Annotated in this window: 51 protein-coding genes and 1 pseudogene (2 of these 52 only partly in view); 11 read left to right on the top strand and 41 right to left on the bottom strand. The window is 60.7% G+C overall.

The features are described from left to right. From acs to nudC, 3 genes are all read right to left on the bottom strand, one after another. Positions 1 to 1,140 carry the 5' portion of an acetate--CoA ligase gene (gene acs, locus BG841_RS10960; RefSeq protein ID WP_070057692.1) on the bottom strand. The gene continues 807 nt to the left of window position 1, outside the view, so 1,140 of the gene's 1,947 nt are visible here — the first part of the coding sequence; it begins with the start codon at positions 1,138 to 1,140; its stop codon lies beyond the left edge, outside the window. Between the two features lie 198 nt (positions 1,141 to 1,338). Then, on the bottom strand, positions 1,339 to 2,193 hold the full coding sequence (gene murI / locus BG841_RS10955; protein WP_416202617.1) for a glutamate racemase: 855 nt from the start codon (positions 2,191 to 2,193) through the stop codon (positions 1,339 to 1,341). Continuing rightward, on the bottom strand, positions 2,190 to 2,996 hold the full coding sequence (gene nudC / locus BG841_RS10950) for an NAD(+) diphosphatase (RefSeq protein ID WP_070057691.1): 807 nt from the start codon (positions 2,994 to 2,996) through the stop codon (positions 2,190 to 2,192). Before nudC ends, murI begins: the two co-directional genes overlap by 4 nt. A 123-nt stretch (positions 2,997 to 3,119) precedes the next feature. On the opposite strand from nudC, the gene plsB reads away from it, so the two are divergent. Then, positions 3,120 to 5,588 (top strand): glycerol-3-phosphate 1-O-acyltransferase PlsB, encoded by a 2,469-nt coding sequence (gene plsB / locus BG841_RS10945; RefSeq protein WP_070057690.1) that lies wholly within the window; start codon positions 3,120 to 3,122, stop codon positions 5,586 to 5,588. 16 nt (positions 5,589 to 5,604) lie between these two features. On the opposite strand, the gene BG841_RS10940 is transcribed toward plsB, so the two are convergent. The 11 genes from BG841_RS10940 to cysM form a co-directional block, all read right to left on the bottom strand. Next, positions 5,605 to 6,462, bottom strand: a complete 858-nt coding sequence (locus tag BG841_RS10940) for a class I SAM-dependent methyltransferase (RefSeq protein WP_083260246.1) — start codon at positions 6,460 to 6,462, stop codon at positions 5,605 to 5,607. Continuing rightward, positions 6,462 to 6,773, bottom strand: a complete 312-nt coding sequence (locus BG841_RS10935) for a hypothetical protein (protein WP_070057689.1) — start codon at positions 6,771 to 6,773, stop codon at positions 6,462 to 6,464. Before BG841_RS10935 ends, BG841_RS10940 begins: the two co-directional genes overlap by 1 nt. A gap of 64 nt (positions 6,774 to 6,837) precedes the next feature. Next, positions 6,838 to 7,635, bottom strand: a complete 798-nt coding sequence (locus BG841_RS10930) for an undecaprenyl-diphosphate phosphatase (RefSeq protein ID WP_070057688.1) — start codon at positions 7,633 to 7,635, stop codon at positions 6,838 to 6,840. Positions 7,636 to 7,663: 28 nt separating this feature from the next. Further along, the gene (gene tsaB, locus BG841_RS10925) at positions 7,664 to 8,368 is read right to left on the bottom strand and encodes a tRNA (adenosine(37)-N6)-threonylcarbamoyltransferase complex dimerization subunit type 1 TsaB (protein WP_070057687.1); all 705 of its coding nucleotides are present in this window, start codon (positions 8,366 to 8,368) and stop codon (positions 7,664 to 7,666) included. 18 nt (positions 8,369 to 8,386) lie between these two features. Continuing rightward, entirely contained in the window at positions 8,387 to 9,040 is a 654-nt protein-coding gene (gene adk / locus BG841_RS10920) for an adenylate kinase (protein ID WP_070057686.1), read from the bottom strand. 209 nt (positions 9,041 to 9,249) lie between these two features. Then, positions 9,250 to 10,152, bottom strand: coding sequence for an HDOD domain-containing protein (locus tag BG841_RS10915; protein ID WP_228141642.1), 903 nt, complete (start codon positions 10,150 to 10,152; stop codon positions 9,250 to 9,252). A gap of 96 nt (positions 10,153 to 10,248) precedes the next feature. Further along, positions 10,249 to 12,891, bottom strand: coding sequence for a phosphoenolpyruvate carboxylase (ppc, locus tag BG841_RS10910; protein ID WP_074454337.1), 2,643 nt, complete (start codon positions 12,889 to 12,891; stop codon positions 10,249 to 10,251). A gap of 39 nt (positions 12,892 to 12,930) precedes the next feature. Then, a complete protein-coding gene (mazG, locus tag BG841_RS10905; protein WP_070057684.1) occupies positions 12,931 to 13,776 on the bottom strand; it encodes a nucleoside triphosphate pyrophosphohydrolase in 846 nt (281 codons plus the stop codon). After that, complete coding sequence (relA, locus tag BG841_RS10900) at positions 13,773 to 16,010, bottom strand: GTP diphosphokinase (protein ID WP_070057683.1); 2,238 nt, start codon at positions 16,008 to 16,010, stop codon at positions 13,773 to 13,775. Before relA ends, mazG begins: the two co-directional genes overlap by 4 nt. Positions 16,011 to 16,031: 21 nt before the next feature. Then, the gene (gene rlmD, locus BG841_RS10895; protein WP_070057682.1) at positions 16,032 to 17,372 is read right to left on the bottom strand and encodes a 23S rRNA (uracil(1939)-C(5))-methyltransferase RlmD; all 1,341 of its coding nucleotides are present in this window, start codon (positions 17,370 to 17,372) and stop codon (positions 16,032 to 16,034) included. A 30-nt stretch (positions 17,373 to 17,402) separates the two neighbouring features. Beyond that, positions 17,403 to 18,296 carry a cysteine synthase CysM gene (gene cysM, locus BG841_RS10890; RefSeq protein WP_070057681.1) on the bottom strand — a complete coding sequence of 298 codons (894 nt, stop codon included), beginning with the start codon at positions 18,294 to 18,296 and terminating at the stop codon, positions 17,403 to 17,405. 248 nt (positions 18,297 to 18,544) lie between these two features. Here cysM and BG841_RS10885 point away from each other — a divergent pair, with 248 nt between their 5' ends. Next, positions 18,545 to 21,433: an ATP-binding protein gene (locus BG841_RS10885; protein ID WP_070057680.1), complete on the top strand. Its 2,889-nt coding sequence runs from the start codon at positions 18,545 to 18,547 to the stop codon at positions 21,431 to 21,433. Between the two features lie 5 nt (positions 21,434 to 21,438). On the opposite strand, the gene pdxJ is transcribed toward BG841_RS10885, so the two are convergent. The 14 genes and pseudogenes from pdxJ to rpoE all read right to left on the bottom strand — a co-directional run bounded on the left by pdxJ (position 21,439) and on the right by rpoE (position 34,791). Next, positions 21,439 to 22,173 (bottom strand): pyridoxine 5'-phosphate synthase, encoded by a 735-nt coding sequence (gene pdxJ, locus BG841_RS10880; protein WP_070057679.1) that lies wholly within the window; start codon positions 22,171 to 22,173, stop codon positions 21,439 to 21,441. 10 nt (positions 22,174 to 22,183) lie between these two features. Further along, the gene (recO, locus tag BG841_RS10875; protein WP_070057678.1) at positions 22,184 to 22,891 is read right to left on the bottom strand and encodes a DNA repair protein RecO; all 708 of its coding nucleotides are present in this window, start codon (positions 22,889 to 22,891) and stop codon (positions 22,184 to 22,186) included. A 12-nt stretch (positions 22,892 to 22,903) separates the two neighbouring features. Then, on the bottom strand, positions 22,904 to 23,821 hold the full coding sequence (gene era, locus BG841_RS10870; RefSeq protein WP_070057677.1) for a GTPase Era: 918 nt from the start codon (positions 23,819 to 23,821) through the stop codon (positions 22,904 to 22,906). Continuing rightward, positions 23,821 to 24,510 carry a ribonuclease III gene (gene rnc / locus BG841_RS10865; RefSeq protein WP_070057676.1) on the bottom strand — a complete coding sequence of 230 codons (690 nt, stop codon included), beginning with the start codon at positions 24,508 to 24,510 and terminating at the stop codon, positions 23,821 to 23,823. Before rnc ends, era begins: the two co-directional genes overlap by 1 nt. Further along, on the bottom strand, positions 24,507 to 24,896 hold the full coding sequence (locus BG841_RS10860) for a DUF4845 domain-containing protein (RefSeq protein ID WP_070057675.1): 390 nt from the start codon (positions 24,894 to 24,896) through the stop codon (positions 24,507 to 24,509). The genes rnc and BG841_RS10860 overlap by 4 nt, the downstream gene beginning before the upstream one ends. Before the next feature lie 27 nt (positions 24,897 to 24,923). Beyond that, a complete protein-coding gene (gene lepB / locus BG841_RS10855; protein ID WP_070057674.1) occupies positions 24,924 to 25,715 on the bottom strand; it encodes a signal peptidase I in 792 nt (263 codons plus the stop codon). Between the two features lie 10 nt (positions 25,716 to 25,725). After that, the gene (gene lepA / locus BG841_RS10850; RefSeq protein WP_070057673.1) at positions 25,726 to 27,528 is read right to left on the bottom strand and encodes a translation elongation factor 4; all 1,803 of its coding nucleotides are present in this window, start codon (positions 27,526 to 27,528) and stop codon (positions 25,726 to 25,728) included. A 146-nt stretch (positions 27,529 to 27,674) separates the two neighbouring features. Further along, the gene (locus BG841_RS17410) at positions 27,675 to 28,721 is read right to left on the bottom strand and encodes a putative bifunctional diguanylate cyclase/phosphodiesterase (protein ID WP_265733887.1); all 1,047 of its coding nucleotides are present in this window, start codon (positions 28,719 to 28,721) and stop codon (positions 27,675 to 27,677) included. A gap of 82 nt (positions 28,722 to 28,803) precedes the next feature. Continuing rightward, a pseudogene (locus tag BG841_RS17405) lies at positions 28,804 to 30,246 on the bottom strand (CHASE domain-containing protein); the annotation flags it as partial. 335 nt (positions 30,247 to 30,581) lie between these two features. Then, entirely contained in the window at positions 30,582 to 32,039 is a 1,458-nt protein-coding gene (locus tag BG841_RS10840) for a DegQ family serine endoprotease (protein ID WP_083260245.1), read from the bottom strand. A gap of 61 nt (positions 32,040 to 32,100) precedes the next feature. Continuing rightward, positions 32,101 to 32,562, bottom strand: coding sequence for a SoxR reducing system RseC family protein (locus BG841_RS10835; RefSeq protein ID WP_070057672.1), 462 nt, complete (start codon positions 32,560 to 32,562; stop codon positions 32,101 to 32,103). Then, positions 32,559 to 33,581, bottom strand: a complete 1,023-nt coding sequence (locus BG841_RS10830) for a MucB/RseB C-terminal domain-containing protein (RefSeq protein WP_416202629.1) — start codon at positions 33,579 to 33,581, stop codon at positions 32,559 to 32,561. The genes BG841_RS10835 and BG841_RS10830 overlap by 4 nt, the downstream gene beginning before the upstream one ends. A gap of 11 nt (positions 33,582 to 33,592) precedes the next feature. Further along, positions 33,593 to 34,135, bottom strand: coding sequence for a sigma-E factor negative regulatory protein (locus BG841_RS10825; protein ID WP_070057671.1), 543 nt, complete (start codon positions 34,133 to 34,135; stop codon positions 33,593 to 33,595). A gap of 44 nt (positions 34,136 to 34,179) precedes the next feature. Then, a complete protein-coding gene (rpoE, locus tag BG841_RS10820; protein WP_141737086.1) occupies positions 34,180 to 34,791 on the bottom strand; it encodes an RNA polymerase sigma factor RpoE in 612 nt (203 codons plus the stop codon). Between the two features lie 285 nt (positions 34,792 to 35,076). On the opposite strand from rpoE, the gene nadB reads away from it, so the two are divergent. From nadB to BG841_RS10795, 5 genes are all read left to right on the top strand, one after another. Then, positions 35,077 to 36,681, top strand: coding sequence for an L-aspartate oxidase (gene nadB, locus BG841_RS10815; protein WP_198929182.1), 1,605 nt, complete (start codon positions 35,077 to 35,079; stop codon positions 36,679 to 36,681). A gap of 54 nt (positions 36,682 to 36,735) precedes the next feature. Continuing rightward, positions 36,736 to 36,990 carry a succinate dehydrogenase assembly factor 2 gene (locus BG841_RS10810; RefSeq protein WP_070057668.1) on the top strand — a complete coding sequence of 85 codons (255 nt, stop codon included), beginning with the start codon at positions 36,736 to 36,738 and terminating at the stop codon, positions 36,988 to 36,990. Continuing rightward, entirely contained in the window at positions 36,974 to 37,447 is a 474-nt protein-coding gene (locus BG841_RS10805) for a hypothetical protein (protein WP_070057667.1), read from the top strand. The genes BG841_RS10810 and BG841_RS10805 overlap by 17 nt, the downstream gene beginning before the upstream one ends. Positions 37,448 to 37,507: 60 nt before the next feature. Further along, positions 37,508 to 38,506 (top strand): YgfZ/GcvT domain-containing protein, encoded by a 999-nt coding sequence (locus BG841_RS10800; RefSeq protein WP_070057666.1) that lies wholly within the window; start codon positions 37,508 to 37,510, stop codon positions 38,504 to 38,506. A gap of 85 nt (positions 38,507 to 38,591) precedes the next feature. Further along, the gene (locus BG841_RS10795) at positions 38,592 to 39,425 is read left to right on the top strand and encodes an HDOD domain-containing protein (protein WP_070057665.1); all 834 of its coding nucleotides are present in this window, start codon (positions 38,592 to 38,594) and stop codon (positions 39,423 to 39,425) included. Here the strand turns inward: BG841_RS10795 and ung are convergent. The 12 genes from ung to ffh all read right to left on the bottom strand — a co-directional run bounded on the left by ung (position 39,406) and on the right by ffh (position 51,913). Then, on the bottom strand, positions 39,406 to 40,143 hold the full coding sequence (ung, locus tag BG841_RS10790) for a uracil-DNA glycosylase (protein ID WP_070057664.1): 738 nt from the start codon (positions 40,141 to 40,143) through the stop codon (positions 39,406 to 39,408). The genes BG841_RS10795 and ung overlap by 20 nt on opposite strands. Positions 40,144 to 40,146: 3 nt before the next feature. Next, the gene (lysS, locus tag BG841_RS10785) at positions 40,147 to 41,658 is read right to left on the bottom strand and encodes a lysine--tRNA ligase (protein WP_070057663.1); all 1,512 of its coding nucleotides are present in this window, start codon (positions 41,656 to 41,658) and stop codon (positions 40,147 to 40,149) included. 67 nt (positions 41,659 to 41,725) lie between these two features. After that, positions 41,726 to 42,821, bottom strand: a protein-coding gene (gene prfB, locus BG841_RS10780) for a peptide chain release factor 2 (RefSeq protein ID WP_141737084.1) whose coding sequence is annotated in 2 segments (ribosomal slippage) — positions 41,726 to 42,748 and positions 42,750 to 42,821 — 1,095 coding nt in all. Because the reading frame shifts where the segments join, the coding sequence is not laid out codon by codon here. 83 nt (positions 42,822 to 42,904) lie between these two features. Further along, positions 42,905 to 44,635, bottom strand: a complete 1,731-nt coding sequence (gene recJ, locus BG841_RS10775) for a single-stranded-DNA-specific exonuclease RecJ (RefSeq protein WP_070057662.1) — start codon at positions 44,633 to 44,635, stop codon at positions 42,905 to 42,907. A gap of 6 nt (positions 44,636 to 44,641) precedes the next feature. Next, positions 44,642 to 46,042, bottom strand: a complete 1,401-nt coding sequence (gene thrC, locus BG841_RS10770; RefSeq protein WP_070057661.1) for a threonine synthase — start codon at positions 46,040 to 46,042, stop codon at positions 44,642 to 44,644. Positions 46,043 to 46,054: 12 nt separating this feature from the next. Beyond that, on the bottom strand, positions 46,055 to 47,356 hold the full coding sequence (locus BG841_RS10765) for a homoserine dehydrogenase (protein WP_070057660.1): 1,302 nt from the start codon (positions 47,354 to 47,356) through the stop codon (positions 46,055 to 46,057). Between the two features lie 74 nt (positions 47,357 to 47,430). Next, positions 47,431 to 48,345: a site-specific tyrosine recombinase XerD gene (xerD, locus tag BG841_RS10760; protein WP_070057659.1), complete on the bottom strand. Its 915-nt coding sequence runs from the start codon at positions 48,343 to 48,345 to the stop codon at positions 47,431 to 47,433. A gap of 98 nt (positions 48,346 to 48,443) precedes the next feature. Next, on the bottom strand, positions 48,444 to 48,800 hold the full coding sequence (gene rplS, locus BG841_RS10755; RefSeq protein WP_070057658.1) for a 50S ribosomal protein L19: 357 nt from the start codon (positions 48,798 to 48,800) through the stop codon (positions 48,444 to 48,446). Positions 48,801 to 48,824: 24 nt separating this feature from the next. After that, on the bottom strand, positions 48,825 to 49,583 hold the full coding sequence (gene trmD / locus BG841_RS10750) for a tRNA (guanosine(37)-N1)-methyltransferase TrmD (RefSeq protein ID WP_070057657.1): 759 nt from the start codon (positions 49,581 to 49,583) through the stop codon (positions 48,825 to 48,827). 3 nt (positions 49,584 to 49,586) lie between these two features. Then, positions 49,587 to 50,114 carry a ribosome maturation factor RimM gene (gene rimM / locus BG841_RS10745; RefSeq protein ID WP_070057656.1) on the bottom strand — a complete coding sequence of 176 codons (528 nt, stop codon included), beginning with the start codon at positions 50,112 to 50,114 and terminating at the stop codon, positions 49,587 to 49,589. Between the two features lie 21 nt (positions 50,115 to 50,135). Beyond that, positions 50,136 to 50,381 (bottom strand): 30S ribosomal protein S16, encoded by a 246-nt coding sequence (gene rpsP, locus BG841_RS10740; protein ID WP_070057655.1) that lies wholly within the window; start codon positions 50,379 to 50,381, stop codon positions 50,136 to 50,138. Positions 50,382 to 50,524: 143 nt separating this feature from the next. Continuing rightward, positions 50,525 to 51,913: a signal recognition particle protein gene (gene ffh, locus BG841_RS10735; RefSeq protein ID WP_070057654.1), complete on the bottom strand. Its 1,389-nt coding sequence runs from the start codon at positions 51,911 to 51,913 to the stop codon at positions 50,525 to 50,527. Between the two features lie 191 nt (positions 51,914 to 52,104). On the opposite strand from ffh, the gene BG841_RS10730 reads away from it, so the two are divergent. From BG841_RS10730 to BG841_RS10715, 4 genes are all read left to right on the top strand, one after another. Continuing rightward, on the top strand, positions 52,105 to 52,905 hold the full coding sequence (locus BG841_RS10730; protein ID WP_070057653.1) for a cytochrome C assembly family protein: 801 nt from the start codon (positions 52,105 to 52,107) through the stop codon (positions 52,903 to 52,905). 84 nt (positions 52,906 to 52,989) lie between these two features. Beyond that, the gene (locus BG841_RS10725) at positions 52,990 to 54,270 is read left to right on the top strand and encodes an HlyC/CorC family transporter (protein ID WP_070057652.1); all 1,281 of its coding nucleotides are present in this window, start codon (positions 52,990 to 52,992) and stop codon (positions 54,268 to 54,270) included. Positions 54,271 to 54,369: 99 nt separating this feature from the next. Beyond that, the gene (locus tag BG841_RS10720) at positions 54,370 to 54,972 is read left to right on the top strand and encodes a Yip1 family protein (protein WP_070057651.1); all 603 of its coding nucleotides are present in this window, start codon (positions 54,370 to 54,372) and stop codon (positions 54,970 to 54,972) included. Positions 54,973 to 55,079: 107 nt separating this feature from the next. Then, a complete protein-coding gene (locus tag BG841_RS10715) occupies positions 55,080 to 57,278 on the top strand; it encodes a DUF1631 domain-containing protein (RefSeq protein WP_070057650.1) in 2,199 nt (732 codons plus the stop codon). An 83-nt stretch (positions 57,279 to 57,361) separates the two neighbouring features. On the opposite strand, the gene grxD is transcribed toward BG841_RS10715, so the two are convergent. Next, positions 57,362 to 57,671 carry the 3' portion of a Grx4 family monothiol glutaredoxin gene (grxD, locus tag BG841_RS10710; RefSeq protein ID WP_070057649.1) on the bottom strand. The gene runs 17 nt beyond the window's last position, so only the last 310 of its 327 coding nucleotides appear in the window; its start codon lies off the right edge, out of view; its stop codon occupies positions 57,362 to 57,364.

Raw genomic sequence — 57,671 nt, 5'->3', positions numbered from 1 at the left:
CAGACTCTTGCGGGTGGTGCCGGCGGTACTGGCCGCGCCTTCTGCTTTCAGCGCACGGATCGCCGTCGGCGCCGTATACAGGATATTGACCGAATGCTTGTCAATGACTTGCGAAAGGCGAGAGCTGTCGGGGTAATTGGGTACCCCTTCAAACAACAGGGTGGTGGCGCCGTTGGCCAGCGGGCCATACAGGATGTAACTGTGCCCCGTTACCCAGCCAAAGTCCGCGGTGCACCAATACACATCGCCCGGATGATAGTCGAACACGTATTCGTGGGTCATGGCCACGTACACCAGATATCCTCCGGTGGTGTGCAACACCCCTTTGGGTGCGCCGGTTGAACCGGACGTGTACAGCATGAACAACGGGTCTTCGGCGTTCATGGTTTCAGCCGGACAGTCGGCTTCGGCGTCCTGCATCAACTCTTCATAACGCTGGTCCCGGCCCTGCTGCCATTGCACATCGGCACCGGTGCGGGCCACCACGATGACCTTCTCCACGCTGCTGGTATCGCCGCGGCTGAGCGCCTGATCGACATTTTTCTTCAACGGCACGCGGCGCCCGCCCCGCAGACCTTCATCCGCGGTGACCACAAAGCGGGAATTGCCATTGTCGATTCTCGATCTGAGCGCTTCCGGGGAAAAACCGCCAAACACCACCGAATGTATGGCACCGATACGGGTACACGCCAGCATGACGACAGCGGTCTCGACGATCATCGGCATGTAAATGGTGACCACATCGCCTTTACCGACGCCCAACGTTTTCAACACATTGGCGAACTTACAGGTCTCGGCATGCAATTCGCGGTAACTGACGTGCCGGGACTCCGAGGGGTCATCCCCCTCAAAGATGATCGCGGTCTGGTCACCGCGGGTTGGCAGATGCCGGTCCAGACAGTTGGCGGACACGTTCAGCTGGCCGTCCTCATACCACTTGATGCGCGGATCTGCGGCATCGAAAGAGGTGTTTTTCACCTTGCTGTACGGCGTTATCCAGTCGATCCGTTTGCCGTGCTCGCCCCAGAAAGCTTCCGGGTCACGCAGCGACTGTTCGTACATGGTGTCGTATTGTTCTCGGGTAATATGGGCCTTGCGGGCAAAGTCCGCGTTCACCGGAAAGACAGAGTGATCAGTCATTGGTATCCCCTCGTTGCCGTAGATTGTCGTTCTATTTACTACAACCAGATAGACTGCGATTCGGCGGACGGTCAAACCAAACTTTGGCCCCCCCCCGTGCTCATTGTTAAACTATAGAGCCTCCGCCGGGTTCGGGCCCAGTTATTTAAGCCGCCAGAGTGGGTGTCCAGCGCCCGGATGCGGGGGGTAAGTGCGGGCTCAGTTATTGCCGTGCCAATGGGGCACCAGCCTCTCGGACGGCAAGCCGATACTGGCCAGGTAGTGCTCGATCTGAGGAGGTGCGCTGCCGGTAAACAACGCGACTTCCAGGGGGTAGGCTCCGCCCATCGCCGGCTCCCCGCTGGGCCAGTCGGCCGCGGTCGCCTGCAACAGATGTACCGTGCGCCGGGCGATGGCCGCGCCCGAATCCACCCAATGCGCGACCCCGGGCAGCGCGCTCTGCAGCGTTTCCCGAATCAGCGGATAATGGGTGCACCCTAACACCACCGTATCCACCTCGGCCCGGGCCAGCGGCGCCAGGACCCGGGCGAGGTCGTCCAGGGGCAACGGCTGGCCCGCCACCCAGGCTTCGATCCATTGCACCAGAGCCCCGTGCCCGACCCGCACCACGGTGCAATCCGCGGCGAACTCGGCAATCAGCTGATCCAGATAGGGGCGACGAATGGTGGCCGGGGTCGCCAGAAGGCCAATGCGACGATTGCCGGAGACTGCGGCAGCGGGTTTGATCGCTGGCACGACCCCGACCACCGGCACCCGCAAGGCCGCCCGCAGGGCCGGCAGGGTCACCGTGCTGGCGGTATTGCAAGCCACCACCACCACATCCGCCGGAAACACCTCCAGAGCCGCCGTAATCAGCTGCACACAGCGGCCAACCACCACCGGCTCGGGCTGATCCCCGTAGGGGAAACAGGCATTGTCGGCAAGGTACCCCAGGCCGGCCGTCGGGATCATGTCATGAATGCAGGTGGTGATGCTCAGGCCACCCACTCCGGAATCAAACATCAACACTCGGGGGCGGTGCTGCTCCGCCCGGGACCCGGCTGGCTTCGTCACCCGCGAATCTCCGCTTCCATCGCGCGAATCAGCGCCCCGGAAATCGTGGTGGCCGGCGGGATTGGCGGTCGTTCGCCGGGATAAAACCAGCCGGCATCCGCCAGTTCGTCGGCCTGCAGCACCATGTCACCCCCGGCATAATCGGCAAAAAAACCCAGCATCAGCTGGTGGGGGAAGGGCCAGGGCTGCGAACTGTGATACCGGATGTTGGTCACCTCGAACCCGGTCTCCTCCCGCACTTCCCGGGCCACCGCCGCCTCGACGGTTTCGCCAGGCTCGACAAACCCGGCAATCAAACTGTAATAACCGCTGGTGGCACGGGAGGAGCGCGCCAGTAGCACCTGTTCGCCTTTGCGAATCACTACAATCACACAGGGTGCGAGCCGCGGATACCAAGGAATCTGGCAGCGCTCGCACCAGCGGGCCCGCTCCAGCGGGTGTTCTCCGGTCGGTTCGCCACACCGACCACAATAACGGTTGTCCAGGCGCCACTGTTTGACCTGAAACGCCATGCTCAACATCTCTGCTGGCGCCTGCGGCGAACCCAGCAGGGCTTCCCTGAGAGTGACCCGGCGATAACCCTGCCCTACCCGCGCCGGGTCCAATTCCATCACATACACCTCCCTGCCCTGCTGACGCCCCACGTACACGGGTTCATCCCGGTCGGCCTGCATGCTCCGCGCCTCGGGCAGATCGAGCAACCAGCCAGCCGGGGGCTTGATGATTTCGGTACCTGCCACGCCCACCACTTTGTCCTGCGGTGTGGGTGCCTGCCGGGACCAGCCCGCCTGCCAATGCGTCATTTTTCATAACCCTCATGCTGATAACCGCTAATGTATCACGGCTTGCCACTTTCTTTGGCTTTGCGCCAGGATGACAAGTCAGTAAACTTGGCGCCTCGAACGGTGCAAACGGAGCGACGATCTATGCGACTTTTCCCGGGCCTTCGCAGCCTGATCCTGACATTTTTGCGCAAAATCCTGTTTTTTTGGGTCAGGACAGATGTCAGCGGTGCCACCGTCGAAGCCCTTGGCCTGGACCCGGACAAACCTGTTTGCTATGTGCTGCATTACAGCTCCCTGTCCAACCGCCTGGTGCTGGAACAGGAAGTACGCCGTGCCGGCCTGCCGCGGGCGGAGGCCCCTCTGGCCATCAGCGGGGGACCCTCCCGTTCGTTCTTCTTTTTGTACCAGCGCAGCGGCGGCCTGCTGCGCCGCCGTAAGCCCCTGGTTCTGATGCCCCAGGTGAGGCAGTTGGTGCAGTCCAACTGCCGCCATCCGGATCAGGATGTGCAGATTGTACCGGTTTCACTGTTTTGGGGCCGCTCTCCCGACAAAGAAAAGTCCCTGTTCAAACTGTTGTTGTCGGACACCTGGGCGGTCGCCGGCCGCTTGCAGAAGTTGCTGATTATTCTGGTACACGGGCGCAACACCTACGTTCAGTTCAACGAGCCGGTTTCCCTGCAGCAGGTGGTCGAGGAATACGCGGACAGTGAGGAACGCGCCACTCGTAAACTGGCGCGGGTCCTGCGCACCCATTTTCGCCGGGTTCGTCAGGCCGTGCTGGGGCCGGACCTGTCCCACCGTCGCACGCTGGTCGATGAACTGGTGCGCAGCCCCGCCGTCAAAGAGGCGATCCAGGAAGCCGTGCGCAGGGATGGCCTGCCCCCGGAGGTCGCCAGGACCAAGGCGCGCAAATACGCTAATGAGATAGCCGCCAACATGTCGGTGGTCACCATTCGCATTATGGAGGTGCTGTTGACCTGGCTGTGGAACAGGATCTACAACGGCGTGGCCGTCAACAACATCCAGGTGGTAAAGGACGTCGCCCAGGACAATGCGGTGGTCTATGTACCCTGCCACCGGTCCCACGTCGACTACCTGCTGCTGTCCTATGTGCTCTACAAAAACGGGCTGATGCCACCCCACATTGCCGCCGGCATCAATCTGAACATGCCACTGGTGGGCCCCATTCTGCGTCGCGGCGGGGCGTTTTTCATGCGCCGCAGTTTCAGGGACAACCCCCTGTATGGCACGGTGTTCAATGAATACATGCATGTGATGTTTTCCCGCGGCTACTCCATGGAGTACTTCGTGGAGGGGGGCCGCAGTCGCACCGGGCGCATGCTGCAACCGCGCCCCGGTATGCTGTCGATGACGGTGCGCAGCTTCCTGCGTGATAACCGCAAACCCATCGTGTTTGTCCCCGTGTACATCGGCTATGAAAAAGTGATGGAAGGCCGTTCTTATCTGGGTGAGCTGCGGGGCAAAAAGAAGCAAAAGGAAAGCATTGTCGGACTTGCCAGAACGGCGCGCAAACTCAACAACACCTTCGGGCGCGTCGCGGTCAACTTCGGCGATGCCATTCACCTGTCCGCCGTGCTCGATGACTATCGCCCGGGCTGGCGTACCGAGACCTACAGTCACGATTACCGGCCACCCTGGCTGAACGGTGCCGTCACGCGGCTGGCGACTCAGGTCGCCACACACATTAACGCCGCGGTGGCAGTCAACCCGATTGGCATGGTCGCCACGGTGCTGCTGACCACCGACCGGCTGGCCATGGATGAGCGCCAGCTGATCCGGCTGATGGATACCTTTGCAACTTTGTTGCGTGCGTGTCCTTTTGCGCACACGGTAACCTGGCCGCAAGGCGAGGGGCATGAATGGCTGAGGTATTGCGAGAACATGGGGCTGGTCAGTCGTCACCCCCAGGCGCTGGGCGACATCGTCGGGCTGCAAGGGGTGAACGCCACCCTGATGACCTATTACCGCAACAACATTCAGCACCTGTTTGCGCTGCCGTCCCTGCTCGCCTGCCTGTTCGAGAGCAATACCGCTCTGCACCGCAGCAAACTGATCGCGCTCGCCAGTGTGGTCTATCCGTACATCAAGTCAGAATTGTTTTTGCCTTACCCCACCGAAGACGTGGCCCCGGTGCTTGACCAGTGGATTGACGCCCTTGTCGAGCAAGGCCTGTTGCGGGCCGATGGCGAACGGGTCTGCCGTCCTGAAGAAGGCACCCAGGCCATGTTGCAGCTCCGCTTCCTGTCACGCTTTATCATTCAGACGCTGGAGCGCTACCACATGGCGATCGCCATCCTGCGCAAACACGGCTCCGGAAACATCAGCGCGGCCGAACTCGAGGCCCAGAGCACACTGATGGCCGAGCGCCTGTCGATTCTGTTTGGTCTGAATGCGCCGGAGTTTTTCGACAAGAGCCTGTTCCGCAACTTCATTGCCAATCTGCAGGCCAACGAAGTCCTGATCACCGATGAACAGGGTCTGTTGTGTTACACCGAAGCTCTGGATGAGGTGGCCGAGGACGCCCGTCTGGTCTTGAGCGTGGAAAAACGCCAGGCCATCCAGCAGGTCACCATGCAGGACCAGGACTGAAGGCCGGCGGGGGCTGCTATTGGGGTAGCGCCCGCAGGGGGTATATATCGTAGCGGCTGCTTTTACCCTCAATGCGGGTCGCCGGTTCCGGTCCCGCAATGGCGGGAGCTTTGCGCGGCCGCTTGACCACCACCCGGTAGGTCGCCACCGCTAACGCGGCTTGCAACAATTGCGGGGCGTCATCGTCATCGCCCACCACCGGCCGGAATACCTGCATTTCCTTTTTGACCAGCGCGGCTTTGTCCCGGTGTGGAAACATCGGGTCCAGATAGATCACATCCGCCGCATTCGCACCGGCTTGCTGCAGCCACTCGATGCTGCTTCCGGGCATCAGCGTCATCCGTGCCAGAACGGGTGCCACCAGCTCACTCAGGCAGCCACGGGCCAACCCATCCGCCAGCAAGGCGTACACCACCGGGGAACGTTCAAACAGGGTCATCCGGCAGCCCAGTCCGGCCAGCACAAACGCGTCTTGCCCCAGCCCGGCGGTGGCATCGAGCACATGCAGTGGGTGTCGGGTCTTGCGCAAACCCACCGCCCGCGCCACCAACTGCCCGGTGCCACCACCGTGTTCCAGCCGGTAACCGGCCTTGCCCGTGGCAAACTCGGCCCGGACCGGTCCGGGAGCGCCTTTGCCGGTGACCTGAAGGGCCAATCCGTGTTCGTCACCGAATAACAGCAGCTCGTAACCGGTCACCCGGGCGGGTTTCACCACCCCCAGATAGGGGCAACCCAAAGCCTCGGCCAGCGCACGGCCCGCGGTGGCATCGCCCAGCGGGCTGCTGGCCACGGCCAGCCCCGGTGGGGCTGTAAACCCGGGGAACGCCCACTCGATAGAGCTGGCGGAAGGATGAGGCAACGCAGTACTGGCCATCAGACGTGGATATCTATACCGGCCAGATTAAGCTCATGGCCTTTACCCAAGGCGGCCACCCCGGCAAACGCCGACAGCGCCCGCACCGTCTGCAATGGCAGCTCGTCCGCACGAAAGCGCTCCAGACGGGTTGCATCAGCGGCCTGACGGGCAGCAACCCGGCGCACCACCGGCTGCTCGGACGCCGGCGTCGCGGCCTCCGTCGGCTGCCGGCCATCAACCGGCCGGCGGGCCGCAGCCGAAGGCTCTGCGGCGAGTGCCTTGCCGGGCAGAAGCGGGTAGGCGCCCCGCGGGTTAAGAGGACCGATCATGGTGAAGTTTCCGGCTGCGTCTGTTGGGACCTAAGCGGTCACGATTGCTCAATTATCCACCCTGTCACCATAGCATGACAAGCAGCAGTGCCCCCAACAGCAACCGGTAGATCACATAGGGCATCAGCCCGAGGCGCTCGAGAAAGCGCAGAAAGAAATGAATGCAGACCACCGCGCTGACAAATGACAGCGCGGTGCCGAGCCCAATGGCAAACCAGTCGGCGCCATTGCCCCGCTCGAGCAGCTCCAGGGTTTTCAGTAAGCCGGCGGCGGCGATCAACGGAATCGACAACAGGAAGGAGAACCGCGCGGCGGCCTCACGGCGAAACCCCAAAAACAACGCCGCGGTCATGGTGATACCGGAGCGCGAGGTGCCGGGTATCAACGCCAGTGCCTGGGCCACGCCGATAATCAGCGCATCTCTCAGGGTGAGTGCGGGCAGGCCACGCTGCTGACGGCCCACCGCATCCGACCACCACAGTACCAGACCAAAACCGATGGTGGAGGCGGCAATGACCAGCCCCGAGCGCAATCGGGCTTCAATCACATCGTTGAACACCAGGCCGGCCAGCCCGGCGGGAATGGTGGCCGCGATGATGGCCCAGGCCAGGGCGCTGTCGGCACCGATGCGGCGCCGGGCGGTGTCGGCGCTCCAGGCAACGGCGAGGCGGATAACATCACGACGGAAATACCAGACCACCGCCGTCAGGGTGCCGACATGCACGGCGACGTCAAACGCCAGCCCCTGATCAGCCCAGCCCAGCAAGACCGACGGCAGAATCAGATGGGCGGAGCTGCTGATGGGCAAAAACTCGGTCACACCCTGGATAACGGCCAGAGTGATAATGTGCCACAAATCCATGTTAAAACTTCCGAAAACAAAGGGTGGGTCAGCGACCGGGGAGTTTTTTCCAGGTCACTGTATCACGGAGGTACAGCGGTTGCGCTTGCGCGGCCGGCACACTGTCGCCGCGGTGGTAGCCGACTTCAGCAAGCCCGGCGACATAACGTGCGCGGGGGGTAACGGTGGAATCCACGGCGGTCATACAGGCCCGGACAGCGGCCGGCATCTGCTCCTGCAGCTGCCAGCCGGAACCCGCGCCCCACCATCTTGCCGGGGCCGCCGGGGCACTGGGCAAGCTGACCCGATCCGGCGCGCACACCCGTTGGTCGTCCAACGAGTGTGGCTGTCCGGAGCGACTGACAAAACAGCCCCAGTAGACTTCACTCATGCGGGCATCGAAAGCCACCGCCACGCCCTCACCCTCGTCGAGGCTATGACGGTCCATCACTTCGGCGGCGACCACTGCCAACGAGGAGACCGGCACCACCGGCAGTTCGAGGCCAAAGGCCAGCCCCTGGATGACGCCGGTCGCGATGCGCAGCCCGGTAAAAGAACCGGGGCCGGCGGCAAACGCCAGCACGTCCAGATCTGCCGGACTCAGCCGGTGTTCACCCAGCAGGCTGCGTACCATGGGCATCAGCAGCCGGGTATGACCACGAGGCGCCAGTTCAAAACGTTCGCTCACCACCCCATCCACGGACAGTGCGGCGGAACAGCCTTCGGAGGAAGTATCCAGAGCCAGAAGCTTCAAGGTTTCTCTCACTCGCGCTTATTGCAGCTTTGCGAGGATCTGGTTGCGGATATCCTCCAGCGAACCCACCCCCTCAACGCGCACGTATTTCGGAGCCGAGGCCGGATCTTCTTTGGCCAGGTTCTGGTAATAATCGATCAACGGTGCGGTCTGATTGTGATAGATTTCCAGGCGCTTGCGCACCGTTGCTTCTTGGTCGTCTTCCCGCTGCACCAGGGGCTCGCCGGTTTCGTCGTCCCGACCGGCCACTTTGGGCGGATCGTAACGCTCATGGTAGGTGCGGCCACTGGGGGCATGCACCCGACGACCCGACAGGCGGCTGACAATTTCTTCGTCGTCAACTGCAATTTCCACCACGTAATCGATGGCGATGCCCTGGGCCCGCAAGGCTTCCGCCTGGGGAATGGTGCGCGGAAATCCGTCAAACAGATAGCCGTTAGCGCAATCGGGTTGCTTGACCCGCTCTTCGATCAGGGCAATGATGATGTCGTCGGATACCAGTCCTCCGGTCGCCATCACTTCCTTGACCTGCAGCCCCAGCTCGGTGCCCGCCTTGACTGCCGCACGCAACATGTCGCCGGTGGATATCTGAGGGATACCAAATCGCTCGGTGATAAATTGGGCCTGGGTCCCCTTGCCCGCGCCGGGCGCGCCTAACATGATGAATCTCATAGCGTTTAACTCCCGCTTACAATTTAGAAAAGAAAAAGCTGTTGCAAAACAGTGGTGCTTTGCGACAGCTTCTTACTGGACAATCCCGAGGCAAGAAGGGCCGGTCTTGTACGAAATCTCCGGCAGGGGAGAAAACTGACGTTCGTCCCATGCCCACTGAAAAGGACCCACAAGATACGATATTTGGGGGACAAATGTCACGCAGAAAGTCAGATCGACAAGGAGCGGGCCAGATCATCAAGTTCCTCCGCCACCTCATCCACGTCATGACTTAACTGTGCCAGCTGGTCGGCATTGAGCCCCAGGCGCTGCGCCAGTTCCTCCAGGTTATCGGGATTGAACTCGTCCCCCACCCCCTTGCCTTTCAACAACCCGTTGGCGAGCTGCACCATCAGGACATAATGCTCGTGGTCACCGCGATAAGTTGGCTGCTGATGCACCCCCGCCGCTTTGACGACCGCCCCCGGCAACTGCCACAGATGGTGCAGCACCCCGCCAATGGCGCCATGCCCTACCGCCAGCACCGCCGCATCTTCCTGCCCACCAAACACCTGCTGCTCCAGAGCGCTCATGCTCAATTCCGGGTTGCTCTCACGCAGTCGGCTAAGCTGTTCATACTCGTCCGCAAACAGGTGGCCAATCAACAGCAGCCCGAAATTGTGCAACAGGCCGCACAGGTACGCCAGGCCCTGGTCGTGCCGGCACAGCAGCGCAATACGCTGACACAGGAACGCACAGTACAGCGAATGACGCCAGAACTGATCCACCCCCAGCACACCGTTGCGGGGCAACTCAAAGGCGCGCACCGACGCAATACCCAAAGCCACATGGACCACCCGGTCGAACCCCAGCACCCGGGTAACCGCGTCCTGCACCGACTGAATCTGTCCGGGGTAATTGAACAGCGCCGAGCGGGCGTAGCGCATAACCTGCGCGGTCAGACTGGGATCGCACTCAATGAGTTCCGCCAGCTCGCGGGCAGACGCATTCGGGTTGGTGGTCAATCGCAAGAGTCGTAACGCCAGCGAGGGCATGGGCGGCAGCCGGTAGAGCGTCTGCAACTGCTGAGCAACATCTTCCAGGGTTAATCGTTGTTGCGGAGCTTGGGTCAATGCGGCCTCCAGAGTGAGCGCGGGGTGAGCGTGGGCGTTTCGGGTACCCTGCCAGATAGTACCAGCGGGGCACCGGCTGTCCAGTGCCCCCGGGCGCTAACCGGTGTTGCGCATGCCCGCAGCAATACCCGCCATGGTGACTTTCAACGCCCGCTCCACGGTTTCGGTGACCTCCCCGGTGCGTTCGCTCTCCCGGTCCCGCCGCAGCAACTCCGCCTGCAGGTAATGCAGCGGGTCGGTATACGGGTTGCGCACGCGCATGGAGTGGGCAAACACCGGGTCGCTCTCGAGCAGGTTATCCAGCTGTTTGAGCTGTTTGACCTGACCGACACACTGTTCCAGACGGGCCCGCAGGTCGGCCCCCAACGGCAGCAAGGCCTCGTCCACCAGGGTTTGTTCGTAGTACTTGGCGATCCGCAGATCCGCCTTGGCCAGCACCATTTCCAGCATGTCCACATAGGTGGTAAAAAACGGCCAGCGCGCCATCATTTCCCGTAACACCGGCAAGCGCCCGGATTCCGCCGCCGCGGTGAGTGCGACCTCACTGCCCAGCCAGCTGGGCAGCATCAGCCGCATTTGCGTCCACGCGAAAATCCACGGGATCGCCCGCAGACTTTCCACGCCGCCGCCGGCCTTGCGGCGGGCCGGGCGACTGCCCAGTGCCAGCTTGCCCAGTGCCTGCTCGGGGGTGGCCTGACGGAAGTAAGGGACAAAATCCGGGTCATGCCGGACCACACCGCGGTAGGCCTGCAGCGACTGTTCACTCATCCACTCCATGAGCTCACGCCATTCCGGTTCCGGCGCCGGTGGCGGCGCAAGAGTGGCCTCGATCACGGCGGTCGTGTACAGCGTCAGACTCTGCTCGGCCAGCCGCGGCAGCCCGAATTTGAAACGAATCATTTCACCCTGCTCGGTGATCCGGAAACTGCCATTGACCGACCCCGGCGGCTGCGACAGGATCGCCCGGTTGGCGGGACCACCCCCGCGCCCGACCGTGCCGCCACGGCCGTGGAACAGGGTAAGATGAACGCCATGATGCCCGGCCACGTCGGTCAGTTGCTCCTGGGCCTTGTACTGGGCCCAGGCCGCCATCATCTGGCCCGCGTCCTTGGCTGAGTCCGAATAGCCGATCATCACTTCCTGCTGGCCCCGGCAATACTGGCGATACCAGTCGATCTCGTAGAGCGCGGCCATGCTTTGCGGGGCCCCGCTGAGGTCGTCCAGAGTTTCAAACAATGGGACCACACGCATCGGAAAAGTCATCCCCGCTTCCCGCAGCAGCAGAATCACACTCAGCACATCCGAGGGTTGGCTGGCCATGGAGATCACATAGGAACCCAGGGCTTCCGGGGTTTGTCCGGCCACCACCTCACAGGTCGCCAGCACCTCGGCCACCGCCGCCGACGGCTGCCAGTTTTTCGGTATCAGCGGACGCACCCCCTGCAGCTCGCGCACCAGAAACGCCTGACGCTCCGCCTCACTCCAGCTCAGGTAATCGCCCACCCCAAGGTAGCGGGTGATCTCGGCGACCGCCTCAGCGTGCCGGGAGGCCTCCTGACGGATATCCAGACGCACCAGTGACAGCCCCAGGGTGTGGGCTCGACGCAAGGTGTCCAGCAAAGGTCCGTTGGCCAGTGACTCCAGTCCGCAGTCCCGCAGAGACTGGTAACACAGCATCAACGGCTCGGTGAGATCGTGGTTTTCAAACAGGATGTCCGTCTCGTCGGCCACGTCACCGTTCAGACAGGCCTCCGCCCACTCCCGGGTGCGCAGCAGCCGGTCCCGCAAGCCCCCCAGCACTTCCCGGTAGGGCTCCCGGCTATCACCGGTGAGCGCCTTGAGGGTGTCGTTGGCCTGCCACATGGACAGTTCCGCCCGCAAGCTGACAATGTCCCGCAGGAACAGGTCCGCGGCCATCCAGCGGGCCAGCAAAAACACCCGGCGGCTGACTTTGTGGGTGACATTCGGGTTGCCGTCCCGGTCTCCTCCCATCCAGGAGGCGATATGAATGGGGGTGGCGTCTACCGGTAACCCCTCACCGGTGATCTCCAGCAACGACCGGTCGAGACTGCGCAAAAACTGGGGCAACGCCTGCCACAGACTGTTTTCAATAACCGCAAAGCCCCACTTGGCTTCATCCACCGCGGTCGGCCGGTCGTGTCTGATTTCATCGGTATGCCAGGCCTCGGCAATCAGGCGGCCCAGGCGGGTGACGATTTCGTCCCGTTCCGCCGGCAGCAGATCCTCGTGATCCAGTGCCTCAAGACAGGCGGTCATCTCGTCGTATTTCATGATCAGCGTACGCCGGGCTACTTCGGTCGGGTGCGCGGTCAGCACGAACTCGACCCGCAACCCGGTCACCCGGCGGTGCAATTCCTGTGGCGTGACCCCATCGGCAATCAGCCGCGCAAAAACCTCTTCGAAGGACTCCACCATCAAATCCGAGGTGTGTCCTTTTTTCCGGCGGATGCCGTGGTATTGCTCGGCCAGGTTGGCCAGATTGAGAAACTGGTTGAAGGCCCGGGTCACCGGCAACAGTTCCTCATCCCTGAGGTTGCTCAACAGGGTCACCAGACGCTGCCCGGAACCACTTTCCTGCAGGCGGTCCGCTTTGGCGGCGGCACGGATCTGTTCAATCAGATCAAAGCAGTCCCGCCCGGGGTGCTGCAAGATGCTCTGCCCCAGCAACTCGCCAAGCAAGCGTACGTTATCTCTGAGTTCCGGATGAAGTTCAGTCACAAATCACACCTTATCAATGGTTGACGCACAGGTCCTGCACTAGCTGTTTTCCACACCCTTCACAGCTTGCCAAATGCGATCCAGGGCCTCCAGGGGTTCTTCTTCCATGGTGCGGCCCTCCGCCGCCAGTCGTTGTTCGATGGCGCGGAATCTGGCTTCAAACTTGCGGTTGGTCCGCTGCAGCGCCTGTTCGGGGTTCACGTTCATGAACCGCGCCAGGTTGACGCAGACGAACAACAAGTCGCCCAGTTCATCTTCCACCGCCTCCTGCTTGGCCGGATCGCGGCCGGCTTCGGTCAGCGCCTGTTTCAGCTCTTCGGTTTCTTCATGCAGCTTGTCGAATACCGGCCCCACATCGGGCCAGTCAAACCCGGCTTGCGCCGCCCGCCGCTGCAGTTTTTCGGCGCGGGTCATGGCTGGCAAGCTGGCGGCTATGCCCTCCAGACGACTGGGGGGAGCGCTGTGTCCGGCCCGGTCGCCCGCCCGGCGTTCCTGGTCTTTGATCCGCTCCCAGTTCTGCCTGATTTCTGCTTCATCGGGGCGCTGACCGGCATCCACCTCGCTCTCCAGGGTGCCCGCAGGAAACACGTGGGGGTGGCGGCGGATAAGTTTGCGCACCAGCTGATCGACTATGCTGTCGAAATCAAAATGCCCCTGTTCGCGCCCCAACTCACCGTAAAAAACCACCTGAAACAGCAGATCCCCCAGTTCTTCCTCCAGATGGGGGTAATCTTCCCGGGCAATGGCATCGGCAACCTCGTAGGCCTCTTCCAGGGTGTGCGGTGCGATGCTGTGGAAGGTCTGTTGGAGATCCCAGGGACAGCCGGTGTCGGGATTGCGCAGACGCGCCATCAGGTACTTCAACTGCTCAAGGGAATAAGTCATCCTCGTTTCCGTCTGACGTCCAGTATGTTGGACAGGTTACGAATGTGCGCCAGCAACCGCGCCAGTTGTTCCAGACTGCTGATTTCCACGGTCACCACAATGGTGGCGATGTTGTCGTCCTTGTTGGTCAGGGTGTTCAGTGCCAGCACATTGCTTTTGGAGTTGGTCAGGACCTGGGTGATGTCCCGCAGCAACCCGGAGCGGTCGTAGGCCTCGATCTCGATGTCCACCGGGTACACAGATTCCGGTTTCCCCCCCCAGCTCACCTCAATGATGCGATTGGGCTCGACATCTTCCAGATTGAGAAAGGTGATGCAGTCCTGACGGTGCACGGTCACGCCGCGTCCCACGGTGATGTAACCACCGATGGCATCCCCCGGCAAGGGTTTGCAACACTTGGCCACCTGGGTTTTCAGCTTGCCCACTCCCTGGATCTGGATGTCCGACTCGGTGTCGTAGGGTTTGTCGCGCTTGCTCACCAGTTTGAGTGGTTGCCGGGCGTCCTCCGGCTCCAGCAACTGCTGGGCGTGATTGATCACCTGCGTGGGCCGCAGATCGCCGGCGCCGATGGCGGCATACATGTCGTCAGCGGACTCGAAATTGACCTTGCGCGCCAGCTTGCCCATGGCCACACCATGCAGTGACAGGCGCTTGAGTTCATCCTCCAGAATCGCCCGGCCATCGGCAACGTTGCGGTCACGGTCCTGCAGTTTGAACCACTGGGCAACCTTGTTCCGGGTGCGGGCCGAATGGATATACCCGAGACTCGGGTTCAACCAGTCGCGACTGGGAGCCGGTTTGTTGGTGGTCAGTACGAACACCTGATCACCGGTTTTCAAGGTGTAGGTCAAAGGCACAATGCGGCCATTTACCCGGGCGCCTCGACAGGCATGCCCCACCTCGGTATGCACCCGATACGCAAAATCCACGGGTGTGGCCCCCTGGGGCAGATCCACCACATGCCCTTCCGGCGTGAACACGTACACCCGGTCGGCAATGATTTCCGACTTGCGCTGGTCGTCCAGCCCCGACAGGTCGCCCAGGTCTTCCTGCCACTCCAGCACCTGGCGCAGCCAATTGATTTTGGCATCGTAGCCGGTGGAGCGGTTACCCTTGTCGGTGCCCTTGTAGATCCAGTGGGAACACACCCCCAACTCGGCTTCTTCGTGCATCTTATGGGTGCGGATCTGCACCTCCATGACCTTGCCTTCCGGCCCCACCACGGCGGTGTGCAGCGACTGGTACCCATTTTCCTTGGGGCTGGCGATGTAGTCGTCGAACTCGTTGGGGATGTGGGGCCACAGGCCATGCACAATGCCCAGCGCGCTGTAACAGTCACGCAGCTCGGGCACCAGAATCCGCACCGCGCGGATGTCGTAGACTTCAGAAAAATCGATATTCTTTTTGCGCATTTTGCGCCAGATGCTGTAAATGTGTTTGGCGCGTCCGGACACTTCGCCGCTGATACCGGCCTGTTCCAGTTCTTCGGTCAAAGACTCCAGAACCCGGCGAATGTAACTTTCCCGGTCCAGCCGTTTTTCATCGATCAGGCGGGCAATCTTCTTGTACGCAGACTCGTGCAGATAACGGAACGACAGATCCTCCAGCTCCCATTTGATGTGGCCGATGCCCAGCCGGTGGGCCAGGGGCGCATAGATGTCGAACACTTCCTTGGCGACGCGCATGCGTTTGTCCGCCGGCACATTCTTCACCGCCCGAATGGCGCAGGTGCGCTCCGCCAGTTTGATCAGCGCTACCCGCACGTCATCAATCATGGTGACCAGCATCTTGCGCACATTGTCCAACTGGCCTTCACTCTGACCCAGCACACTGCCCTGAAACGGGTGATGCAGGGTCGAAATGGCGGCCATTTGCAGCACCCCGCCAATCAGGCGGGCCACTTCGTCGCCGAATTCCGCATGAATCTCCGTCAGCGGCACGCGCTCTTCGCGCACCGAGCGGTAAAGTATGGCGGCGATCAGACTGGCCTGGTCAAGCCGCAGTTCCGCGAGCACCTGCGCCATCTCCAGACCGGTTCTGAAACTGCTGGCGCCCGGTGCCCACAGGCGGTCCTCCCGCACCGCTTGCTGATCGATGCGTTCCGCTTTTTCACAGGCACGGCGCAACTCGAAGGCATCCTCGACCTGGGTTAGCGACTCAATCTGTCGCACCCAGCGGTCAATATCCACCTCGCCGTCACTGGTCAGCAAGTAATCTTCGCGAACTTTTACCATAGCGCTCTAATCTGGGTGGTCTTATGGTTCGATGCGTTCAAATACGGCGATGGACTCCACATGGGTGGTGTGGGGGAACATATCCATCACCCCGGTACGCACCATGCGATACCCGTTTTTGACCATTACCCCGGCGTCTCTGGCCAGGGTGGCCGGGTTGCAGGACACGTACACAATCCGCTGGGCGCCAAACGCGACCAGATACTCACACACTTCTTCTGCGCCCGAACGGGGCGGATCGATGAGTATCTTATCGAAGCCCTCGGCGGCCCAGGGCTCGGCGGTAAAATCCCCCTGCAGATTGGCCCCGTAAAAGCGCACATTGTCGATGCCGTTCAGGGTGGCGTTTTCTTTGCCACGGACCACCATGGCCTCATCGCCTTCCACCCCCACCACCTGGCCGCCCTTGCGGGCCAGCGGCAAGGTGAAATTACCCAGCCCACAGAACAGATCCAGCACCCGCTCACCCGGCTGCACATCCAGCCAGTCGACCGCGCGGGCCACCATCCGGCGATTGATATCGGCGTTCACCTGGGTGAAATCCATGGGGTGGAATTTCATGGTCAGATCGAACTCCGGCAAGCGGAAACTCAGCCGTTCTTCGCCTTGCTGCGGCCAGATGCGGTGCACCGTATCGGGGCCTTTGGGCTGCAGGTAAATGTGCAGGTCGTGCTGCTCACCGAAGGCCTCCAGAATGGCCTGATCGGCGTCGCTCAGAGGATCCAGATTGCGGAACACCAGCGCCGCTTCGTCGTCTCCGCAGGCCACTTCAATCTGTGCAATGCGCTGATAGGCCGCCAGACTGTGCACCACCTCCCGCAAGGCGGTGATGCGCTCGCCAATACGCGGATCCAGGACAATGCATCGATCGATGTCCGTCAGAAAGCTGTTGCGTTTTTCCCGGAAGCCCACCAGCACCGACTCCCGTTTGGTCACATAGCGCACCCCCAGCCGCGCCTTGCGCCGGTAGCCCAGGGTGTCGGAGCGCATGGGTGCCACCCATTCCTGCGGCTCAATGCCGCCGAAGTGCGCCAGATGCTGCTTCAGGGTGTCTTCCTTGAACGCCACCTGGGCATCGTTGCTCATGTGCTGCAGACTGCAGCCGCCGCACAGGTCGGCAAACTCACAGGGCGGCGCAATGCGATCGGAGGCCGGCTGCTGCACCTCCAGAGTGCGCAACTCATCGAATTTTCGGCGGCTGCCCACCACCTTGGCCGTAACCGTTTCGCCCGGCAAGGCCCCATCAACGAACTGTATCTTGCCATCATCCTGATGGGCGATGCCCCGGCCGTCATGGCTCAGTCGTTCGATCACGCACGATACCGGTTCGGTGGGCAGGGCTTTTCTGCGTCTTCTACTCATAACCTTGTCTGTCTCTGTCTGTGGCCCGTGTCAGGCGTCTGAAAACACGCCGGTCGAAAGGTAGCGGTCGCCCCGGTCACAAATAATGGCGACGATCACGGCATTTTCAACGCGGCGCGATATCTGCAAGGCACCGGCGATGGCGCCGCCGGAGGACACCCCGCAAAAAATACCTTCTTCCCGGGCCAGCGCTTTCATGGTGTCCTCGGCCTCCTGCTGGCCAAGATCGATCACCTGGTCCACCTGGCCGGGGTCGAAAATGGCCGGCAGATAGGCTTCCGGCCAGCGGCGGATTCCCGGTATCGAGGCCCCGTCCCGGGGCTGCAAACCGATGATCCGCACATCGGGGTTGCGCTCTTTGAGGTACTTCGACACCCCCATGATGGTGCCGGTGGTGCCCATGGAGCTGACAAAATGGGTGATGCGCCCTTCGGTCTGCGCCCAGATCTCCGGCCCGGTGGTGCGATAGTGGGACAGGGGATTATCCGGGTTGCTGAACTGATCGAGCACCACACCCTCGCCCCGTTGTTGCATCTGCAGGGCCAGATCCCGGGCGCCCTCCATACCCTCTTCCTGTGTGACCGTGACCAGTTCAGCCCCGTACGCGCGCATGGAGGCACGTCGTTCTTCACTCATGTTGCCCGGCATGATCAAGATCATACGGTAGCCTTTGATCGCCGCCGCCATGGCCAGGGCGATACCGGTATTCCCGCTGGTGGCTTCGATCAGGGTATCACCCGGGCGGATGTCACCCCGGCGCTCGGCTTCCTGAATCATGCCCAGGGCCGGGCGGTCTTTGACCGAACCGGCAGGATTGTTGCCTTCCAGCTTGGCCAGTATGATGTTGCTGGTGTCCCCGGGCAGCCGCTGCAACCGCACCAGCGGGGTATGCCCTACGTAGTCTTCAATTGTCGGAAATTGCATATCAGGGTTCGCTCCTGTCCACTATGCCTGCAGACGTCTGATCGCCAGTTCAGTAGAATGCCTGTGCTACACTCTGGCTGTGCATCATACGCGCAACGGCCCCGGTGTCCCAATGCAGCCTGCTGCTATTACCATGACTGCCAGCTATATCCCCGGTTCCCGGTGCGCCGATATGTCCGGGTTAACAGGGACGACGGCCGGACTGGCGTGCGTGGCCCGGGCACCCTCTTGATCACAGGTTCATCATAATGCGTCGCTGGGGAATTAGAAAAAAAATACTGGTGGTGTCCTTGGCACCTACCCTGCTCACGACGATTGTGCTTGGGCTGTTTTTCACCTATAGCTGGATCAGTGATATCGAGCGTCTGTTGCACGATCGCGGCCACTCCCTGTCCCGGCAGCTGTCGTCCGCGGCCGAGTTCGGGTTACTGACCGGCGACCGCCGGCTGCTCAAGAACCTGTCCAATGCCTTGCTGGAAGAACCCGACGTGCACTCGGTTACCTTTTACGGTGCGCGGCAGCAGCGGTTGCTGCACAGCGGTGCGCCGGCGGCCGCGAAACTGTCCGCCCAGGTGTTCGACCAGGTAGAGGCCAGCCACTGGCACCTGCCCGGCAGCACCCAGTTTGTAGTGCCGGTGTTCGCCCAGGACCTGCTGCTTGACACCGCCGGGGGGCAAGGGACCAGCGCCGGGGCGCAAGAGCCGCTCGGCTGGGTGGCGATGGAAATGTCCCACCTGCGCACCGAAAAAGAAACCTATAAGGCCCTGCTGATTTCGTTGTTACTGGTGGTCACCGGGGTGCTGATCAGCCTGCTGCTGGTCATGCGCTTGAGCCGGGCGTTCATCAACCCGGTGCTTGAGTTGAACAAGGCGATCGCACTGCTGAAAGAAGGTCAACTGGCCACCCGGGTGTACACCCGCGCCGGCCCCGAATTCGAACAACTGGAATCGGGACTCAACGCCATGGCCGAGAAGCTGAGCAAAGCCCGGGCTGAAATGCAGCAGAACGTGGAACAGGCCACCGAAGACCTGCGGGAAACCCTGGAAACCATTGAAATCCAGAACATCGAGTTGGATCTGGCGCGCAAGGAAGCCCTGGAAGCCAGCCGGATCAAGTCCGAATTCCTGGCCAACATGTCCCATGAAATCCGCACCCCGCTGAATGGCATCATCGGGTTTACCGAATTACTGCTGAGAAGCCCACTGCCCCGCCAGCAACGGGATCACCTCAACACCATCCGCAAGTCGTCGGAAATTCTGTTAACCATCATCAATGACATTCTCGATTTCTCGAAAATCGAAGCCGGCAAACTGATCCTCGACCGGGTGCCTTACCAGCTGCGCGATATCATCGAAGAGGTGATGTCCATGCTGGCACCCGCCGCCCACCACAAGAATCTTGACCTGGTTCCGCTGGTCTACAATGACGTACCGGACAACGTGCTGGGCGACCCGCTGCGGGTCAAACAGGTGATCACCAACCTGGTGAACAACGCCATCAAATTTACCCAGACCGGCGAGGTGGTGTTGCGCGCCAGTCTGGACAGCGACGGCGATGCAGACGGCCAACCCGACGCCGTTGACAGCCACCGGGTAACCCTGCGCATCAGCATTACCGACTCCGGCGTGGGCTTGTCACGGGCGCAACAGCAATCGTTGTTCAACGCCTTCAGCCAGGCCGATGCGTCAACCGCCCGGCAATACGGTGGCACCGGCCTGGGTCTGGCAATTTCCAAACGGCTGGTAGAAGAGATGGGGGGCACCATTGGCCTGGAGAGCGAACTGGGCAAAGGTTCGACCTTCTGGTTCACCCTCACCTGCGATCTCTCCGCCAAACGCGACGCCCCGCCGTCCCGGGACGCGTTGCAGGGCGAACGGGTGATATATCTGGAACTGCAGCGGACCACCGGACTGGCGGTTGAGCATCTGCTGAACAATTGGGGGCTGGTGGTCGACTCCGTTAAATCACCTGAAGAACTGCTGGAACGGGTAGCCTTGGCACAACAGCAACAGGCGGGGTATGCGCTGGCGCTGATCGGCTTAACCCGCCATCTGGTAAATTCCAGCCAGTACGCCAAGCTGGTGCGCACCCTGGAGCTGGAGCACGACTGCCGCACCCTGACCCTGACCCCCACTCCGGATTCGCATGACTCACCGCTGACGGATCTGGCCAGCGGTCACATCATCAAACCGGTCTGCCGGGATGCCTTTTACGATGAACTGCTGTTCTTGATCCGGGGTGTTGGCTACAACGCCTACCCGGCACCCGGTCCCTCGCGCTGGGAGCGGCCAGAAACGGATCCCACCCCGCGGGTACTGGCGGTCGACGACAATGACGCCAATCTGAAACTGATCCTGACGCTGCTGGATGACAACCGGATTCGCACGGAGGGCGCCACCAGCGGTTTTGAAGCGCTGAGCAAGGCGCGCAGCAAGCCGTTCGATCTGATTTTCATGGATCTGCAAATGCCCGGCATGGACGGCGTGGAGACCACCGCCCGCCTCCGGCAGCTGGACGACCACACCCACCGGACACCGATCATCGCGCTCACGGCGCACGCGCTGGCGGACGAACAGGACCTTCTGAGGCAGCAGGGGTTCGACGGCTATATGGCCAAACCCATCGACAGCCGACAGCTGATGAGCATCATCCGTGAGCACACCGGCTACACCGCACCCCGGCTGCCGGAGCCGGATGCCCCGGAAATTTTTACCGTGCGGGATACCCGTGGCGAAGTGCGCCCGTCCGCCAGGCAATTGCAACCCGGCTGTGTCGATCTGGACGAAAGCGTCCGCCTTGCCGCAGGCAAGACGGATCTGGCGGAAGAGTTGCTCAGCATGCTGCTGGAACAACTGGCGACCGACCGGGAGCAGATTGCCAGCGACTGGCAACACGGCCGCCTTGATGCCCTGCTCGAACGGGTTCACAAACTCCATGGCGGAACCCGCTATTGCGGGGTACCGGAATTGCGGGCGGCCGCCGAACAACTGGAATCGGGGCTAAAGCGCTCAGCTCCGGATCTCGGGACACTGATCGATACGCTGCTCGCGGCGATGGAACGGGTGCAACGATGGAGCGAGCAAACCGACTGGCAGTCCCGGTTGCGCGCCCACTCCACCGATAACCAGACGAATTAGCGCCCTCAGTTGCGGGCGTTATCCAGAATGGCGCGCATATCCCTGACCGCTTCGTTCAATCCGGTAAATACGGCGCGCGCCACAATGGCGTGCCCGATGTTGAGTTCATTGATTCCGGGTATGGCGGCAATCCGCTGGGTATTGTGATAATGCAGGCCATGGCCGGCATTGACGATCAGCCCCTGAGAGCGGGCATAGGCGACTGCCTCGGCGATCGCCTGAAATGCCTTTTCCACCGCGTCAACGCTCTCGGCCGCTGCGTACTCGCCGGTATGCAGCTCGATCACCGGGGCCCCGCAACGCACCGCCGCATCAATCTGTGCAGGATCCGGGTCAACGAACAGGGACACTTCTGCTCCTATAGCCGCCATCCGGGCACAGGCTTTGGTCACCCGCGCTTCCTGGCCGATCACATCCAGCCCGCCTTCGGTGGTCAGTTCTTCGCGGGTTTCAGGAACCAGACAGACACACTGGGGGCGTATTTCTTCGGCGAAGGTCAGCATCTCCTCGGTAACCGCCATTTCCAGATTCATTTTGGTGTTGATCGTTTCTTTCAGCAGCCGGACATCACGATCCTGAATGTGACGACGGTCTTCCCGGGGATGAATGGTGATACCATCCGCGCCGGCTTCCTCGGCCACCAGGGCAGCCTGTACCGGATCAGGATAGCGGGTGCCCCGCGCCTGTCTCAGGGTAGCAACATGATCCACATTCACGCCGAGTAACACTCTGGAACTCATGAACTTCTCCTTAACGTTGACGGAACAGGGTACGGCTGTTCAAAGGCCGCCCCTGTAGCAAATAATCCACCAGCACGCGCATGACGCGCTTGGCCACACGCCGGCTGTCCAATGAAACTGGTTCGCCCGCCGCCAGGGCCTGCAGTGCCTTGCCGGGCAGGTCGGTGAGCGGGGTCTGTGCTTGAGGTAATTGCAGGATGCCCTGTTCGGGGTGGTAACCGTAGCTAAGGCCGGCCGCCACCGGGCGACCGGTGTCGGTTGCGCGCCCCCAGTCGAAACCGTAACCGAGTGCAATGGCGAAAGCCATTTCAAACTGCCGCAACACCGGTTCCACGTCCAGGGCCTCGGACAGAGCGGTCAAGGCCTCGATGTAAGCCGCGAACAGCTCCTGATGAGGGTCACCTGCGGGCAACACCCGCTGCAACAGCTCATTCAGATACAGTCCACTGTACAACGACAGAGTTCTGGTTAATCCGGGGCCCTGGCGGATCTCGGCGTGTGTCAGGTTTTTCAGGTCACCGCGCCCCCGCCAGTCGAGCAGCAGCGGCTGAAAGGGCTGCAACTGGGCTTTCAACGGGCTTTTCTGGCTGTTGCCGTTGCGGGCTACGAGGCTCAGACGGCCGTAATTCAAGGAAAACACGTCGACCAGCAAGCCGGTCTCCCGGTACGGCCGCCGGTGCAACACGTACGCGGGTTCCTGCTGCACCGCCGTGCTCATGGCAGACGCACCTCAGAAATCGTTCATACCCAGGCTTTTCAGCGCGCGCTCACTGTCCGCCCAGCCCCGCTTGACCTTGACCCACAACCGCAGCATGACTTTGGTATCGAACATGCGTTCCATGTCTGCCCGCGCCTCCTGGCCAATACTGCGCAGCCGCTCGCCCTTGTCGCCAATCACGATCTTCTTCTGTCCGTCCCGCTCCACCAGAATCAACGCCGAAATGTGCAGGACCTTGTCCTTGTGACGGAACTCTTCGATTTCGACCGCGATGGAATAGGGCAATTCGGCCCCCAGCTGGCGGGTGATTTTTTCGCGCACCATTTCCGCCGCCAGAAAGCGCTCGGTGCGGTCGGTGATCTGGTCGTCCGGATAAAAATGGATGCTCTGCGGCAAGAACCGGCTGACGGCGGTCTCCAGGGCGTCCAGATTCGCACCTTTCAGCGCGGACAGGGGAATGATCTCGGCAAATTCCATTTTTTTGGACAGCATGTCCAGGTGCGGCAGCAGTGCGTTCTTGTTGTCCAGTTGGTCCACTTTGTTGACCGCGAGAATAACCGGACAGCCCGCCCGCTGCAGTTTTTCCAGCACCAGCTCGTCGCCCGTCGTCCAGCTGGTCTGGTCCACCACAAAAATGGCCACATCCACGTCCACCAGCGCGGCGCTGGCAGCCTTGTTCATCACCCGGTTCAGCGCGCGCGGTTCGTCTTCATGCATGCCGGGGGTATCTACGTACACCGCCTGCACCGCCCCCTCGGTCTTGATACCCAATACCTGATGGCGGGTGGTTTGCGGCTTGCGCGAGGTGATGCTCAGTTTCTGCCCGAGAATGTGGTTCAGCAAAGTCGATTTGCCCACGTTCGGTCGCCCGACAATGGCCACAAAGCCGCAGCGGCTGTCCGGGTTGGCAGGCTGGGTAATATCCGTCATCAGTCGTTCTCCACACCAAGGGCCTGCAATGCGGCCTGCGCAGCTTGCTGCTCCGCGATTCGCCGGCTGCATCCGACCCCTTCGGTTTTTCGGTCAAGGGATGATAAGGCACAAGAGACATGAAATGTCTGGGCGTGTGCTTCGCCCTCTACGGAAACAACCTCATACTGAGGCAGTGGAAATTGCCGCGACTGCAAATATTCCTGCAAGCGGGTTTTCGGATCTTTCTGGGTGTCCTGAATATTGAGCTTTTGCAGACGAGGCTTGAACCAGCGCATCACCTGTTCGCGACAGGTGTAAAAATCACTGTCCAGATAGATGGCGCCGATAATGGCTTCCACCGTATCCGCGAGGATGGACTCGCGGCGGAAGCCGCCGCTCTTCATCTCGCCGGAGCCAAGGCGCAGGTACCGGCCTAAGTCGAACTCGCGCCCGATCTCCGCCAGGGTAACCCCTTTAACCATGCGCGCCCGCAAGCGACTCAACTGGCCTTCTTTGGCCTGTTCAAACTGCAGGAACAGATGTTCCGCAATGACCATATTCACAATCGAATCGCCCAGAAATTCCAGCCGCTCGTTGTTACGGTTACCGTAACTGCGATGGGTCAGCGCCAGAAGCAAATGCTCCGGGTTGCTGAACTGGTAACCAAGCCGTTGCTGCAGCTGTTTCAGATCTGGTTTCGAATTCACTTGCCGGTTATCTCGTATTCGTGATTAAAGCTGACCACCGCATCGACATTGCGGAACAGATTGGTGCTGGTTGCGTAGTCGACCTTGATGCGCACCACCTGGCCGTCTTTATCAATGGTGATGGCGTTGGCATCGAGTTGTCGCACGTTGTTCACACCCAACCGTTTATTGATGACACTGCGCACTTCCGCAGGCCCCATGGCCGCCAGCCCCTGCGTGCCGTCGAGCCCTTCAAAAATTTCCTGGATGGTCAGGTCATCCATATATATGGGCCCCAACTTGATGAGCAGTGCCAGCAGGCTGCCAAAAAACAGCACAAATACCAGCATGGTAAGACCCGATGCGCCCCGTTGCCTGGCCATTGCCGGCAGTGTGTTTTTAGTCATGTTGTATGCACACCCATGTAGCCATTGTTATTGTATTGCGCCCGCCCGCTTGAAACTGGGCAGACTGGTGAATGAATCCCAGTGCATCCAGATGGCAAACGCCTTGCCGACGACCAGTTCGTCGGCCACCGTGCCCCAGAAGCGACTGTCGTTGCTGTTATCCCGATTATCACCCATAACGAAGTACTCGCCTTGCGGGATCACCCACTCCCCTTCACCGACGCCACTGCGGCCACCCAGAGTAACAAAGATATCGTGTTCGGCTGCGCCCAGTTGTTCACGTTTCAGGACCACCGGCGGCAATCTGGCGACAAACCGGCTTTCCACCGGCTCGCCGTTGATGTACAGGGTCTTGTTGCGATAGCGGACGTGATCCCCGGGCAAACCAATCACCCGCTTGATGTAATTGGTTTTGCCGTCTTCCGGATACTTGAACACCATGACGTCTCCGCGCTCCGGATCGCCCAGGGGCACCACCTTGGTACCGATCACCGGCAAGCGCAGCCCATAGGAAAACTTGTTCACCAGAATAAAGTCCCCGACTTCCAGGGTGGGCAACATGGAGCCGGAGGGGATCTGAAAGGGCTCCAGCAAAAACGAGCGCAGCACCAGCACAATGGCCAGTACCGGGAAAAACGAACGGCTCAGCTCCACCAGATAGGGCTCGGTTACCTCATTGCCGTCGGCGCCGGCCGACCCCGCCTCGGCGGCCGCCCTGGCACCCTGCCGTCGACTGCGGAATAAAACGGAATCGGCCAGCCACACCAGACCGGTCGCAAAGGTCAGAACGACCAGTATCAGGGGAAAATCGATGTCCATTCGAGGGGCCTTAGTTATCCACTTTCAATACAGCAAGAAACGCTTCCTGGGGCACTTCGACGTTGCCGAGTTGCTTCATGCGCTTTTTACCTTCTTTCTGCTTTTGCAGCAGTTTTTTCTTCCGGCTGACGTCGCCGCCGTAACACTTGGCGGTGACGTTCTTGCGCAGCGCCTTCACGGTTACCCGGGAAATCACCTGGGTCCCGATGGCAGCCTGGATGGCAATGTCGAACATCTGACGGGGAATCAGCTCGCGCATTTTTTCGACCAGGGTACGCCCCCGCTGCTTGGCCACGTCACGGTGGACAATCAACGCCAGCGCGTCCACCCGCTCCTGATTGATCAACACGTCCAGCCGCACCAGATTGGCCTCCTGGAAGCGGACAAAGTGGTAATCCAACGAGGCAAAGCCACGGCTGGCGGATTTGACCCGGTCGAAGAAGTCCAGCACCACCTCCGCCATGGGAATTTCGTAGGACAGCTGCACCTGGGTGGCCATGAAGTGCATGCTTTTCTGCACACCGCGTTTCTGTTCACACAACGCGATGACGTTACCCAGGTGCTCCTGGGGCACCAGTATATTGGCCTGCACGATGGGCTCGCGCATCTCCTCGATGGAGCCGACATCCGGGAGCCGGGACGGGTTATCCACCCGCAGGGTCTCACCCTGTTTGGTGATCACCTCATAGATGACCGTCGGCGCGGTGGTGATCAGATCCAGATCGTACTCCCGCTCCAGCCGCTCCTGAATGATTTCCATGTGCAGCATGCCCAGAAAGCCGCACCGGAACCCAAACCCGAGGGCGTCCGAGGTTTCCGGTTCAAAAAACAGCGAGGCATCGTTCAGGGTCAGTTTATCGAGGGCGTCGCGGAAATCGTCGTAATCTTCCGAACTCACCGGGAACATGCCTGCGTAGACCTGCGGCTGTATCTGTTTGAACCCGGGCAGCATCGGCGTCTCTTCCGCCAGTTTCTGACTGACGATGGTGTCACCCACCGGCGCACCATGAATGTCTTTGATGCCCGCCACCACAAAACCCACTTCGCCGACGGTCAGAATGTCGGTGTCCGTCGCTTTCGGGGTGAAGATCCCGACCTTATCGGCACTCCACGCCCGGTTGGTGGATTTGATCACGATCCGCTCGCCCTTTCTGAGCGTGCCCTGTTTGACCCGGACCAAAGACACCACCCCCAGATAATTATCAAACCAGGAGTCGATGATCAGCGCCTGCAAGGGCGCGTCCGGATCGCCTTCGGGTGGGGGTATGCGTTTGATCAGATCTTCCAGGACGTCGTCGACGCCCAGACCGCTCTTGGCACTGCAGCGCACCGCATCGGAGGCTTCAATGCCGATGATGTCTTCAATTTCCTGCGCGACCCGTTCCGGCTCAGCCTGGGGCAGGTCCATTTTATTCAGCACCGGCACCACTTCCAGCCCCTGGTCCAGCGCGGTGTAACAGTTGGCCACGGATTGCGCCTCGACCCCCTGCCCCGCATCCACCACCAGCAAGGCCCCTTCGCAGGCGGACAGGGAGCGGGACACCTCGTAGGAAAAATCCACGTGACCCGGGGTGTCGATAAAGTTGAGTTTGTACTCGATCCCGTCTTTGGCCTGATAGTTCAGGGTGACGCACTGGGCCTTGATGGTGATACCACGCTCACGTTCCAGATCCATGGAGTCCAGCACCTGCTGGGCCATTTCCCGCTCGCTGAGACCGCCACAGGTCTGGATAAAACGGTCGGCCAGCGTGGATTTACCATGATCGATGTGGGCAATGATTGAAAAATTACGAATTCGGCTCAGTTCAGTCACGGACTATGGGTACTCGCGTAAGGCAAAGGATTCGGGCCCGAACGGCAGGAAAGACGGCGATTCGGGTATAAGGCTGTTCGGAGCTGCTGACACCGGTCAGCGCGCAATGCGGTGATTTTAACGGTTGTCGCCCCTCATTGCCATGATCAGGGTATGAGGGGTCGCTCATATTGACGAACCAGAAACCCGATCAGGGCCTCTTCACTCAACGGATAGCTGTACAAATTCCCCTGACACTGGGTACAACCCGCTGATTTGAGGAAACTTACCTGCTGGGTGGTTTCCACGCCTTCGGCAACCACCGTCAGACGCAGCTTTCTTGCCAGCGCAATCACCGCCGCGGTCACGTCGGTGGCACTGACGTCGTAGGGTATATCGCGAATGAAGCGCTGGTCGATCTTGACGGCACTGAAGGGTAGCTTCTGCAGCGCCGATGGCGAGCAGTCGCCCACGCCAAAATCCGCAAGAATCAGCCGCACCCCGATATCCCGCAGGGCTCCCAGCAGTTCCTGCAGCAGGCGCGGTTCCTCCGCCAGTATCGCGCCCGGCACTTCCACTTCCAGCCGCTGGGGCGACAGTCCGGTTTCCGCGATCACCCGCCGGAACCTGTCCACAAACCCGCTGGCCATGACCTGCCGCACCGAAAAACTGACCGCGATGCTCAAGGTCTCGAAGCCGGCTCGCTCCAAAGCCTGGATCTGGATGCAGGCCTGGCGCAAGCCAATTTCCACCAATCGCAACACCAGCCCGGATTCTTCGGCCAGATGAATAAACTGCTGCGCGGACATCAGCCCCTTTTCCGGGTGCTGCCAGCGGAGAAAGGCCGCCACCCCCACCACTTGACCGGTCGCCAGTTCAATCTTTGGCTGGTAGTGGAGAATGAGGTGGTCCGCATCAAGTGCGCTGACCAATTCCTCATACTGCAACAGGCGCCAGGCCGCCCTGGCGTTCAGGGTTGGAGTGAAAAACTGCACATTGTTGCGCCCCGCCTCTTTGGCCCGGTACATGGCCAGATCGGCGTATCTCATCAGTACGCCCGGCTCACCGCTGTCCGCAGGGATCATGGTGACCCCGATGCTGACTGTCACGCCGACGGTGTGGTCGTTCAGGCGGATGCGCTGGCGCAACCGCTGCAACAGCGAGTCCGCCAGCTGCGCGGCGGCGTCCGGACCGTCCGTGGAGGCCAGCAGCACCGCGAACTCGTCCCCCCCCCAACCGAGCAACCGCGCCCTCGTCACGCACACATTCGACCAACCACCGGGCAACCTGCCTGAGCAACTCATCACCCGCATCGTGGCCCAGGGTGTCGTTAACGCGTTTAAAACGATCAAGATCGAGAAACATCAGTGCCGCCGGTTTACAGCGGTGTTTGCTGTTGGTGACGGTGTGCCGCAAACGTTCCCGGAAATGCTCACGGTTGGGCAAGCCCGTAAGGGGGTCGTAATAGACCAGTTGGTGCAATTGTTCCCGGGCCGCTTGGAGCTCGGTCTGATCACGCAGATTCAGCACCACCCCATTGACGCCGGGCACCTCAAGCATCGCGGTGAAGCTGCCTTCCATCTCACGCCAGCCACCACTGGCATCCAGGACCCGGATTGTGTGGGCGGGGGCCGGGTGACCGGGCGCAGCTTTGGCGGCGGCAAATCCGGCCTGCACTTGCGGCCAGTCGTCCTGGTGCACGAACTGTTCCAGGTCCAGAGCAGGGAGGTCTGCGGCGCCAACGCCAAGAACGGTCTCACTGTTGGAACTCGCGTACCTGGGCCGCCCACGGCTATCCAGAACCAGGGTAGTGCTGGCGGTCCCCTCGGTGACCGCCCGGTAACGCCCCGCGCTCATCTGTGCCAGCAGCCGCGAGCGTATCAGCACCAGGGTAAAGGCGAACAGAAGCAGGGCGATCGCCACCCCGGCAACCAGGACAATCGCCGGCCGCGGGTCGGAAGCCAGGTAATCAAAGGCAGGGGTGGAACGGGTTTGCAGCAACCAGCTACGCCCGCCCTGGGTAATGCGCTGACTCTTCTGGAAGCTGTAGATGCCATCCAGGGAGCCCAGATTCGAGGCGTACATCAGGGCGTCCCGGTCGACCAGATCACCGTCGTAGATGCGCACGTCGAGAAAGGGGGACATCAGCCCGACAATGCCGTCCAGCAAGTTGTTGGTTCTGAAGACGCTGAACACGAACCCTTTGAGCCGTTTTCGGCGCTCTGCCAGTTCCGCCGGCACGCCCCCGCCTTCGTAGACCGGCGTAAACATGAAAAAGCTGGGCTGATCTCCGGTAAACGCTTCCTGAATCAGCACCAGCTTGCTGGTAACCGCAGGCATGCCCGTGTCCCGGGCCCGTTCCATCGCCTCCCGGCAGACCGGTTCATGGAGCGCATCGTACCCCTGCGCCTGCCGGTTCATCCCCGCCTCCGGTTCCAGAAACACCATCGGGAAATACTCCGCCTGCCGCCCCAGAGGGGTGACCCGATACTCCGGTAGCTGCTGACTGCGTGCCCACGCGGTGTGCGCAGGGACATGCGCTGCCGGCACGCGGACGGCGTAACCGATACCCTGGATGCCCGGGTAGTAACGCTGGATATCCACACTGGTTATGTAGTCCCGCCACGTCGCCCGGGTGACCTCCCCCGCCACGGCAAACAGCCCTGTAGCGCCCGCCAGCACCTGCTCATAGTTGAGCAAGCGCTCTTCAATGGCCGTTTTTAGCTGCAGGGATTCCATCTGGAAACGGGCTTCGGTGCGCTCTTCCACGAGACGCACGGACACATGCCAGAGCACACCGGTCGCAACCAGACCGCCAACAAGCACCAGCCAGGCAAGCCAGGCGTGGCGCAACTGCAGCAATTGCGGCAGGGGGACACCCTTAGAATGCATCATGGTGATCAGTCCGATCGATGGCCGGTTTGCAAGCGAATGCCCACGCCTGACGGCCAGCCGGAGTTTGTTATTGAGTATGCAAAATATAACAAAAGCCCGGCAAACTCTAGCCGTCAGCGGCTGAGATTGCCGGGCTTTGCAGGCCGCCCAGGGCCGGGCGCCTGATACTCCTGCTCAATTTAGGGCTTCATCACCAGGTAGATCGCCTGTCCCTGACGCACCACCCTGACCGGAATGGCTTTGCCCTTTGGCAGCGAAGCCGCTATGTCATTGAACTGGGAGACCGACTGGACACTTTGCCGGTTCAGCTCGGTAATCACGTCGTTCGGGCGGATCCCCGCCTGCAGAGCCGGTCCCTGGGCCACGCCGGTGACCAGCACCCCGCCCTCCAGGTTGAGTGCGTCTTTCTGCTCAGCGGTCAGAGGTCCCACCTTCAGCCCCAGCGGGGTGCTCGCCGACGGTGCCGGACTGCCCGCCGCCACTTGTGCCCCGTCGTCTTCCGGCAGCCGGCCGATCACCACGTCCAGTTTCATCCGCTTGCCATCGCGGAGGATGGTCAGGGTGGCGGCTTCGTCAACCGGCGTGCGGCCGACCTTGGGCGGCAAATCGGACGACAGACTGATTTCTTCGCCGTCATAGCTGAGAACAATATCGCCACTTCTGAGACCGGCCTTTTGTGCCGGTGAGCCCGCCAGGACCTCCGCGATCAGCGCGCCCCGCGGACGCTTGAGACCGAAGGATTCGGCCAGGTCCCGGTTAACCTCCTGAATCAGTACGCCGAGCCAGCCGCGGGCCACGGTGCCGTGATCGCGGATCTGGCGAAACACATTCATCGCATCGTCCATGGGAATGGCGAAAGAGACGCCCATAAACCCACCGGAACGGGTGTATATCTGCGAATTAATACCAATTACCTCGCCATCCAGATTGAACAGCGGCCCCCCCGAGTTTCCGGGGTTGATGGCGACATCTGTCTGAATGAAGGGCACGTAGTTTTCACTGGGCAGGGAACGTCCTACAGCACTGATGATGCCGGCAGTGACGGTGTGATCAAACCCGAAGGGCGAACCAATGGCGAACACCCACTGCCCCGGGCGCAGCTGACTGGAACGGCCGATTTTCACCACCGGCAAGTCTTCGCTGTGTTCAATTTTCAACACCGCAAGATCCGAGCGCGGGTCGGTTCCCACCAGCTTGGCCATCAATTCCCGCCGGTCGCTCAAGCGCACCACAATCTCATCCGCACCGTCAATCACGTGGTTGTTGGTGAGCACGTAGCCATCCGCGGAGACAATGAATCCCGACCCCATGGAACGCATCGGCTCAGGGCGGGATTCTGGCCCCCGCCGGCCGAAGGGCGCTTGTGGTCCCCGGAAAAAGTCCTGGAAAAACTCCGGCAACTGCTCCAGTTGGCGGTCGCTGAACGGCGATCCACCCGCCCGGCCCGAACGTTGCTGGGTGGTGCTGATGTTGACCACAGCACCGGAGTTTTGCTCCACCAACGCGGTGAAATCCGGTAATTCTCTGGCGGCGGCCGCCTGCAGGCTGAATAACGCCACCAGCAGCACCGCGGCGGCCCCTCTGACCCGCGCGGTTACCGAGTGACCCGTTATACGGTTACTGGGTACTTTCTGCATCGCGAACTCCCTAGCTTTTGTTTCAGAGCCTTATATATTGTGCTCGCAAAAATATTTCAACTCAGCCGCCAGCCGGATGCACGGTCGCCCCGGCCGGCGGGTGCACCGCAACCAGTTCCGGCGCATAGTGGCGCCCGCCCCGGTGGCTGTGCACACGGGCCCCGGCAAACCCCGCCGCCAATCCCAACGCCGCGCCACCTACGGCCACCCATTCGCTCTGCGGTGCCAGCCAGTGCCCCAGCGCCGTCCCTGCGACCAGCAACCCCAGGGGCAAGGCATACACCCAGACGGAGGCACTGAGCAGTGCCGCTTCGGCAATGGCAAGGGTAACTTCGTCGCCCAACCGGGCACCCAGGGTGTTGTTCACCAGAACCTGGTCGGCTTTGCCGCCACTGACACCGGCCAGCACCCGCTGGCCACACCCCGACCGCACCGCACAGGACTGACAGGCGCTCTGGCGTATGGTTTGCACCCAGACCTTGTCCGCCTCTACAGCCACCACGCGCCCTGTTTCGGTAATCACTGCACCCCCTCCTGGAACACCGCGACGTCTTCAATAGCAACCGATTCCGCCACCTGCATCGCCGTTTCCGGCGGAATCTCGCCGACCACGGTGACCAGAAAGCCGGTGCCGGCGGTCTGCAGGCTTCGCATGTACGCCGTGGTCGCCCCGATACGTGAGGCCCCGGTGGGCATGGCCAACTGGCCGACCGACTCGACAAACACGGAAAATGCCGCCAGCCCGTCTGAAAAGGCCACCGCCTGCGAACTGGCCGCACGGGGGGTAGCTGCGGGCATGAACCCTTCCGGCTGCCAGCCCAGAGTCCAGCCGGTCATCCGTGGCGCGAGGGACCGGGCGGGTTGGTCCAGCTGGCGCTTCTGTACTTCGCGGCCCGCGGACTGTACTTCAAATTCACTGTCCGGCAACTGGTCGACAATCTCCAGTTGGGTAAACTGGAAACTTTCCAGCACCTCGCCGGTGCGCGACCGTACGTAACTTTTGACCAGCAACCCGGTTTGTTTTTCCAGCCACAACTGATAACTGTAACGGTGCGGATCCTTGGCTTTCAGGGCGATCACCACGGTCTGATGCCCGGCGACCCGCCCCTCGCCCTGCAACTGTGGCTGATACCACCGGTTCACCGGGGTCAGCTGACGGGAAAAGGCTTCCGCAAACGGCCCGGAAGGAATCACTTCATCAAGCTGAATGTGGCCATGATCAGGCAACACACACACCACGCGCATGCCCTTGCGGACGATTTCACCATTGGCGCCGTCCTGCTGCACCAGCCGCTCTTCTACCTGCCCCTGGTGATAACGGTGGGCGACCTGCATGGTGTTGACCCGGTCACCCCGCGCATACACAAACACGCCCCGGTAAGTGGTCATGTTCAACGCCGGAGCCAGTCGTGCCAGCCACTGCTCCGCAGAGAGAGCGGTACCGTCGGCGGCCTGCAGCGGGGCAACAGCCAACAGCATCAGGGCGGCCATACCAACGCCGCGGAACACCCGCAGCAGACCATGCAACCGGTTCACTGACATATCCACCGACTCTAATCCCCTGGGCCGGATACGCTGGCCAGGCGCGCGTAGCCCAGCGCGCCCCGACCGGCCCCGACGCTGTTGTGTTGGGCATGCTCCAGCAAATAGCGGCTAAGGTGTTCCCATTGCTGCTCGTCCAGACCTTGCAGGGCGACTTCCGGCACCACCGTGGCCGCCGGCGGCCCTGACACCGCCACCATGGCATCGGAACCGGCCCCCTGCCAGTCCACCCCCAAACCGACGCCAGCCGCCACACCGACCACGATCATGGCAACCGCAGACCAGTACCAGTGTCGCCGCGGACGCGGTGCTGCCACGGGCGCCCCCGGTGCCTCCCGGCCCTGTCCGTCAATAGCCTCTCGCACCGGGCGCGTCACATCCCTCACCGGGTCTGCGAGCGCGCCATCCTGCATCAGGTCCCTGATTTGCTGCCAGCGTTGCCACTGTTCACGGACTTTCGCCTGGTCGCTGTAGCTGAGCACACGGCGCACACACAGCTCGTCGGCATGATCGTCCATCATCGCCGACAGTGTTTCTTTAAGACGATCATCCATAAAAACCCACCTCATTCACATCCAAATTTGCGTCGTACATGGTGTCAGCCCCCCGCCAGCAGCGGTCCCAGGCGACGATCCACAAAATCACGGGCGCGAAAGATCCGGGAACGCACAGTGCCTATCGGGCACTCCAGAATTTGGGCAATGTCGTCGTAACTCAGACCGTCGTATTCGCGCAGCAAAAACGCCGACCTGAGTTCTTCCGGCAGGCTGACGATCGCCTCCTGCAGCGCCTTGTGCAACTGATCCCGTTGCATCAGCCGCTCTGGTGAGGCGTTGTCCCGCAACCGCACACCGTCGTCGTAGTGTTCGGCGTCTTCAGCATCCGCACTGGGGTTGGGGCGCCGGCCCCGGGAGTCGAGAAAGTTTTTTGCGGTGTTGACCGCGATCCGATACAGCCAGGTGTAAAACGCACTGTCGCCACGAAAACGGTCGATCGCCCGGTAGGCTTTGATAAAGGTTTCCTGAGTCAGATCGAGCACTTCCTGGTTGTCATACACGTAACGGCTGACAATGGAGCCTACCCGTGACTGGTATTTGATCACCAACAGATCGAACGCAGATTTTTCGCCACGCTGCGCTCTGCGGACCAGTTGCATGTCCGTCTGACTGTCCGAAGCCCTGTCAGTAAGCGGATCCGTTTCCGAGGCCATAGATAAGTTGCCGGGGTTCACAGAGTTGGACGCCGGCGGAGGGGCCGGGCATCGTAGTAGTTGCGCCATGCGATTGTCAGTTCCAAGTAGCAGAGAGTGCTCCGTGTGAGCCCTGGTGTCTTTACTGGACCAATCAGATGTCTCGCTCCGCCGCGTCACTTGCGCGGCTTTTCCACTGGTCTCGACAGGGTGTCTGATCGGTCACCTACCCGTCCTGGCAAATAGACAGCAAGCGCAAAGTTTAGTTCAATACAGCCTTACATTATGGCCTGCGATACCGACCCGATGCCACACTCACACGAATACGACGTTCTCATCATCGGCAGCGGCGCTGCCGGCCTTACCGTGGCGCTCAATCTGCCGTCCCATTTACGCATAGCCGTTATCAGTAAAGCCGATATCAGCAGCGGTGCAACCCTCTGGGCACAAGGCGGGATCGCCGCGGTGCTGGATAACGAGGACTCGGTTGAAAACCACATCCAGGACACCCTGGTTTCCGGCGGCGGTCTCTGCCATGAAGACGCGGTGCGTTTTACCGTTGAAAACGCCCGCACCAGCGTGGAATGGCTGATCGACCGCGGCGTCAGCTTCACCCGCGACGAGCATGAACAGCTCCACCTGACCCGCGAAGGGGGGCACAGCCACAGACGCATCATTCATGCCGCGGATGCCACCGGTCAGGCGGTTTCGCTCACCCTCACCGACCAGGCGGCCAGCCGCCCGAACATCAGCTTGCTGTCCCAGCGGGTGGCGGTCGACCTGATCACCAACCGCAAACTCTCCCTGCCGGGTAACCGCTGTGTGGGGGCCTACGTCCTCAACCTGACAGATAATCACGTGGAATTATTCCGTGCCCGGTTTACCGTGATTGCCACCGGCGGTGCCAGTAAAGCCTACCGGTATACCACCAATCCCGACGGCGCCTCCGGCGACGGCATCGCCATGGCCTGGCGCGCCGGCTGCCGGGTCGCCAACATGGAGTTCAACCAGTTCCACCCCACCTGCCTGTATCACCCCCATGCCAAGTCGTTTCTGATCAGCGAGGCGGTGCGCGGGGAAGGCGGCCATTTACTGTTGCCGGACGGCCACCGGTTTATGGACCAGTTTGACCGGCGGGCCGAACTGGCCCCCCGGGATATCGTCGCCCGTGCCATCGACCACGAAATGAAACGCCTGGGGGCGGACCACCTGTTGCTGGACATCAGCCACAAACCGGCCGGCTTTGTACGCCGGCACTTCCCGACCATCCATGAGAAATGCCTGGCATACGGCATCGACATCACCCGCGAGCCCATCCCGGTGGTGCCCGCAGCGCACTACACCTGCGGCGGCGTCATTACCGACAAACGGGCCCGCACCGACATCAGTCAATTGTATGTGGTGGGCGAAGCCGCCTTCACCGGCCTCCACGGCGCCAACCGCATGGCCAGCAACTCGCTGCTGGAATGCCTGGTATACGGGCGCGCCGCCGCCGCAGACATCACCCGCCGGGAGTCCGACATACCCCCGGTACCGGCGGTGCCGGACTGGGACGAATCACAGGTACGCGACTCGGATGAAGACGTGGTGATCTCCCACAACTGGGATGAATTGCGACACTTCATGTGGGACTATGTAGGCATTGTCCGTACCACCAAGCGGTTGCAACGGGCCAAGCACCGGGTAGACTTGCTGGCACAGGAAATTGCAGAGTTTTACAGCAACTACCGAGTGAGCAATGACCTGCTGGAATTGCGCAACCTCGTCACCGTTGCCGACCTGATCATCTGCTCGGCGCTGCAACGCCGTGAAAGCCGCGGGCTGCATTACACCCTGGATTACCCCGGGCAGACAAGCGACCCTAAAGACACCGTGCTGGTGCCGACCAATTACCGAACGCCGTTATCCTGAGGCTGACGAACTGACCGCCAGCCCCGGTCCCCTGACAACTGATGAGAACCTGGTATGTCTGACATAACCCAATACAACCGCCTGTTCTGGCACAGCCGCCGCGGCATGCTCGAGCTCGACTTGCTGCTGCTGCCGTTTTTGGAGGAGGTGTATCGCGATCTGCCCGCCGAAGACCAAAAACGCTACGAACAACTGCTGACCTGTGAAGACACCGACATGTTCGAGTGGTTTATGCAGCGCAGCCAGCCCAAGGATCCCGAGCTCCGGCGTATTGTCGAGCTGATCATCAAGCATGCCGGACCGGTCTGAGCTGGTTGTGGCGCCGTCCATGGCTGCGGGGCTGCTGGCCGCCGCGCCCTGGATCGTGCTGCTGGCGAGCACGCTGGTAACCAGCTGGGTCGGCACCCCCCTGTTGCTGATTTTCGTGCCGGTGGCCTTGGGAGGTGCCCTGACTGAAGTGCACCGTTGCGGCTTGCTGCGCAGCCCCCGCTCGGTGGTCCGCCTGGCCATGCGCGGACGGGAATTACGGGCAGAACTCGGCGACGGGCGGGAATTCCCGGTCAGCGTCAGCGCTGACAGCCGGCTGACCGCCCGGGTGGCGCTGTTGAAAATCATCCCCTGTGCCCCCACCTCTTCTTCTGCCCACCCACTCGCCACCGTGGTGTTGCTGGGTGGCTCAGGACGTTTCAACAACATCCGAAGCCAGCCATTCAGGGAGTTTCGCGTTTGGTTACGACTGAACCGTTCCCTCCCTGAAACTGCCTGATTTTCGGCACATGCGTCACTTTGTACAGAGCACGCCCACAGTTAGGTTTGGAGTATTCACATGTCAGAATCTGTCAGTCTGGCGGCCCCTCTGCCAGCATCGGCCAGTAACCGCGTGGTCCTGAACGATCAGGTCGTGGTGCGCGTGAGCGGGGCCACCGCAGACGCGTTTTTGCATGGCCAGTTCAGCCAGGATCTGGGCGAGGTAACCGCTGCCCGTGCGCCCCGTGCCGCAGCCTGCACCCATAAGGGCCGTGCCTATTGCCTGACCCGGCTGGTGCGTCAGGGCGAGGATGTACTGTTCGCGCTGCCCGCCTCACTGGCCGACGAAGTCATCGCCCAGCTCGACAAATACCGCATGCTGTACCGGGGTACCACCATGGCGATTGACCCGCAGATGCACATTGTCGGTCTGCTGGGGACAGCAGCGGCCGCCGTCATTGCCGGCGAACAGGTGGCCGAACTGACCACCGCCGACGCCGCCCTGGCAATCGGCCCACACACCCTGATCCGCACCCAGGACACCGCGGAGGGGCTGAGCCGCTATGAACTGTGGGTCGACAGTGAATCGGACGACGAGCTCGCTCAGGCACTGGCCACCATTGCCGAGGCCTCACCCGCCGACTGGCTGGCCTCGGAGATTGCCGCCGGCGTGGCCCACTTGACGCCCGCCACCAAAGAAGCCTATGTACCACAGCTCCTTAACTGGCAGCACCTGGGCGGCATCCACTTCAACAAAGGTTGCTACACCGGCCAGGAAGTGGTGGCCCGCATGCATTTTCTGGGGCAGCTGAAACGCAGTCTCTACCGCCTCGCGCTGGTTGGCACCGATACCCTGCCAACGCCGGGCCAGGCGCTGACCGCCAATGAACGAAAAGCCGGGGAAATCGTGACCGCCGTGCGCTACGAAGACGGTACCGTTGAAGCCCTCGCGGTCGTGCGTCACGACGCGCCGGCCGACGCACTGCGCCTGAGCGACAGCAGCGCGCGCGTCGAGATCAGACCTCTGCCCTACGAGGTGACTGAGCGCAGCGAAGCGCACCGGGACACAGATACATAAGTAGACAGGCGAAGAACACAGAATTTGCTATAACAGGACGCACACTTATTCATCGCCCATTTTTGCAACTGGACACCAAACGATTATGTCAACAATTGCTGAAACCATTGCCCGCGACCTTGTCAACGCCATTGAACAGGACAAACTGTTGCTGCCCACCTTGCCTGAAGCTGCGCTGCAGGTGCGGGAAATTGCGGAATCCGACGATTCGTCAATCGCCGAACTGGTCGACGTCATCAGTAACGATACCGCGTTGTCTGCCCGTCTGATCCGCGTGTGCAACAGCCCGCTGTTTCGTGGTGGCCGCGCCATCGACAATCTGAACATGGCGGTCAACCGGCTGGGAATGGCCTACACCAGCAGCCTCGCGATGGGCCTGGCGATGGAACAGATGTTCCAGGCCACCAATGAAATTATCGATGTACGCTTGCGCCAGACCTGGCAAGCCAGCACCGAGGTGGCGGGTATCTGCCACGTGCTGGCGCAACATTTCACCCGCCTGAAGCCCCACCAGGCAACCTTGGCCGGGCTGGTGCATCTGATCGGGGTGCTGCCGATCCTGCGCTATGTCGAGGACCATGACATTGATATTGAGCCGGCGCAGCTGGACGCCACCATTGAGCGGCTCCACGCCAAAATCGGCCATCTGATTCTCAAACGCTGGGATTTCTCCCCGGAACTGCAAATTGTTCCCGTGGAATTCACCAATTTCCAGCGGCAGGTGACCAGCGCCGACTACGCCGACCTGATCATGGTGGCAAATCTGCAACGGGTGGCGGGCAGCGACCACCCCTGGACCGAGCTGGACTGGAACGCCATTTCCGCCTTTGACCGTCTGGGCCTGGATCCGGACATCGATATGAGCGGCGAAGATGACCTGAACGCGCAGATGGAAGCGGCTATGGCACTGCTGCAGTAGCCGTCGCCAGCGCCTGCTTGGGGGGAAGCTGCCAGACGACCGGCGGCTTGCCCTGCTGTGCCAGCCAGGCATTCGCCCGGGAGAAGTGCTGACAGCCGAAAAATCCGCGGTAAGCGCTTAACGGCGAAGGGTGTGGCCCTTCCAGCACCTGATGGCGGTTACGGTCTATGGCCCGCCCCTTGTGGTGGGCGTACTTCCCCCACAACAAAAACACCACCCCCTCGGACCGCCGATTGATCAGTTCAACCACCCGGTCGGTGAAGGTTTCCCAGCCCTTACGCCGGTGGGCTCCGGCCTGTCCCCGGGTCACGGTCAGCACGCTGTTGAGCAGCAACACCCCCTGTTCCGCCCAAGGCTGCAGGCAACCGTGATCCGGTGGTGTCGCGTCCACATCCGCCTGCAGCTCTTTATAAATGTTCACCAGTGAGGGCGGCGGCGGTACATCCGCACGCACACTGAAACACAAGCCGTGGGCCTGACCGGGTCCGTGGTAAGGGTCCTGTCCGAGAATCACCACCTTGACCCGCTCCAGCGGCGTGCTGTTCAAAGCGTTGAACAGCAGGGGCCGGGCCGGGTAGATTTCCTTACCGGCGTCTTCCTCGGCCCTCAGGAATGCGGCCAAATCGTGCATGTACGGTTGCTCGAATTCGCCCCCCAGATGCTCAAGCCAGCCATTCCCCGGTGCCAGCAGAGTCACCAGGGGCCCCGATTCTGCCATGCTTTATTTGTGCTCGGGGCGCATGGCGGGGAACAGGATCACATCGCGAATGGAGGGCGAATCCGTCAGCAACATGGCCAGCCGGTCAATGCCGATGCCCTCGCCGGCGGTCGGCGGCAACCCGTACTCCAGCGCCATAACGTAATCCTCGTCATAGAACATGGCTTCGTCGTCACCGGCTTCTTTCTCAGCCACCTGGGCCTGAAAACGTTCCGCCTGGTCTTCCGCATCGTTCAGCTCGGAGAAGCCGTTGGCAATTTCGCGGCCCCCGACGAAAAACTCAAACCGCTCGGTCACGAACGGGTTGCTGTCCTTGCGACGGGCCAACGGGGAAACCTCAGTTGGGTACTCGGTGATGAAGGTCGGCTGCATCAGGCGATGCTCGACCGTGGCCTCAAAGATCTCGATCTGCACCTTGCCCAGGCCCCAGCCATCTTTGACCGCAATGCCCAGGGCATGGGCCAATTCACGGGCCTGCGCCTCGTCCGTCAACTGGGCTTCGCTCAGTTCAGGGTTGTACTTGAGGATGGCTTCCACCACGGTCAGACGCGCAAAGGGTTGGCCGAAATCATACTCGATGGTTTCCACTTCGCCGCCGGCGAGCGTTTTGGTGTTGGTAACCAGGGTGGTGCCCAGCACGCTCTTGGTCACGTCCCGCAGCATTTCTTCAGTCAGGTCCATCAGGTCGTTGTAGTCTGCGTACGCCTGATAGAACTCCAGCATGGTGAACTCGGGGTTGTGCCGGGTGGACAAACCCTCGTTACGGAAATTGCGGTTGATTTCAAAGACCCGCTCGAAGCCACCCACCACCAGCCGCTTCAGGTACAACTCCGGCGCGATCCGCAGGTACATGTCGATGTCCAGGGCATTGTGATGGGTCACAAACGGACGGGCGGTGGCGCCCCCCGGGATTACCTGCAACATGGGGGTTTCCACCTCCATGAAATCGCGCTGAATGAAGTAGTTACGAATGGCACTGATGATTTTGGAGCGCGCGTGAAACACCCGGCGGGTGTCTTCATTGACCATCAGGTCGACGTAGCGATGACGGTAACGGGCTTCGGTATCGGTCAGACCCTTATGTTTTTCCGGCAGCGGCCGCAGGGACTTGGTCAGCAGGGTGTACTCTTCCATGGTGACATACAGGTCGCCCTTACCCGACTTGGCCAGGGTGCCGCGTACCCCGATGATGTCGCCCAGATCCCAGCTGCGGGTTTCCTGCTGCACCGCCTTGGACGCATACACTTGCATACGCCCGGTCATGTCCTGCACCACTTTGAATGCCTTGCGATCCAGCATCAGACGGCCGGCAATGGCGACTTTCAGCCCCAGCGCTGCCAACTCTTCCTTGGATTTATCGCCGTATTCGGCCAGCAGCGACGCCGCCGTGGTATCGCGGCGAAAGTCGTTGGGGAACGGGTTGCCCTGCGCTCGCAGGTCCGCAAGTTTGGCGCGGCGCTCCGCAATCAACTTGTTGTCATCACTCTGGGCGGCGGGGTGCGTCTGATCAGTCATGGTGTCTCGCTAGCAATCGGTTCAAAATTTTTTTTAACTACGTCGTCGGGCTCAAGTTGAGTCGGGGTTACACCGCCATTTTCAGGCTGGCTTCGAGGAATTTATCGATATCACCGTCCAGCACCGCCTGGGTGTTACTGGTCTCAATGTTGGTGCGCAGATCCTTGACACGGCCATCGTCCAGCACGTAGGAACGAATCTGGCTGCCCCAGCCAATGTCGGCCTTGGAGTCTTCCTGCTTCTGTTTTTCAGCGTTGCGCTTTTGCATCTCGTATTCGAACAGTTTGGCGCGCAGCTGTTTCATCGCCTGGTCTTTGTTCTGGTGCTGACTGCGACCGGCCTGACAGGCGACCACAATGCCGGTGGGGTTATGGGTGAGCCGCACCGCGGATTCTGTGCGGTTAACGTGCTGACCACCGGCGCCCGAAGCGCGATACACATCCACCCGCAAGTCGGCCGGATTGATCTCAATTTCGAAGCTGTCGTCCACTTCCGGGGACACGAACACCGAGGTGAATGAGGTGTGACGGCGGTTACCGGAGTCGAACGGGGATTTGCGAACCAGCCGGTGAACCCCGGTTTCGGTGCGCAGCCAGCCATAGGCGTATTCGCCCTGGAAGTGCACCGTGGCACTTTTGATGCCGGCCACATCACCGTCCTGCAATTCGACAATTTCGGTTTTGAACCCGTGGCGCTCGCCCCAGCGCAAAAACATGCGCAGCAGCATATTGGCCCAGTCCTGGGCTTCGGTGCCGCCGGAACCGGCCTGGATATCCAGAAACGCGTTATTGGCGTCCATCTCGCCGGAAAACATCCGCCGGAATTCGAGCACCTCCAGTTCGCCATCCAGCCGGGCCAGGTCGGCGGAGATGTCGGCTGCGGTGCCTTCGTCGTCCTCTTCGACGGCCAGCTCCAGCAGCATTTCCGCATCGTCCAGACCGCTGGTCAGGTTGTCGATGGTGGACACAATCAGCTCGAGTTCGGAGCGCTCTTTACCCAGCCCCTGGGCACGCTCCGGGTTGTCCCAGACCGTGGGGACCTCCAGTTCGCGCTCTACTTCAACCAGTCGCTCTTTCCGCTGGTCGTAGTCAAAGATACCCCCTAAGCACATCGGTGCGCTCACGCAGCTCTTTGATTTTGGTCACAATGGGATTGATTTCCATGGATTCGTACTCGCCTGTCGGATACTAAAAAATCAGAGGCCGCATTTTACCCGAAATGGCGCAGCAAAGCAGCCGCAGGCCGTTCAAATCGGCTCGATGTAATCAATCAGCAGCTGCAGGCTGGTGCGCCCTCGGAAGGTATTGGCGTCCGGCTTGTAGACCACCCGGGCCCCGGTGAGGGTGTAATCCGGGACCACCGGTCCTGTGTTGAAAGCAATGGCATCGATGATATCGCCCCCCCAGTCCGGCTGCAGCACCAGTTTCAAATGGTTCTCACCCACGATACGCTGGCGGACCACGCGGAATTCGCCATCGAACAGTGGCTCGGGAAAATGTTGCCCCCAGGGGCCTGCGCGGCGCAGCAGGGCTGCGGTTTCCAGGGTCAGCTCTGCTGCTGACAAGGGACCGTCAGTGACCACCACCGCTTCCAGAGCGTCCGCAGTGAGGGTGTCGCGTACCGCGGCGTCAAAGGCATCAGCAAAGGGTTCCAGACCGGCCGCGTCTATCGTTATGCCGGCGGCCATGGCGTGACCCCCGAACTTTTTCAGCATGCCCGGATGCCGGGATGCAACCGTCGCCAGCAGGTCCCGGATATGCAAGCCGGGGATGGAACGGGCCGAACCTTTCAGCTCCGTGCCGTCTTCACCGCGGGCAAAAGCGATCACCGGCCGATGGGTCTGTTCCCGCAGGCGTGCCGCCAGAATGCCAATCACCCCCTGATGCCAATCGGGCTCATAGAGCGCCAACCCCCACGGCAAACCGTCAAGGTCCAGGGACATGGAGGCCAGCAGTTCCTGCGCCTGCGCTTTCATGCCGTCTTCTATGGTGCGCCGTTCGCGATTGAGCGTATCCAGTTCCTGCGCCAGCCGGCGAGCTTCGTCCTCGCCATCGGCCAGCAGGCAGGCAATGCCCACGCTCATGTCATCGAGCCGGCCGGCCGCATTCAGCCGGGGGCCGACCACAAACCCCAGATCGACTGCGCTGATCCGGGTATGATCCCGGCCGGCAATATCCAGCAGCGCCAGAATGCCGGGACGGGCCAGGCCCTGGCGGATCCGCCGCAACCCTTGCTCAACGAAGATGCGGTTGTTGTGATCCAGCGGCACCACGTCGGCCACCGTACCCAGGGCCACCAGATCCAGCAGACTGCCCAAATTCGGCTGCGGGTCCGGCAGTCGCCCGGCCTCCCGCAAATACCGTCGCAGGGCCGTCAACACGTAAAACATGACGCCCACACCGGCGGCGTGCTTGCTCAGGAAGGAACAGCCCGGCTGATTGGGATTGACGATGGCGTCCGCCGCCGGTAACCGCTCGCCGGCCAGATGATGATCGGTGACCAGCACACGGACACCCAGGTCCTTGGCCGCTTGCACCCCCTCGACTGCGGCGATGCCGTTGTCCACGGTAATCAGCAGGTCAGGCAAGGCATTCTCTTGCTGCAATCGTTCAATGATACCCGGGGTCAGGCCGTAACCATCGGCAAACCGGCTGGGCACCCGATAGTCGATGTGTTGCAGCCCGAGCATGGACAACCCCAACAGGGCCACGGCGGTGCTGGTGGCACCATCGGCGTCAAAATCCCCCAGTACCAGGACCCGCTGTTGTTCGGCGATGGCCTGCGTCAACAACTCGACCGCGCCGTCAATACCGCGCAGGTCGAGGGGGGAAGCCAACTGTTTCAGGGTGTAGTCCAGCTGCGCGTCGGAGGTCACCCCGCGGGCCGAATACAAACGCCTCAACAAGGGCGGCAGCTGCCCCCCCCAGTCCCGGCTGGCACCGGGAACAGGGCGGCGCTGGATCTTTTTGATGGTCATGCCAAATTACGCGTGCTGCCAGTGTTCGGCGATGAAGTCCTGCACCGAGGTCAGCTCGTTGTCCAGCACGGTGTACCGCTCGTCGCGCTCGAACAGATCGGCCATGTGGGCGGGCAGCTCCGCGTCCACATTGACACCGGCGGCGGCAATGGCGTCCGGGAACTTGGCGGGATGCGCGGTTGCCAGGGTGACCATGGGTACGCTGGCGTCCCGGCGGCAGCTGCGGGCCGCGCGCACGCCAATCGCGGTGTGCGGGTCCAGCAGATACTCGTTTTGCTGGTACACGTCGCGGATGGTGTCGCAGGTGGCCTGGTCGTCGACCGCTTCGCTGTCAAACAACTTGCGCGCCTGACGCCAGCGGTAATCTGCAATGCTGACCGGCCCTTTGCTGGCGTTCTCCAGCAGGGTTTTCACGGCGTCACCATCCCGGCCATGCAGATCAAACAACAAACGCTCGAAATTGCTCGACACCATGATGTCCATACTCGGCGACAGGGTGTGCTCCAACTGTTGCTGCTCGTATTTGTTGCCACTCATGAAGCGGTGCAGAATGTCGTTGCGGTTGGTGGCGATCACCAGCTGGGAAACAGGCAAGCCCATCTGCTTGGCCAGATAGCCCGCAAAAATGTCGCCGAAGTTGCCGGTGGGGACCGAGAAGGCCAGGCTGCGGTCGGGGCCACCCAACGCCAGCGAAGCGTGAAAATAGTAAACGATCTGAGCCATGATGCGGGCCCAGTTGATCGAATTGACGGCCGCCAGCTGGGTTTTCCCGCCGAGGAACGACTGGTCACCAAAGCTGGCTTTGACCATGCGCTGGCAATCGTCAAAATTGCCCCGTACGGCGATGTTGTGAATGTTGTCACCGGTCACCGTGGTCATCTGGCGACGCTGGACTTCCGACACCCGCTCGTGGGGGTGCAGGATGAAAATATCCACGTGTTTGCAATGGCGGCAACCTTCAATGGCGGCCGAACCGGTATCACCGGAGGTGGCCCCCATGATGACCACGTGCTGATTGCGCTTTTCCAGTACGTAATCCAGCAGGCGACCCAACAATTGCAGGGCAAAGTCCTTGAACGCCAGGGTGGGTCCGCGGAACAGCTCCATGACCCACTCGTTGCTGTCGAGCTGCACCAGCGGCGCCACCGCGCCGTGGGCAAATTGCTGGTAGGTTTCATCCAGCATGGTGCGGAAATCGTCTGCCGGAATGGTGTCTTCCACAAACGGGTGCATGACGTTGAACGCCAGCTCGCTGTAGGACAGCCCGCGCCAGCTGCGAATCTCTTCGATGCTGAAGTGCGGCAATGACTCGGGCACATACAAACCGCCATCCGGCGCGAGCCCGGTGAGCAGAACGTCCTCGAACCCCAATGCGGGGGCCTGGCCCCGCGTGCTGATGTATCTCACCTTGAATACCTGTTATTGAAAGTTTTCTGCACGGATCCGGACCACCCGACCGTCAATGTCGGTCAGCGCCTCCAGATCATCGATGGCACAGTTCATCTGCCGTTCCTGCACCGTATGGGTCAGGATAATGACCGGTATCCGGCCGTCTGTGAGCTCCGATTCTTTCTGCATGATCGACTCAATGTTAATGCCGTGTTCACTGAGAATCGAAGCCACCTTGGCCAGTACACCCGGGCGATCAAACGCCTGAATCCGCAGGTAGTAGGCCGACTGCACGTCGTCCATGGACAATACCGGCAGGTCCTCCAGAGCCGAGTCCACGAAGCCGAGGAAAGGTACCGTCTGGCCGCTGCCGCTGACCACCGAGCGGGCCACATCTACGATGTCCGCGATGACCGCCGACGCGGTCGCCTCGGCTCCGGCGCCCGGGCCGTAATACATGGTCTGACCGACCGCATCCCCGTCGACCAGCACCGCGTTAAGCACCCCGTCCACCTGCGCAATCAGGTGACTTTGCGGCACCAGTGTGGGGTGAACCCGCAGCTCAATGCCGTCCTCACGGCGGCGCGCGACTCCCAGATGCTTGATGCGGTAACCCAGCTGTTCGGCATGGGCGATGTCGAAGGGGGTAATCGCCGAAATACCCTCGGTGTACGCCTGTTCGAATTTCAGCGGCACACCGAAACCGGTGGACGCCAGAATGGTCAGTTTATGGGCCGCGTCTATGCCCTCGACGTCAAAGGTCGGATCCGCTTCAGCGTACCCCAGGGCCTGGGCTTCCCTGAGCACTTCCGCGAACTCGCGGCCGGCCCGCATTTCCGTGAGGATGTAGTTGCCGGTACCGTTGATGATGCCGGCCATCCAGTCGATGCGGTTGGCGGCCATGCCTTCGCGAATCGCTTTGATCACCGGGATGCCACCCGCGACGCCGGCCTCAAATGCGACCATGACGCCTTTTGCGGCAGCCGCCGCAAATATTTCATTGCCGTGAACGGCGATCAGGGCCTTGTTGGCGGTGACCACGTGCTTTCCCTGGGCGATGGCTGCCATCACGAGGTCTTTGGCGACGCCTTCGCCGCCGACCAGTTCGACCACAATATCAATGTCGGGATCGTTCACCACATCGAATACATCGGTCGTGAACGGAATCGCTCCCAGATCCATATCACTCCGGGGGGTCCGGCTGGCCACCCGGCCCACCCGAATGCGGCAGCCTGCGCGTCCGGCTATGATGCTGGCATTGCGGCCCAATACGTTGAACGTACCTCCGCCCACTGTTCCCAATCCACAGATTCCGACACTGACGTCTTTCAAGCTTTCACCTCTGATTCACATGAGTTGCTATGCGCTGCATAGTATACCGATTAACCGCGCCGACAAAACCACAATCACCCCCGTGGGTGGTGCTGATGATGCAAGGCGTGCAAGCGCTGCCGCGCGACATGGGTGTAGATCTGGGTGGTGGAGAGATCGGCGTGCCCCAACAACATCTGCACCACCCGCAAATCGGCTCCGTGATTCAACAGGTGGGTTGCAAACGCGTGCCGCAGGGTATGGGGTGACAGGGGTTTGGTGATGCCCGCGCGACTGGCGTACTGCTTGATCCGGTACCAGAACGCCTGTCGGGTCATGGCCTGCCCCCGGCTGCCCGGAAACAGCGCATCCGACAGCCGTCCCTTCAGCAAGGTCCCGCGCGCGGAGGCCAGATACTGCAGCACCCAGTCCACCGCTTCCTCCCCCAGTGGCACCAACCGCTCCTTGCCGCCTTTGCCACTGACCCGGGCCACACCCTGGCGCAGGTTGAGCTGATCCACCCGCAGGCCGACCAGTTCCGTCACCCGCAACCCGCAGCCGTACAAAACCTCCAACATCGCCCGGTCCCGCAACTCCAGCGGTACCTCCACATCCGGCTGGGCCAGCAAGGATTCCACATCCGCTTCCGACAGGGTGTCGGGCAGCCGCTTCGGCAGGCCCGGGCTTTCGATCAGCAAAGTCGGGTCTTCGGTGATGAGTTGCTCCCGCAGCAAATACCGGTAAAACCGTCGCAAGCCGGACAGCCGCCGGGCGGCCGTGGAGGTTTTCAGCCCCTCGGCCAGGCCGCTGGACACCCACGCCAACAGATCCGCTCGGGACAACGTCAGCAACCCGGGCCTCCCCGGCCGCTGTCCGGCCCAGGCACACAGCCGCTCCAGATCACCCTGATACGCCTTGCGGGTCAACTCCCCCAGCCCGTCCTCCAGCCAGAGCGCGTCAATGAAACGCTGGATCAGCGCCGCGTCGGCCGGCTGTACTGTCGCTTTCACTGTGTTTTCCCACCCTGCTGCAATCACAAAAAAAAGGCAGCCACTGGCTGCCTTTTCTGCTTGGTACCGAATTACCGGGGACCCCGGGTCCGCAGCACTCAGCCCAGCTTTTCTTTGATACGCGCCGCCTTACCGGACAGATCGCGCAGGTAGTACAGCTTGGCCGCGCGAACTGCACCGCGACGCTTGACTGTAATGCTGTCGATCAGCTTGGAGAAAGTCTGGAAGGTACGCTCAACGCCCACACCGTAAGAAATTTTACGCACGGTGAAAGACGAGTTCATGCCCCGGTTACGCTTACCCAGAACCACGCCTTCGAACGCCTGAAGACGCTCACGGGTTCCTTCTGTAACACGCACGTGCACAATAACTGTGTCACCCGGTGCAAAATCCGGGATGTCCTTGGTCATCTGTTCAGTTTCAATCTGATTGATGATGTTGTTCTTGCCGCTCATCGTATGCTCCTGATACCTAATCTTTTAATGCCTTGACGATTCAAAGGCACCGGGTTCATTCAAAATTTCTTCCAGCAGTTCACGCTCTTCGGCCGCTAAAACCCGTCGTTCCAACAGGTCGGGGCGTCGCTCCCGGGTTCGCCTCAGCGACTGTTTCAGCCGCCAACGCCGAATCTGCTCGTGATGGCCACCCAACAGCACTTCCGGCACCACAAGCCCTTCGTAAACCTCAGGCCGGGTGTAGTGCGGGCAATCCAGCAAACCGTCAGCAAAAGAGTCCTGCTCTGCTGATTGCGCATGCCCCAACACTCCGGGTATACAGCGCGCGACCGCATCAATGACAGCCATGGCTGCCAACTCGCCACCGGACAGAACAAAGTCACCCAGTGACACTTCCCGATCAACTTCCGTCGATATCAGGCGTTCATCGACCCCTTCGTAACGCCCCGCCACCAGAATGAGATTCTGTTCTGCGGCAAGCGATTCAACCAGGGCCTGATCCAGAGGCTCACCTTGCGGTGACAAATACACTACACAAGCTTTACCAGGCGCATCGTTTCGAGCCGCATGAATGGCATCGCGCAGGGGCTGAATCTTCATCAGCATGCCCGGACCGCCACCATAAGGCCGATCATCAACAGTGCGGTGACGATCGTGGGTGAAATCCCTGGGATTCCAGCTTCTGAACGTCAACAAACCATCCCGGACTGCCCGCCCCGTGATACCGTATTCGGTCACGGCGTCGAACATGCCAGGGAACAAACTGACTGCGCCAATCCACACCCGCTAGAACTCCGGATCCCAATCCACAACCATTTGACCGGCGGCCAGATCAATGCTTTTGACCACCTGATCGGGCAGGTATGGAATCAAGCGCTCTTTTTGGTCGATCGAAGCCGGCGTGGGCCTTACAACCAGAACGTCGTTCGAGCCTGTTTCCAGAAGATGGTGTACCGATCCGAAACACTCACCTTCGACCGTTTCGACGCTGAGCCCCTCCAGCTGATACCAGTAGTACTCGCCTTTCGGCAGCTCCGGCAACGCGGCGGTGGGCACAACGATGTCAGCCCCACAGTAATTGCGGGCCACATCACGATCATTCACCCCCTTGAACTTGACGGCAATCCCCGGGCCCTGCCGGCGGCTGTCCTCAACCTCAAGAGAAATACGCTTACCACCCTGGAGCAAAATCCAGTTGCGGTAATTCAACATGCCTTCTTTGGGGGCTGTGTAGGAGAAGACTTTCAGCCATCCCTTGACCCCAAACACCGAGGTAATACGGCCAATCACAGTTTCCTGCGGATGCTGTGTCATGCCCACACCCCAACTGGCAACTTATTGCGCTGCGTTCTTTTTCAACAACTGGGCAACACGCTCACTGGTCTGAGCACCCTGGCTCACCCAATAGTTCACGCGTTCCTGATCAATGCGCAGACGCTCTTCCTGTCCACGGGCAATCGGGTTAAAGAAACCAACACGCTCAATGAAGCTGCCATCGCGGGACTTACGGCTGTCAGTGACTGTCAGATGGTAGAACGGGCGCTTCTTGGAGCCACCACGAGCCAAACGGATTGTAACCATTTCGACCTATATCCTGTTCAGTTATACGAACTTTGTACGCTTCCCGGCACCCCCGCTCAGGGGTATCGGGAAGACCCATACTCGAAAGGGGCGCTATTCTATGCTAATTCAGCGCCAAAGAAAACAGCTAATAACTACGGCTTTTACATACGCCCGAATGGCGGCATACCGCCGCCGCCACCCATGCCACCGCCCATACCGCCAAGGCCGCGCATCATGTTGGCCATGCCGCCTTTTTTACTGAACCTTTTCATCATCTTCTGCATTTGCTTGTGCTGCTTCAGCAGGCGGTTGACGTCCTGGATCTGGGACCCGGAACCGGCGGCAATCCGGCGCTTGCGGGAATTATTGATGGTGTCCGGAAAGCGACGCTCTTTGGGGGTCATGGAACAGATGATTGCTTCCATCTGCCCGACACTCTTGTCGTTGACCTGTTGCTGAGCCATCTGGGCCATCTGCCCCATCCCCGGCAATTTGTCCAGCAAGCCGCCGATGCCGCCCATGTTTTTCATCTGCTGCAATTGATCGCGAAAATCTTCCAGATCAAAGCTTTTGCCTTTCTTGATCTTCTTGGTGAGCTTTTTGGCCTTGTCCTGATCAAGCTTGCGCTCCGCCTCCTCGATCAGCGACAGCACATCCCCCATACCCAGAATACGGGAAGCGACCCGATCGGGGTGGAAAGGCTCCAGCGCATCGGTTTTTTCACCGATCCCCAGGAACTTGATGGGCTTGCCGGTTATGTGGCGCACGGACAAAGCCGCACCACCCCGGGCATCACCGTCTGTTTTGGTCAGCACCACCCCCGTCAACGGCAGGGCATCGTTGAACGCCTTGGCGGTATTGGCAGCATCCTGACCGGTCATGGCATCGACCACAAACAGGGTTTCGACCGGATTAATGGCGCTGTGCAGACGGCCGATCTCGGCCATCATCTGCTCATCGACATGCAGCCGGCCCGCAGTATCAACAATGACCACGTCGAGGTGCTTTTTACGGGCGGCGTCGATGGCCCCCTCGGCAATCGCGACCGGATCCTGGTCCCCGGTACTGGGGTGAAACTCGACCCCCACTTCGGCCGCCAGGGTTTGCAACTGCTGAATGGCGGCCGGCCGGTAAACGTCGGCACTGACGACCATAACGGATTTTTTTTGCCGCTCTTTGAGCTGGCGCGCCAGCTTGGCAACGGTGGTGGTCTTACCGGCGCCCTGCAGTCCCGCCATCATGATAACCGCCGGGGGTTGCACAGCAAGGTTCAAGCCCTCGTTGCCCTCCCCCATGACGCGCTCCAGCTCCTGCTGCACCACGCGCACAAACACCTGCCCCGGCGTCAGACTGCGCTGGACCTCCTGGCCGATGGCACGCTTGCGCACCCCGTCGATAAACACTTTGACGACAGGCAAGGCAACATCGGCTTCAAGCAGCGCCATGCGCACTTCACGCAGCGTACTCTTGATATTGTCATCCGTCAGGCGGGCCTGGCCTGATATTTTTTTCAGACTGCCGGAAAGTCGGTCGGTCAGATTTTCAAACATGGTGTTATTCCGTACCCCTGATAATTGGGCGCATGAACACGGAACCGGTTGATTCCGGTTGCACTATCGCGACATTATACCCAGACTATCGCTCTGAAACGACTGGGCAGGCGAAATCCATACACAATCGAGCCGGTCAATCCAGCCCGTCGACTGAATTACTATACAAATCAACACTCAAAAAGGACAACATGGGAACGCTGATTCTCGCGGTGACTTCGCTTCTTCTTTACAGTATCGGAACCGCGCTGCAGGCGCTCAGCTTCCGCGGACGGGTACACGCAGGCGTTGCCATCACCTCGGTCATCGGCGGAGTAGCGCTGGTCAGCCACGGCCTGCTGGCCTGGCAAGTCGTGCACCTCGAGTCCGGATACAACCTGGGGCTCTTCGAGAGCTCAGCGGTGATCTCCTGGCTGATCGTCGCCATGCTGCTGGTCCTGAATTTACGCAAGCCGGTGCACAACCTGTTCCTGGGCATTTACCCACTGGCCTGTCTGTCCATCCTTGCCGTGCTGATCAACACCACGCCCCCGCGGATTGTGGCAGACAGCAGTTACGGCATCCTGGCGCACATTACCCTGTCCATAACCGCCTACAGCCTGCTGTCGCTGGCGGCGGCCCAGGCGCTCCTGCTGCACATCCAGAACAACCAACTGAAGAGCAACTACAACAGCGCGCTGATCCGCAACCTGCCCCCGTTGCAGACCATGGAATCGCTGCTGTTTGAAATGGTCTGGGCGGGAGTGGTCATGCTGACCTTCGCCATTCTCACCGGGGCGGTGTTTATCGACGACCTGTTTGCCCAGCACCTGGCCCACAAGACCGTATTCTCTCTGCTGTCTTTGGCGGTGTTTGTCGCCCTGCTGATCGGCCGCTACACCAAGGGCTGGCGTGGCACCACCGCAAGCCGCTGGACCCTGGCGGGGACCGCCCTGCTGATGCTCGCCTACTTTGGCAGCAAGCTGGCACTGGAGTTCATCTTCCAACTATAAGGCCGCCTCACCACGCAACACTTGACAGCAATGGCCATCAGCCCCTATTTTGCCAGATTATCCAAAACATAAGGACGGCACTTTTTGAACGAGGCATCGCTTACCGCGCTGTTTTCCCTTCTTGTAGGCCTCATTTTACTGTCTGCATTCTTCTCCAGCTCCGAAACCGGCATGATGGCCCTGAACCGGTACCGCCTGAGACACTTGGCAAAGACCGGCCACAAGGGTGCCCAGCGCGCGCAAAACCTGTTGCAACGCACTGACCAACTGATCGGCGTCATTCTGATCGGCAACAACTTTGTTAACATATTTGCGTCGGCAATCGCCACGGTGATCGCCATACGCATCTGGGGCGACGCCGGCATTGCCATTGCCACCGTGCTGCTCACCGTGGTCATCCTGATCTTCGCCGAGGTCACGCCCAAGACCCTGGCCGCGCTGTTTCCGGAGAAAATCGCATTTCCCGCCAGCGTCGTTCTGGGGCCGCTGCTGAAAGCGCTGTACCCGATTGTGTGGCTGGTAAACCTGCTCACCGGCGGCATCCTGAAACTGATGGGCATCTCTGCTGCGAACGCTGCGGACGACCACCTCAGCCGCGAAGAACTGCGCACCCTGGTCAACGAGGCTGGCGCACTCATTCCGCCCAAACACAAAGACATGCTGGTCAGCATTCTCGACCTGGAAAACGTCACCGTCAATGACATCATGGTGCCGCGCAACGACGTCATCGGCATCGACCTCGACGACGACATGGACACCATCATCCGCCAGCTCCGCGCCAGCCAGCACACCCGCCTGCCGGTCTACCAGGGGGACATCAACAACATTCAGGGCATCCTGCACCTGCGCAACGCCACCAAACTGCTGCTGCAGGACACGGTCAACAAAGCCATGCTGATGCAGCTGTGCCGGGAGCCCTTCTTCATTCCGGAAAGCACCCCGCTGAACACCCAGCTGATCAACTTCCAGAAAGACAAGCGGCGCTTTGGCATAGTAGTGGACGAGTATGGCGACGTGCTGGGCATAGCGACCCTGGAAGACATTCTCGAAGAAATCGTCGGCGAGTTCACCACCGACTTTGCCGCCACCAGCCCCGACATCATCCCGCAGAAAAATGGCACCTTTATTATTGACGGTACCGCACCGGTGCGCACCATCAACAAAAACCTCGGCTGGAAACTGCGCACCGACGGCCCCAAGACCCTGAACGGTCTGATCACCGAACAACTCGAAGCCATCCCGGAAACCAACGTTTGCCTGTACATTGACGGCCACCCCATTGAAGTGCTGCAAATCAAGGACAACGTAGTACAGGCTGCGATTGTCCACCCCATCAAACGGCGCAAGCGCTACGGGAAATCCTGACGCAAACCTCGCAGCCGAAGCAAAACCTTGACCAATCACCGTTCACCACCAAAACTAAAGAGGCGAGATTGAAGAATAATAAACAAAGGGGAATCATCCATGAGCCTGGGACACGCCTTCAGCCTGCTGGTAAAACCTGATCGCACATGGGAAGCCATCCGCAAAGACGCCGAACCCGTCAGCAAACTGTACATCGGCCACATCCTGCTCCTCTCGCTGATTCCGGCCGCCGCGGGGTATTACGGCAGCACCCATGTCGGCTGGCAAATCGGCGATGGCCCGGTCATACGATTGACGGCCACCAGCGCCTTGCAGCTTACCGTGCTGTTTTACCTCGCTCTGCTGGTCGGCATCTATATCATCGGGCGCTTTATTGATTTTTTCTCCGCCACCTACGCGGTGAAAGGCCGGCAGCGTTTTGGTACCACCCTGGCGGCTTACGCGGTGACCCCGGTGCTGCTGCTGGGCGCGTCCGCGGCTTACCCGCACATCTGGCTCAACATGTTCGTCGGCTTTATCGCCATTGCCTACGCGGTCTACCTGCTTTACGAAGGCCTGCCGATTCTGATGAACATTCCCGAAGGCCGCGGTTTCATGTTTGCATCGTCGGTACTCACGGTCGGTTTAGTGATGTTCGTCGCATTATTGGCAATCAGTGTGGTGATCTGGAGTGTAGGCATAGGTCCAGTCTACACTGGCTAGCAATTGCTTATTTAACCCGTACAGGATTTACGGTAGATTAACCCGGTTCTAGAAGATCAAACGCAAGGTCCGGTGGGTATCCGGTCACGGCAAACAGGGAGTCGGCCATGAACAAGCAGTCCGGCATACATCACCTCCACGGTCACGGGGACGGTGCCGCTGCGCCTGGCGCTCCCGGTGAAGTCGTAAGAATCCGCGACACGGTGGTGGCCGGACTCGGAGACCTGCTGCAGGGCGCCTTTGACGCCGTTGATGACTCCCTGTTCGAACTCGCCAATAACGCCCGCAGCAACAACGAGCAGAACCGCTACTTTGAAGCAATGCGCGAAATACGCATCAAGCGTAAAGGCATAGAAAAAAGCTTCCAGCACGCGGTGGGCCAGCTGTTCGCGAACCCGCCAACCTCCAGCTCCACCGAAACCACGCAGCTAAGCAGCAGTCCCGCCACCGCTGACAGCCTGTCCCTGGTGCAGGATGACGATCTGGAAGAGCAGGTCGCCCTGAACGCCATGATCAGCAAATCCCGTGCTTACTTTCAGGGTCCGCTGATTCAACTCCAGGCCCGCTTTTCGGCCGTCTATCCCGGTGCCGGAGAAGACAACCCGGTCAACCCGCTGGCCCCCGAACACCTGTGCAGCGCGTTCGTGGAAGCCGCCCAGGTCCTGGAGATCCAGATTCGTGAGCGTCTGATTGTCCTCAAACAATTCGACCGCTACGTGGTCGCCAATCTCGGCATGCTGCTCGATGAAGCCAACCGCATTCTGATCCACGCCGGAGTGATTCCCAATTTTCGCTACCACGGCAGGAAGCCCCCCCAGAACACAGCATCCAGCTCATCGGAACGGCCGGCGGATGCCGCCAGCAGCGCCAGCACCCGGGAGGAAGATGAAGCCCTGTTCCAGCAGATTCATCAGCTGCTGAGCCAGCAACGGCACCACGCCAACCAGCCGCCAAGGGGCTCCGACCCGAATCTGCAGGTGATTGGCGGCGCCGAGTTGGTGCAGATTTTACGCAACCTGCCGCAAAGACCGGCAGAGCAGGACACCAGCAACCTGAGCGCGGGCGACCCGGTGGTGATCGACCTGCGCGCCCTCGTGGCGCAACTCCTCAGCGGCGCCAGAACCGATGAGGGCAAGCAGGCCGCACTGACTGAAATCGATGAAGATCTGATCAGCCTCGTGGCCATGCTGTTCGAATTCATCCTGGATGACTATAACCTGTCAGCCCCGATTCAGGTGCTGATCAGCCGGTTGCAGATTCCCATCCTGAAAGTCGTCATCAAGGACCGCAGCTTTTTCAGCAAGTCGAGCCACCCTGCCCGGCGCCTGCTGAACTCGCTGGCCAAAGCGGGCATCGGCTGGAGCAACAGCGACGAAAAAGCCCGCGACAAACTGTACGAGCAAATCCATACCATTGTACTGCGCATTCTTGACGAATCTGATGGTGACGCTGTGTTGTTTGAAACGCTGAATGACGAGTTTGACCAGTTCCTGGCCCGGGAAAACCGGAAATCTTCACTGGTGGAGCAGCGCACGCGCGAATCTGAGCGGGGCCGCATCAAGTCACAAAAAGCACAGGAGACGGTCGACAAACTGCTCCACGACAAACTTGCCCGCTACCGGGTGCCGGAGGCCATCCGGGACATCCTGTTGAACGGCTGGAGCCGGGTGTTGTTTCTGGCCTATCTGCGCGACGACCTGGAGCACCGCTGGATCCAGTCTGTCAGGGTGGTGGACGACCTCATCTGGTGCCTGCACCCCCATCAGGACGACGACCGGCGAAGCCAATGGGTGCGGGTGGTGCCCGGCCTGCTTAAATCACTTCGGGCGGGACTGGAAGAAGTGTCCTACAGCTCGGCTCGCCTTGACGAGATGATGGGCGAGCTCAAGCGGGAACTCACCCAGGCGTTTCGTGCCCACGCGCTGGCAGAAGCCCAGGACACCCCGCCCGAGCCTGAATCCTTCGAGCCGGCGCCGGAAGTGCACCAAACCGCCATACAGCGCCAGCAAGAACTGGAAGACGCCGCCATCGCCGAACACGTCGGCAAGATCGATGCCATTGAAGTCGGTAACTGGGTTGAGTTCAATCTGGTAAACGGTGCCAGTTTTCGCTGCAAGTTGTCGGCGGTGATCGAAGAAGCGGACAGTTTTGTGTTCGTGAACCGGATGGGGCTCAAGGTGATCGAGAAAAGCCGGTTTGAACTGGCCCATGAACTGCGGCAAGGCCGGCTTACGGTGCTTGAGCAGGGCGCCTTGATAGACCGGGCCCTGAACGCGGTCGTGGGCAGTTTGCGGGGCAAGGCCTGACAAGCGCCTGAAACGGCGCCGGTCGGCAAAAATTCCGCTGCCGGGGCTGGTACAACCCGGCCCCCGGAGCGGCTGCGGCGGAATCAGGCTTCAGCTTTTTGTACGGCCGCCTTGACCATGGTAGCCAGTTCGCCACTCTCGGACATTTCCAGCACGATGTCACAACCGCCAACCAACTCACCGTCGATGTACAGCTGTGGATAGGTGGGCCAGCTCGAGTAGATTTTCAGTCCTTCGCGCAGCTCCTGATTGTCCAGGATGTTGACGAACGCGAAACGCTCGCCACATGCCATCAGGGCCTGCACTGTTTTCGCGGAGAAGCCGCACTGCGGCGCCTGGGGAGAACCTTTCATGTAGAGAATGACCGGGTTCTCTTGCAACTGGCTCTTGATG

Origin of the sequence: Marinobacter sp. X15-166B, assembly GCF_001752365.1 — a bacterium.
Taxonomy (GTDB): domain Bacteria; phylum Pseudomonadota; class Gammaproteobacteria; order Pseudomonadales; family Oleiphilaceae; genus Marinobacter.
This window is presented reverse-complemented; position numbering and strand designations above follow the sequence as displayed.

Excerpts from the sequence above, each read along its gene's own strand:
- rlmD (WP_070057682.1), bottom strand. The coding sequence starts at position 17,372 with ATGAGTAGAAGACGCAGAAAAGCCCTGCCCACCGAACCGGTATCGTGC.
- pdxJ (WP_070057679.1), bottom strand. The coding sequence starts at position 22,173 with ATGAGTTCCAGAGTGTTACTCGGCGTGAATGTGGATCATGTTGCTACC.
- BG841_RS10720 (WP_070057651.1), top strand. The coding sequence starts at position 54,370 with ATGAGCCTGGGACACGCCTTCAGCCTGCTGGTAAAACCTGATCGCACA.
- BG841_RS10805 (WP_070057667.1), top strand. The coding sequence starts at position 36,974 with ATGCCGGACCGGTCTGAGCTGGTTGTGGCGCCGTCCATGGCTGCGGGG.
- BG841_RS10860 (WP_070057675.1), bottom strand. The coding sequence starts at position 24,896 with ATGACTAAAAACACACTGCCGGCAATGGCCAGGCAACGGGGCGCATCG.
- BG841_RS10940 (WP_083260246.1), bottom strand. The coding sequence starts at position 6,462 with ATGGCCAGTACTGCGTTGCCTCATCCTTCCGCCAGCTCTATCGAGTGG.
- rplS (WP_070057658.1), bottom strand. The coding sequence starts at position 48,800 with ATGAGCGGCAAGAACAACATCATCAATCAGATTGAAACTGAACAGATG.
- era (WP_070057677.1), bottom strand. The coding sequence starts at position 23,821 with ATGACGGATATTACCCAGCCTGCCAACCCGGACAGCCGCTGCGGCTTT.
- cysM (WP_070057681.1), bottom strand. The coding sequence starts at position 18,296 with ATGCAATTTCCGACAATTGAAGACTACGTAGGGCATACCCCGCTGGTG.
- BG841_RS10830 (WP_416202629.1), bottom strand. The coding sequence starts at position 33,581 with ATGTCAGTGAACCGGTTGCATGGTCTGCTGCGGGTGTTCCGCGGCGTT.
- ffh (WP_070057654.1), bottom strand. The coding sequence starts at position 51,913 with ATGTTTGAAAATCTGACCGACCGACTTTCCGGCAGTCTGAAAAAAATA.
- mazG (WP_070057684.1), bottom strand. The coding sequence starts at position 13,776 with ATGACTTATTCCCTTGAGCAGTTGAAGTACCTGATGGCGCGTCTGCGC.
- BG841_RS10730 (WP_070057653.1), top strand. The coding sequence starts at position 52,105 with ATGGGAACGCTGATTCTCGCGGTGACTTCGCTTCTTCTTTACAGTATC.
- BG841_RS10795 (WP_070057665.1), top strand. The coding sequence starts at position 38,592 with ATGTCAACAATTGCTGAAACCATTGCCCGCGACCTTGTCAACGCCATT.
- rpoE (WP_141737086.1), bottom strand. The coding sequence starts at position 34,791 with ATGGCCTCGGAAACGGATCCGCTTACTGACAGGGCTTCGGACAGTCAG.
- BG841_RS10825 (WP_070057671.1), bottom strand. The coding sequence starts at position 34,135 with ATGGATGATCGTCTTAAAGAAACACTGTCGGCGATGATGGACGATCAT.
- nudC (WP_070057691.1), bottom strand. The coding sequence starts at position 2,996 with ATGACGCATTGGCAGGCGGGCTGGTCCCGGCAGGCACCCACACCGCAG.
- recO (WP_070057678.1), bottom strand. The coding sequence starts at position 22,891 with ATGAGCACGGCGGTGCAGCAGGAACCCGCGTACGTGTTGCACCGGCGG.
- ung (WP_070057664.1), bottom strand. The coding sequence starts at position 40,143 with ATGGCAGAATCGGGGCCCCTGGTGACTCTGCTGGCACCGGGGAATGGC.
- lysS (WP_070057663.1), bottom strand. The coding sequence starts at position 41,658 with ATGACTGATCAGACGCACCCCGCCGCCCAGAGTGATGACAACAAGTTG.
- recJ (WP_070057662.1), bottom strand. The coding sequence starts at position 44,635 with ATGACCATCAAAAAGATCCAGCGCCGCCCTGTTCCCGGTGCCAGCCGG.
- rpsP (WP_070057655.1), bottom strand. The coding sequence starts at position 50,381 with ATGGTTACAATCCGTTTGGCTCGTGGTGGCTCCAAGAAGCGCCCGTTC.
- BG841_RS10930 (WP_070057688.1), bottom strand. The coding sequence starts at position 7,635 with ATGGATTTGTGGCACATTATCACTCTGGCCGTTATCCAGGGTGTGACC.
- adk (WP_070057686.1), bottom strand. The coding sequence starts at position 9,040 with ATGAGATTCATCATGTTAGGCGCGCCCGGCGCGGGCAAGGGGACCCAG.
- BG841_RS10885 (WP_070057680.1), top strand. The coding sequence starts at position 18,545 with ATGCGTCGCTGGGGAATTAGAAAAAAAATACTGGTGGTGTCCTTGGCA.
- BG841_RS10800 (WP_070057666.1), top strand. The coding sequence starts at position 37,508 with ATGTCAGAATCTGTCAGTCTGGCGGCCCCTCTGCCAGCATCGGCCAGT.
- BG841_RS10935 (WP_070057689.1), bottom strand. The coding sequence starts at position 6,773 with ATGATCGGTCCTCTTAACCCGCGGGGCGCCTACCCGCTTCTGCCCGGC.
- lepB (WP_070057674.1), bottom strand. The coding sequence starts at position 25,715 with ATGGACATCGATTTTCCCCTGATACTGGTCGTTCTGACCTTTGCGACC.
- rimM (WP_070057656.1), bottom strand. The coding sequence starts at position 50,114 with ATGACACAGCATCCGCAGGAAACTGTGATTGGCCGTATTACCTCGGTG.
- nadB (WP_198929182.1), top strand. The coding sequence starts at position 35,077 with ATGCCACACTCACACGAATACGACGTTCTCATCATCGGCAGCGGCGCT.
- BG841_RS10715 (WP_070057650.1), top strand. The coding sequence starts at position 55,080 with ATGAACAAGCAGTCCGGCATACATCACCTCCACGGTCACGGGGACGGT.
- BG841_RS10840 (WP_083260245.1), bottom strand. The coding sequence starts at position 32,039 with ATGCAGAAAGTACCCAGTAACCGTATAACGGGTCACTCGGTAACCGCG.
- BG841_RS10810 (WP_070057668.1), top strand. The coding sequence starts at position 36,736 with ATGTCTGACATAACCCAATACAACCGCCTGTTCTGGCACAGCCGCCGC.
- plsB (WP_070057690.1), top strand. The coding sequence starts at position 3,120 with ATGCGACTTTTCCCGGGCCTTCGCAGCCTGATCCTGACATTTTTGCGC.
- relA (WP_070057683.1), bottom strand. The coding sequence starts at position 16,010 with ATGGTAAAAGTTCGCGAAGATTACTTGCTGACCAGTGACGGCGAGGTG.